Source organism: Taibaiella soli, assembly GCF_003236175.1.
GTDB lineage: Bacteria > Bacteroidota > Bacteroidia > Chitinophagales > Chitinophagaceae > QKTW01.
Genome location: NZ_QKTW01000019.1, coordinates 185,160 through 242,830 on the forward strand (window position 1 = coordinate 185,160; position 57,671 = coordinate 242,830).

44 protein-coding genes (2 of these 44 cut by a window edge) are annotated in these 57,671 nt (G+C 43.6%); 24 read left to right on the top strand and 20 right to left on the bottom strand.

The window, feature by feature from the left end:
• Positions 1-600: the 5' end (the start) of a pseudouridine synthase gene (locus DN068_RS22390; RefSeq protein ID WP_243630262.1), read on the bottom strand. Its footprint begins 1,206 nt before the window's first position; the window shows 600 of its 1,806 coding nt (coding positions 1-600); it begins with the start codon at positions 598-600; the stop codon falls past the left edge of the window.
• A gap of 123 nt (positions 601-723) precedes the next feature.
• Here DN068_RS22390 and DN068_RS14840 point away from each other — a divergent pair, with 123 nt between their 5' ends.
• The 5 genes from DN068_RS14840 to DN068_RS14860 all read left to right on the top strand — a co-directional run bounded on the left by DN068_RS14840 (position 724) and on the right by DN068_RS14860 (position 4,137).
• Positions 724-1,299, top strand: a complete 576-nt coding sequence (locus tag DN068_RS14840) for a hypothetical protein (RefSeq protein WP_110999715.1) — start codon at positions 724-726, stop codon at positions 1,297-1,299.
• A gap of 66 nt (positions 1,300-1,365) precedes the next feature.
• The gene (locus DN068_RS14845) at positions 1,366-1,845 is read left to right on the top strand and encodes an RNA polymerase sigma factor (protein ID WP_110999716.1); all 480 of its coding nucleotides are present in this window, start codon (positions 1,366-1,368) and stop codon (positions 1,843-1,845) included.
• A gap of 11 nt (positions 1,846-1,856) precedes the next feature.
• Positions 1,857-2,648, top strand: a complete 792-nt coding sequence (locus DN068_RS14850; protein WP_110999717.1) for an anti-sigma factor — start codon at positions 1,857-1,859, stop codon at positions 2,646-2,648.
• A gap of 9 nt (positions 2,649-2,657) precedes the next feature.
• Positions 2,658-3,488: a hypothetical protein gene (locus DN068_RS14855; RefSeq protein ID WP_110999718.1), complete on the top strand. Its 831-nt coding sequence runs from the start codon at positions 2,658-2,660 to the stop codon at positions 3,486-3,488.
• Between the two features lie 235 nt (positions 3,489-3,723).
• A complete protein-coding gene (locus tag DN068_RS14860; RefSeq protein ID WP_110999719.1) occupies positions 3,724-4,137 on the top strand; it encodes an EamA family transporter in 414 nt (137 codons plus the stop codon).
• Here DN068_RS14860 and DN068_RS14865 read toward each other — a convergent pair.
• The 10 genes from DN068_RS14865 to lepB form a co-directional block, all read right to left on the bottom strand.
• Positions 4,134-4,910 (bottom strand): C1 family peptidase, encoded by a 777-nt coding sequence (locus tag DN068_RS14865; RefSeq protein WP_110999720.1) that lies wholly within the window; start codon positions 4,908-4,910, stop codon positions 4,134-4,136. The genes DN068_RS14860 and DN068_RS14865 overlap by 4 nt on opposite strands.
• Positions 4,911-5,010: 100 nt before the next feature.
• Positions 5,011-7,473, bottom strand: coding sequence for a gliding motility-associated C-terminal domain-containing protein (locus DN068_RS14870; protein ID WP_110999721.1), 2,463 nt, complete (start codon positions 7,471-7,473; stop codon positions 5,011-5,013).
• 184 nt (positions 7,474-7,657) lie between these two features.
• Positions 7,658-9,688, bottom strand: a complete 2,031-nt coding sequence (gene uvrB, locus DN068_RS14875; protein ID WP_110999722.1) for an excinuclease ABC subunit UvrB — start codon at positions 9,686-9,688, stop codon at positions 7,658-7,660.
• A gap of 452 nt (positions 9,689-10,140) precedes the next feature.
• Complete coding sequence (locus DN068_RS14880; RefSeq protein WP_165836410.1) at positions 10,141-11,175, bottom strand: beta-ketoacyl synthase N-terminal-like domain-containing protein; 1,035 nt, start codon at positions 11,173-11,175, stop codon at positions 10,141-10,143.
• Positions 11,176-11,177: 2 nt separating this feature from the next.
• Positions 11,178-12,374: a beta-ketoacyl-[acyl-carrier-protein] synthase family protein gene (locus tag DN068_RS14885; protein WP_110999724.1), complete on the bottom strand. Its 1,197-nt coding sequence runs from the start codon at positions 12,372-12,374 to the stop codon at positions 11,178-11,180.
• A 10-nt stretch (positions 12,375-12,384) separates the two neighbouring features.
• Positions 12,385-13,002 (bottom strand): beta-ketoacyl-[acyl-carrier-protein] synthase family protein, encoded by a 618-nt coding sequence (locus DN068_RS14890; protein ID WP_110999725.1) that lies wholly within the window; start codon positions 13,000-13,002, stop codon positions 12,385-12,387.
• Entirely contained in the window at positions 13,002-14,243 is a 1,242-nt protein-coding gene (locus tag DN068_RS14895) for an NAD(P)/FAD-dependent oxidoreductase (protein WP_110999726.1), read from the bottom strand. Before DN068_RS14895 ends, DN068_RS14890 begins: the two co-directional genes overlap by 1 nt.
• Positions 14,244-14,282: 39 nt before the next feature.
• Entirely contained in the window at positions 14,283-15,374 is a 1,092-nt protein-coding gene (locus DN068_RS14900) for a class I SAM-dependent methyltransferase (RefSeq protein WP_110999727.1), read from the bottom strand.
• A 203-nt stretch (positions 15,375-15,577) separates the two neighbouring features.
• The gene (locus DN068_RS14905; RefSeq protein ID WP_110999728.1) at positions 15,578-15,973 is read right to left on the bottom strand and encodes a c-type cytochrome; all 396 of its coding nucleotides are present in this window, start codon (positions 15,971-15,973) and stop codon (positions 15,578-15,580) included.
• 4 nt (positions 15,974-15,977) lie between these two features.
• Entirely contained in the window at positions 15,978-17,195 is a 1,218-nt protein-coding gene (gene lepB / locus DN068_RS14910; protein ID WP_110999729.1) for a signal peptidase I, read from the bottom strand.
• A gap of 199 nt (positions 17,196-17,394) precedes the next feature.
• Here lepB and DN068_RS14915 point away from each other — a divergent pair, with 199 nt between their 5' ends.
• A complete protein-coding gene (locus DN068_RS14915) occupies positions 17,395-18,774 on the top strand; it encodes an FAD-dependent oxidoreductase (RefSeq protein WP_110999730.1) in 1,380 nt (459 codons plus the stop codon).
• Positions 18,725-20,476 carry a single-stranded-DNA-specific exonuclease RecJ gene (gene recJ / locus DN068_RS14920; protein ID WP_243630264.1) on the top strand — a complete coding sequence of 584 codons (1,752 nt, stop codon included), beginning with the start codon at positions 18,725-18,727 and terminating at the stop codon, positions 20,474-20,476. The genes DN068_RS14915 and recJ overlap by 50 nt, the downstream gene beginning before the upstream one ends.
• A 207-nt stretch (positions 20,477-20,683) precedes the next feature.
• Here recJ and DN068_RS14925 read toward each other — a convergent pair whose 3' ends face one another.
• On the bottom strand, positions 20,684-21,406 hold the full coding sequence (locus DN068_RS14925; RefSeq protein ID WP_110999731.1) for a T9SS type A sorting domain-containing protein: 723 nt from the start codon (positions 21,404-21,406) through the stop codon (positions 20,684-20,686).
• Positions 21,407-21,599: 193 nt separating this feature from the next.
• On the opposite strand from DN068_RS14925, the gene DN068_RS14930 reads away from it, so the two are divergent.
• A complete protein-coding gene (locus DN068_RS14930; RefSeq protein ID WP_110999732.1) occupies positions 21,600-23,309 on the top strand; it encodes a S41 family peptidase in 1,710 nt (569 codons plus the stop codon).
• Positions 23,310-23,404: 95 nt separating this feature from the next.
• Here DN068_RS14930 and DN068_RS14935 read toward each other — a convergent pair whose 3' ends face one another.
• Positions 23,405-25,714 carry an ATP-dependent helicase gene (locus tag DN068_RS14935; protein WP_110999733.1) on the bottom strand — a complete coding sequence of 770 codons (2,310 nt, stop codon included), beginning with the start codon at positions 25,712-25,714 and terminating at the stop codon, positions 23,405-23,407.
• A 389-nt stretch (positions 25,715-26,103) separates the two neighbouring features.
• Here DN068_RS14935 and DN068_RS14940 point away from each other — a divergent pair, with 389 nt between their 5' ends.
• The 3 genes from DN068_RS14940 (at position 26,104) to DN068_RS14950 (ending at position 28,826) form a co-directional block, all read left to right on the top strand.
• A complete protein-coding gene (locus tag DN068_RS14940) occupies positions 26,104-27,114 on the top strand; it encodes a VWA domain-containing protein (protein WP_110999734.1) in 1,011 nt (336 codons plus the stop codon).
• Complete coding sequence (locus DN068_RS14945) at positions 27,111-27,875, top strand: tetratricopeptide repeat protein (RefSeq protein WP_207798951.1); 765 nt, start codon at positions 27,111-27,113, stop codon at positions 27,873-27,875. The genes DN068_RS14940 and DN068_RS14945 overlap by 4 nt, the downstream gene beginning before the upstream one ends.
• A gap of 360 nt (positions 27,876-28,235) precedes the next feature.
• The gene (locus DN068_RS14950; RefSeq protein ID WP_110999735.1) at positions 28,236-28,826 is read left to right on the top strand and encodes a pseudouridine synthase; all 591 of its coding nucleotides are present in this window, start codon (positions 28,236-28,238) and stop codon (positions 28,824-28,826) included.
• A gap of 349 nt (positions 28,827-29,175) precedes the next feature.
• Here the strand turns inward: DN068_RS14950 and DN068_RS14955 are convergent, their stop codons facing one another.
• Positions 29,176-30,960, bottom strand: a complete 1,785-nt coding sequence (locus DN068_RS14955; protein ID WP_110999736.1) for an ABC transporter ATP-binding protein — start codon at positions 30,958-30,960, stop codon at positions 29,176-29,178.
• Positions 30,961-31,139: 179 nt separating this feature from the next.
• Between DN068_RS14955 and DN068_RS14960 the strand changes: the two genes are divergently transcribed.
• From DN068_RS14960 to DN068_RS14975, 4 genes are all read left to right on the top strand, one after another.
• Positions 31,140-32,129: an aspartate-semialdehyde dehydrogenase gene (locus tag DN068_RS14960; protein WP_110999737.1), complete on the top strand. Its 990-nt coding sequence runs from the start codon at positions 31,140-31,142 to the stop codon at positions 32,127-32,129.
• Positions 32,130-32,227: 98 nt separating this feature from the next.
• The gene (locus DN068_RS14965) at positions 32,228-33,544 is read left to right on the top strand and encodes a T9SS type A sorting domain-containing protein (RefSeq protein ID WP_110999738.1); all 1,317 of its coding nucleotides are present in this window, start codon (positions 32,228-32,230) and stop codon (positions 33,542-33,544) included.
• Positions 33,545-33,624: 80 nt separating this feature from the next.
• Positions 33,625-35,919: a TonB-dependent receptor gene (locus DN068_RS14970; protein WP_110999739.1), complete on the top strand. Its 2,295-nt coding sequence runs from the start codon at positions 33,625-33,627 to the stop codon at positions 35,917-35,919.
• 500 nt (positions 35,920-36,419) lie between these two features.
• Positions 36,420-39,233, top strand: coding sequence for a T9SS type A sorting domain-containing protein (locus tag DN068_RS14975; protein ID WP_110999740.1), 2,814 nt, complete (start codon positions 36,420-36,422; stop codon positions 39,231-39,233).
• Positions 39,234-39,431: 198 nt separating this feature from the next.
• On the opposite strand, the gene DN068_RS14980 is transcribed toward DN068_RS14975, so the two are convergent.
• Positions 39,432-40,097, bottom strand: a complete 666-nt coding sequence (locus DN068_RS14980) for a PspC domain-containing protein (protein WP_110999741.1) — start codon at positions 40,095-40,097, stop codon at positions 39,432-39,434.
• 10 nt (positions 40,098-40,107) lie between these two features.
• The gene (locus DN068_RS14985) at positions 40,108-40,440 is read right to left on the bottom strand and encodes a PadR family transcriptional regulator (protein ID WP_110999780.1); all 333 of its coding nucleotides are present in this window, start codon (positions 40,438-40,440) and stop codon (positions 40,108-40,110) included.
• A 144-nt stretch (positions 40,441-40,584) separates the two neighbouring features.
• Here DN068_RS14985 and DN068_RS14990 point away from each other — a divergent pair, with 144 nt between their 5' ends.
• From DN068_RS14990 to hpt, 7 genes are all read left to right on the top strand, one after another.
• Complete coding sequence (locus DN068_RS14990; RefSeq protein ID WP_110999742.1) at positions 40,585-41,988, top strand: FAD-binding oxidoreductase; 1,404 nt, start codon at positions 40,585-40,587, stop codon at positions 41,986-41,988.
• A 152-nt stretch (positions 41,989-42,140) separates the two neighbouring features.
• Complete coding sequence (locus DN068_RS14995) at positions 42,141-42,785, top strand: hypothetical protein (protein ID WP_123985363.1); 645 nt, start codon at positions 42,141-42,143, stop codon at positions 42,783-42,785.
• Between the two features lie 66 nt (positions 42,786-42,851).
• Complete coding sequence (locus DN068_RS15000) at positions 42,852-44,420, top strand: sodium:solute symporter (protein WP_110999744.1); 1,569 nt, start codon at positions 42,852-42,854, stop codon at positions 44,418-44,420.
• Between the two features lie 39 nt (positions 44,421-44,459).
• Positions 44,460-45,158 carry an LOG family protein gene (locus tag DN068_RS15005; protein WP_110999745.1) on the top strand — a complete coding sequence of 233 codons (699 nt, stop codon included), beginning with the start codon at positions 44,460-44,462 and terminating at the stop codon, positions 45,156-45,158.
• 3 nt (positions 45,159-45,161) lie between these two features.
• Complete coding sequence (locus DN068_RS15010; RefSeq protein ID WP_110999746.1) at positions 45,162-45,818, top strand: O-methyltransferase; 657 nt, start codon at positions 45,162-45,164, stop codon at positions 45,816-45,818.
• A gap of 20 nt (positions 45,819-45,838) precedes the next feature.
• Positions 45,839-47,629, top strand: a complete 1,791-nt coding sequence (locus DN068_RS15015; protein ID WP_110999747.1) for a glucosaminidase domain-containing protein — start codon at positions 45,839-45,841, stop codon at positions 47,627-47,629.
• 25 nt (positions 47,630-47,654) lie between these two features.
• Complete coding sequence (gene hpt, locus DN068_RS15020) at positions 47,655-48,188, top strand: hypoxanthine phosphoribosyltransferase (protein ID WP_110999748.1); 534 nt, start codon at positions 47,655-47,657, stop codon at positions 48,186-48,188.
• A 248-nt stretch (positions 48,189-48,436) separates the two neighbouring features.
• Here the strand turns inward: hpt and DN068_RS15025 are convergent, their stop codons facing one another.
• From DN068_RS15025 to DN068_RS15035, 3 genes are all read right to left on the bottom strand, one after another.
• Positions 48,437-51,400 (bottom strand): T9SS type A sorting domain-containing protein, encoded by a 2,964-nt coding sequence (locus DN068_RS15025; protein ID WP_165836411.1) that lies wholly within the window; start codon positions 51,398-51,400, stop codon positions 48,437-48,439.
• A gap of 92 nt (positions 51,401-51,492) precedes the next feature.
• Entirely contained in the window at positions 51,493-54,477 is a 2,985-nt protein-coding gene (locus DN068_RS15030; RefSeq protein ID WP_110999750.1) for an ATP-binding protein, read from the bottom strand.
• Positions 54,478-54,606: 129 nt separating this feature from the next.
• Positions 54,607-55,704, bottom strand: coding sequence for a GEVED domain-containing protein (locus DN068_RS15035; RefSeq protein WP_110999751.1), 1,098 nt, complete (start codon positions 55,702-55,704; stop codon positions 54,607-54,609).
• A 451-nt stretch (positions 55,705-56,155) separates the two neighbouring features.
• Here DN068_RS15035 and tatC point away from each other — a divergent pair, with 451 nt between their 5' ends.
• On the top strand, positions 56,156-56,959 hold the full coding sequence (gene tatC / locus DN068_RS15040; RefSeq protein WP_110999781.1) for a twin-arginine translocase subunit TatC: 804 nt from the start codon (positions 56,156-56,158) through the stop codon (positions 56,957-56,959).
• Between the two features lie 14 nt (positions 56,960-56,973).
• On the top strand, positions 56,974-57,426 hold the full coding sequence (rpiB, locus tag DN068_RS15045) for a ribose 5-phosphate isomerase B (RefSeq protein ID WP_110999752.1): 453 nt from the start codon (positions 56,974-56,976) through the stop codon (positions 57,424-57,426).
• A gap of 129 nt (positions 57,427-57,555) precedes the next feature.
• Here the strand turns inward: rpiB and DN068_RS15050 are convergent, their stop codons facing one another.
• A protein-coding gene (locus DN068_RS15050) for a cysteine hydrolase family protein (RefSeq protein WP_165836412.1) crosses the window boundary here: on the bottom strand, positions 57,556-57,671 show its final stretch. It continues 445 nt past the right edge of the window; the window shows 116 of its 561 coding nt (coding positions 446-561); the start codon falls outside the window, past its right edge; it ends in the stop codon at positions 57,556-57,558.

Genomic DNA, 57,671 nt, shown 5'->3' on the forward strand with positions numbered 1-57,671 from the left:
AGCGAACTTATCGTCTTTGTTGTATTTCTTTTCGCGGAAATCGCCTTCACCACGGTCTTCGAATTTCTTCTTATAACCACCTTCTCCGCGATCTTCGAATTTTTTCTTGAATCCGCCTTCTTTTTTCTCGAAACGTTTTTCACCGCGGCCTTCTCCATCAAATTTCTTACGGAAGCCACCTTCACCACGATCTTCGAATTTCTTTTTGAAACCGCCTTCTTTTCTTTCGAAACGCTTTTCACCGCGATCTTCTCCACCTTCAAATTTCTTACGGAATGAAGGTTTATCTCCATCGCGCTCAAATTTTTTAGGCCCGTAGCTGTTACGTTCACCGCCTTCGCCACCTTCTTCTCTGCGTTTATATGGCTTTTTGAAATCGCCTTCTTTGCGCTCAAAACGACCGGAATTTTCACGTTTTTCCCCGAACGACCTTCCCTCTCTGTTATCACCTTCTTCGCGTTTTCTGTAAGGTTTACCCGCATTGTCCTTTTTATCAAAAGAGCCATCTTTCTTACCATAAGGTTTGCGCGAATCGCTTTTCTTATAACCAGAAGGCTTATCTGATCTCTGGGAACGTGAAGAATCCGAATTTTTTCTCATTACAACTATTTCTATAATAATGTTAAGACGGCAAAGGTACGACGTTTAAAATGCCCGTGCACCTTTGATTTGATTGATGATGGATTATTTCATAACTTATATTAAATATAATCATTTTATCCTATGAATTTCCGGAGCGTTTATATGCTCTTCTTGCTGGTGGTGGCGGTTCTCACAAAATCGACAGCCCAGACTTCGTTATTCAGTACACAGCTCAATCTCTCAATGGGCGCCACCAGAGTAGCGAAGGGAGACTATCCGCAAACTGGATTCAGCACTTCTGTAAAGGAAATGTACCTGGTAACTGGTGCGATTTATATTGAAGGAGGCCTGTGCACCTCTTTTTTAAACAGCCTGCAAAAAAACGACGGCATTTATCATAATCATCAGGCAACCCTGTTAACCGCCCCCGTGGGTGTAGGCTTTTATATGGGCGATGACCGGTTATACCTCAATTTTGGTATGGACTTCCTAACCGGGGTCTACACAAATACGCCAAAAGAAATTCCAAGCCCGAGACAATGGGTAGTGGGTTACATGCCTGAGTTTGGCTTCTCGCTGAAGGTAGGCCGATATCACAAACGCGGTTTCGGTCTGGGTATGATGGGCCGCATTTTATTAATTCAGTCTGCCGACTCCGGCGAAAGCAATAATCCGCATGTTGGATTTGCCGGCGTAGGGATGGTTTTCCGCTTCTAAACTACCTTTCGAAAAAATTTCAGTTTTCTTGTAACTTTTTTCGATCCACTCCGATTTACTTATTGAATGGACATTTACAGCTATAATGCTTGCGTACAACAATGGGCTGATGCTCTTTTCAGGTTTGCGTACAAGTGTACGGGGCATGAAGAAGACGCCCGTGACGTGGTGCAGGGTGCATTTGAAGTGTTATGGCAAAAGCGTGGAGATGTGCAGCAAGAAAAAGCAAAAGCCTTCCTGTTTCAAGTGACCTACCGGCAGTCGGTAGATAATTACCGGAAAAAAGGAAAGATCGTGTATAAGGAAGCAGAACGGACCGACCTCACCCATCCTCAAAACCCAGACCTGAAGAAGATCCTTGACAAAGCACTGGCGCAACTGGACGAACAATCGCGCGCATTGGTTTTACTGAAAGATTATGAAGGATACCGTTATGAGGAAATTGCTCAAATCACAGGATTAAATGAATCTCAAGTAAAAGTTTACTTGCACCGTGCCAGGAAAGTACTGAAAGCCTATCTCGTTAACGTTGAAAACATCATTTAAAAAAAGCTGCTATGGTGACGTTTGAAAATTATGAAGAGTACATGATGTTGTATGCCGACGGAGAACTATCCGGGGCTGCAATCAATGAGCTACTGGATTTTGTGGCTGAACATCCGGAACTGGAAAGTGAATTGAACGCTTATATGTCTACCCGTCTGGAACCGGAAATGGAATTGGTTTTCGCCAATAAAGAAAGCCTCTTACATCCGGAACCAGCGAAGAAAACAATAGCTTTTGGCTGGATCAGATATGGAGTGGCTGCTGGTGTGGCGTTATTGCTGGGTGTTGGCATTTATAATCTGAATCGTTCTGATAAAACATTAAATAATAACGTAGCCGTTACGAAACCACAAGCCACAAAAACACAACCAATCGCAGCGAAAGTTGTCGTTAACCAGACAGACACTATAAACAGCCGTCCGGCAACACTGGCGCCAGCAAAAAATACAATCCGCAAAAAACAGAATGCCCATACAACCATAGAAGAGGCAAGCCGTAACCAGAAAGCGCAGGAAAGAAGCAATCTCGCAATGCTGCAATCTGCGCCGGAACAAGGCTTTGCTGTGAATATGAAACCTTATGTATCCGATATATATGCAACCGCAGACCCTATTATCATTAATTCAAAAGAACCGGTTAGAAAAAGCCATATGCCCGTATCAGATGAAAACAAAGAAACAATGTACGCACTGGGACAGGCCATCTCAGACAAAGTACATGATGTAAAGAACCTTACCGCAAACATCAAAACAAGCGGTGTGGGTTTCAACATCGGTGGTAAAGAAATTAAAGTCAACTTCTAAAAACATTTTATGAAAAACGTAGCAATCACCCTTATCCTCCTGATGGCCGGTTCCATCGCATACGGCCAGCACACTATCAACATCAGTAATACTGACTCCGGTAAATCCGGAAATGCAGACCATACGCTAACTATCGGCAGTGACGGTATTCATATCACTTCCTATAATAAGGATGAAAAAAGGAAAAAAATTGAGTTGATTTTTTTCATGCTGGATCTCGGCATCAACAACCTCCAGGATAAAACCAACTACAATTCACCAGACGCACAGGCCTACCTGCAGGTAAATCAGGACCAGAAAAACAGCAATCTTTTCAGCTTGCGTGAAGGGAAGTCTGTCAACGTAAACATCTATCCTGTAATGCTCAAATTCTACGCGCTTCAGACAAAAAATCAGAAAATTATTATCTCGAGCGGCTTCGGTATTCAGAGCTATGATTTCCGTTTTAATAAGCCAATTAGCTATGTTAACTATACCAGTCCCGCTGTCATCATGGACACTATTTCGTTCAGCAAAAATAAACTCGGCTTTTACTTTCTGAACATTCCATTGGGCGTTACTTTCAAAACCCGCTTATCTGAAAAACTCTGGGGCGTATACGGTTTTGGCATCACCGGAGGTTACCGTCTTTCGTCCTGGACAAAACAAATCTCTGATGAACGTGGCAAGGACAAAAACCACGACAGCTTTAATTTCCAGGATTTTAATGCCTGCCTCACCGGAGAAATTGGCCTTGACAAACATTTCCGCCTCTACGCATCTTATCAGCTCACCAATCTGTATAAAAACGCGCTCGATCAGCACCCATTCGCGATTGGCATCCGTTTCGGCGGCGTTTAATGCCGCGATTGTAACCTCAGAGCGGAGACGAAGTGTGGCTTCGGCTTCGACTCCGCTCACCAGACAGGTGAAACGTCAAACCTCAATTTGTATTTGTAAATTTGAGTGAGGAGTTGAAAAAAGAACATCAGATGTTTGGCCACCAGAAGATCATTGACCGGCCAATCTCTACGCCTTCAGCTTTTATCCAGTTTTGCTTTTGACTTTTGATTTCTGACTTTTTAATTTTTCAGTCATGTGGTGGATATACGCTTTGCTCTCTGCTTCCTTTGCTGCGTTGGTAGCCATTTTCGCCAAGGTGGGAATGAAAGGCGTAGATTCAGATCTGGCTACTGCTATTCGCACGGTTATTATTCTGGTGATTGCCTGGAGCTGGGTCTGGTGGAAAGGCGGCGTGCCGCAGATACATTCACTCACACGGCAAAACTGGTTGTTTCTTACCCTTTCCGGTATTGCCACCGGTTGTTCCTGGTTATTTTATTTTAAAGCGCTGCAACTCGGTGAAGTATCACAAGTGGCGCCGGTAGATAAGCTCAGCGTAGCGATAGCTATCATCCTTTCTGTGATTTTTCTCAAAGAAGTCATCACCTGGAAAATAGCTATCGGTGCCCTTCTTATCATTTCCGGCACCATTGTTCTTATTTTTTAGGATTCTACAATACGAATCGTCCAGAAGTCATCACAAAGATCGCTGTTGGTCAGATAAGCATAAGGCATCGTATAGTAACCTTTCAGCCCCCAACCGGTACCCCATGAATTACGGATGATAAACCACTGCTTACTCTCGTCGTAGCCAACGCACATTACGGCATGCCCACCCACTACTTTTTCTTTAGAAGTATCTGGCATCAATAAATGTCCGCTTTTCGCCACTTTATCGCTCTCAAAAGCATCGTAAACTGTAAACCCGAATACAAACGGATAGCCATCGGCAAGGCAGCCTTTGAGCTGCTGCAATGTGTTAGAAAGTCGCATATAGCTCAGTGCCTGATGTTTCAAGGCTTCGGTATAACATTTTGCAATTGGCTTCTTCGTGAATTTTCCTACATCATAAGGCCACATCGTTTCCGGACAAACGCCGTTTTTATTAACCGTTTTTATACCATCTCTGATCTGCGCGCCGGCGTCGCTGTTTACAGTGTGCTCAATAGCGCGTTCATTGTAATAAATAAATAAGCGGGAAGGAATAAAATTAGGAATGCCTTGTTTCATCTGTTCAAATTGAATAGCACCGCCGATCGCATTGGCAGTACAACTTCCGAGGTCGCCCTGATTGTACACCGGCGGGCAGTTCTTTGTATAGTCTATTTTAGTGGGTAAAGCTTTCAGCACCCTTTGTGGTGCGCGGTAACGAAAATCCCGGATGTCCGGCAGGTCGGGAACCCAGCCCAGTTTTTTTGATGGTGATTTGCTCTGTGGCATAAGATGAATATTATAATGTATAAAATTATAATATTTACTCGAGGGAATAAAAAAAGCGGGGCCAGACGACCCCGCTCTTGCGATCTATTTTTTACAAAAACTACCGTAGCAATGTAACATTGCCTTGATAGTGCTCTTTTACGCCGTTGGCAAACAGCACGTCTATCAGATAGACATATACGCCTTCAGGCTGTTCTTTTTCGTTGAATTTACCATCCCAGCCACGTCCGTCGATGCTGGATGTTTCGAATATTTCTTGTCCCCAACGGTTATATATAACCAGACGGAACGATGTTACGCTACGTGACAGGAGCTGACGAGGGAAGAAGTAATCATTGGTACCGTCATTATTCGGAGTGAATGAATTCGGGATATCAATGTAACAATCTTTCCGTACGTCAATACTATCTGATGTGCTACAACCATTCAGGGAAACGGTAGCAGAATAATGCCCTGGCTGCGTTGCCGTAATATGCGTTGTTGTTTCACCGGTATTCCATAACCAGGTAGCAGCAGGATCAACAGCATTCATTCGATCGTAAAGTACAAGTGGCGCTGCATTCGGACACATTACTGTATCTGGGCCGAGATAAATACGAGGGAAAGGTTTGATCGTAACATCTTTGGTAATGGATGTATCCGGACAAATTCTATAGAATGCGGTCAGTTTTACTGTGTATGTTCTTGCAGAGTCATACGCATGGTTTGCAGGATTAGCATTTGGCGTAACGGTGCCATCGCCGAAATCCCAACGTAAACCGGTATTACCGATTGTCAGCATATCAGGAATGAAAGTAATTCCCTGACCGATACACAGTGCAGAATCACTCGTTGTAAAATTTACGTACGGAATAGAATCTACTACAATTGTGCGGTAAGCCGTATCCTGACAAGGAACAAAATCAGTCACATAAAGCGCTACGTTGTAAACACCCGCATGCTGATAATAGTGCTGTGTAGTCAGATTGGTATCTGCCGGGCTGCCATCTCCGAAATCCCAGGCCTGATGAGGACCTGTAGCAATGGATGTGCTGGTAAATGTAATCGCCTGGCTCTGCTGACAGATAGAGTCTTTACTTGTAGTAAATGAAGCGATCAGCGGGTGACGGATATCGATTGATTTAGTTTCCGTATCTGCACATACCAGATTGCTTGCTATGAGTGTCACATTGTAAACGGCCTGCGTTGTATAAACATGTGATGGATTAGCCACTGTATCCTGAGCACCGTCACCGAATGACCATACATATTTGTAAGAAGGACCACCACCGTTAGACTGGTTGGTAAATACTAAACTATCAGAAGTACAACCATAATGAATCACATAGTCAAATACAGCATTGAGCGGCGGATCTACCAGCGTTACCGGACCCATTGCATTTGAAACACAAATGCCACGTTTCACTTTAATGTCATTATAGACACCCGCTGTAAGGTTATTGATCGTGATGATGCCCTGTGCATTTGAAGTAAGTGTATAAGGCGTAACTGCAGTACCGTTTTTAGTGTACATAACAGTGTGCGGCGTATTTGCAGCCAGACCGTATACGTGGATGTAACCATCGTTATTACCACAGTAAGTCGGGTTTACAAAATTTATAGAGTCAATGTTCGGACCAATACCACCAGGGCCGGTAGCACCTACTGTTACAGTTACGGTATCTCTCATCGTATCAGAACAGCTTGTTACTAATGCGATGTAAGTAGTAGTAGTTGCCGGACTTACAACCACAGTATCACCTGTACCTACAAGGGTACCCGCTAAAGTGTACCAGTTAATTGGCGCATTACCATTAGGAACCGGAGCGTATGCAATTGACGACACGGTGTAAGTGGCCGCACCACTAGACATTGTAGTCGGCGTAAACTGATTAGAACTGTGGAATGCAGTCCATGTACCCGGATAGTTTCTGCCCGGAACCGGAACTGCATCAGAACCTGTGGCGTTTTGAACGCCTTCTATACCTGCACCACTGTTCCATCCGGTACAAAGCGGTTTATTACCGAGGTGAATATCTATTTTATTGCTTGTCTCGTGTAAAATAATCTGAAAAGAAGTACGCACGGTGGTACAGGAATACATCGGCGCATCACAGAAAGAAAGTACAAACTCTCTGTTTGGCGCAGTACCAACAGTACAATAATCCAGCGTACCTGGCGCTACACCCGGCGGCGTTGGATAGATATCTGCATAGTGTCCCATGATACAGTTGTACACATCACTGTTACCCGGAATACCCTGGGAAATTACCCATGCCGAAGGCTGGTTGGCGCGGGCTGTATCGAAACTGATGTAGCCGTTAGAGGAGAACGTACATTTTGTGTAGGAGTTCCCGTAGAAGTTAAAAGAGAAACCAATCGGTATGACGCCTGTAAAATAGTCATCCGACAAAGACACCGGTATACCGTTACGCCCCGTAAGCTTCGCGCGCAATGTCGCCGAAGTCCCCGGGCATATCAATGTATCTGGTGTGGTAATAACCACCTGCGCTTCCGCAATCGTAAAGGAAAGCAAACATAATAGTGATAGTAAGATTCTAGGTATGTAACCTTTTCTATTCATAAGAAAGAAATTAACTGATTAAACAATATCCTTTCAGCCTCTTGGTCGACAAAAAATCGTTTTTTATCGCGAACAGAGTATATAGACAGGTAAAAATTATATAATAGTTGGCTGACAGTTAAATCTAAGTTAATTACTTTCCTCAATAGTTGTAGTCGGTACTCCCCATTTTTTATTAATTAATTCATTTCATAGCCTCCCGCTCCTTCTGTAACCTGAATAGCTCATCTCTGAGACGTGCAGCCTCCATAAAGTCCATATCCTTAGCCGCTTTCTCCATATTTTTCTTGGTTTGAACGATCAGTTTATCCAGTTGCGCGATGGTTTTGTATTCCCCCGGCCCTTCAGCTGCATTGGCCGTAAGTTCCTCATGGACAGCATATTTATGGTGGTCATCATATCCTTTAATATCCAGAACCGAAGTTTGCTTAAATATTTGCTCTTTTGACTTGCGTACAGTCTGCGGAGTAATATTATGCTCTGTATTATATTGTACCTGCTTTTCGCGGCGGCGGTTTGTTTCATCGATCGTGCGCTGCATGCTGTCAGTTATTTTATCCGCATAAAAGATTACCAGCCCTTCCGCATTACGGGCCGCGCGGCCAGCCATCTGTGTCAGCGATCGTTCATCACGAAGGAAACCTTCTTTATCGGCATCAAGAATAGCCATTAAGGAAACTTCCGGCAGATCGAGCCCTTCCCTGAGGAGGTTTACCCCCACCAACACATCAATCACACCGAGTCGGAGATCGCGGAGAATTTCCACGCGTTCCAGTGTATCGACCTCAGAGTGAATGTATTTTGATTTTACATTGATGCGTTTCAGGTATTTATCCATTTCCTCTGCCATGCGCTTGGTCAGCGTCGTCACCAAAACACGGTCTCCTTTCAGCACCCTTTTATCGATTTCTTCCAGCAAATCATCAATCTGGTTAATACTCGGACGAATTTCAATTGGCGGATCCAATAAACCTGTTGGGCGAACGATCTGCTCAACCACTACACCACCCGTTTGCTCCAATTCATATTTACCCGGCGTGGCGCTCACGAATACCGCTTGATTTACCAGTTGTTCAAATTCATGAAAATTGAGCGGACGGTTATCTAATGCAGAAGGCAAACGGAAACCATATTCTACGAGGTTCAGCTTACGCGAACGGTCGCCGCCATACATACCACTGATCTGCGGAATCGTTACGTGGCTTTCATCTACCACCAACAAGAAATCATCCGGGAAATAATCAAGTAAGCAGAACGGACGTGTGCCGGGCCTGCGGCGATCCAGGAAGCGGGAATAGTTTTCAATACCGCTACAGAAGCCCAGTTCGCGGATCATTTCCAGATCATAGTTTACGCGCTCTTTAATACGCTGCGCTTCCAGCGGCTTACCGATACTTTTAAAATAATCGACCTGCGCATTCATCTCATCCTGGATTTCGTGCAGGATCTGTATCATCTGATCTTTCGGCGCCAGATAAAGGTTAGCAGGAAAGATCGCCGCATTGCCCATTTTACCTATACGCTTGCCTGACTCGATTTCGAAGCTTTCGATCTCTTCAATTTCATCTCCGAAGAAAGTAATACGATAACCATAATCTACATAAGGCAGGTTAATGTCTACCGTATCGCCCTGCACACGGAAACTACCTCTGGTAAATTCCAGCTGACTGCGGGTGTACAATGAATTCACCAACTTGTGCAGGAATTGATTACGACCTACAGAATCGCCCTGATTAATACGGATAATACCATTGGCATATTCGGTCGGGTTACCCATACCATATATACAAGACACCGAAGCAACCACTATAATGTCCCGGCGGCCGCTCAGCAAGCTGGACGTTGCCCGCAGACGTAGCTTTTCCAGTTCATCGTTAATGGAAAGGTCTTTTTCGATGTATGTATCGGAAGTAGGCATATACGCTTCCGGCTGATAATAATCGTAGTAGGAAACGAAATATTCTACTGCATTGTTTGGAAAGAATTGGCGGAATTCGCCATAGAGCTGTGCCACCAGCGTTTTGTTGTGCGTGAGTACAAGCGTCGGCTTTTTCACCTCCTGTATCACATTTGCCATTGTAAACGTCTTTCCCGACCCTGTTACCCCCAGTAATGTCTGAAACTGTTCTTCTTCATTAATTCCCTTCACCAACTGACGTATTGCTTCCGGCTGATCACCCGCCGGAGCATACGGACGTTCTATGTTAAAGCTCATATAAACGAATTTCGGCTTTTTTTGTCATTCCTCGCGCAAGGGCGGTTTCGTCAAAAGTGAAACGTCAAACGTCAAAATACAGCGCATACACCGGTCGCATAAAACACTGCCCGGCGCGAGTTCTTCAACTAGTACGTACTAGTCATAGAAATAGTACGTATTAGTTGGGCAAATAGTACGTACTAGTTGAGGAAATAGTACGTACTATTTTTCAGTGCTGTTCGAGATGTTAGCGTCAGCGCATCTCGAACGACTGATGATAAGGATCTCTGATCCGTTTTTTTGAATAAAGACCAGGATTGAAAATCCGCTGTTCGAGATGTTAGCATCAGCGCATCTCGAACGACTGATGACGAGGATCTCTGATCCGTTTTTTTGAATAAAGACCAGGATTGAAAATCCCACGTTAGCCGAACGGCAATAAGTTTTGACATTTCACGTTTGCCGTTTCACTAACCTAGCACCCAGCAACTATAGTGATTCAAATAGTGATTAATGAAAATAACTTTCTTAATCGAGGAGGGTTTTTCACCTGCGATCAGTAATTGATCCGGAACAATATTCTTTTGCACCATCTCCGTAATGAACGCCAGGCCCAGCGCGCTGCTGGTTCCGAACTCACCCGTCTGATGTTTATAGGCAGCAATTGGTTGTTTGGAAAAATACTGTTGCTGTAACTCGTTGTACAAGCCCGTGTGTTCATCACCACTTTTACCAAAAACAACCAGATCAGCATTTACGTTTTCAAAACCCAGCGCGGCAAATTGTTCCAATGCCTGCTCTATATTTTTAGCTTTAAATAAATGCAGCTGTTCCACTTTCAGTGCATTTGCCGAAGGCTTTAAACTCACCGTCATAAACGCTGCACCTTCGCCCGCAACAGTTCCATTTAAAGACTGCTGCAATAAATACTCTGGTTTTACACTTTCAGTAGTATAAACACCTGCACGCTGCATCAGCGTTTCACTGGTATTAATTAATTCATCTAAACCACCAGCCAATACCACCTGGTCTGGATGCTGCTGCAGATATAATTGCGTATTGATGAGCGCGTGTTCAAATGAATGACCACGATGCACATAAGTGAGATTATGTCCGTGACAGCCGAGTAACAACGCTATCTGTCCCGCTACGGTATTATGCGTAGATTGTATAAACGCCGTTGGTGTAAGCATTTGCTCGTTCTGCGTCACCAGTTTATTCAAGAAGGTTTCCGTGTCTTGCAGACAGCCCATTGCAGTACCAACAGATATTGCATCTGGCTGCTCAATACCGGCATTTTTCAATGCAAGCCTGGTAGCAGCAATGCCCATACGCACTACTTTGCTCATACGACGCAATTGCATCGGCGGAATCATGCCTGTATAATCCGGTTCTTGCGCATTCAGACGATTACCTTCGTAAGAAAAAGCCTCCGGTAAAAATCCGTCTTCCTTTTGTGTGCCAGCTGCACTGATCCATCCTGCGCTGTGTATATACAAATCCATGTTTAGCATTTTGAGAAAACCAAAGACGAACAATTACCACCGAAACCAAATGAATTGGAAAGTACATGCTGAATGTCCTGCCCGGTCTTTAATTCTGTAACCGGCTGCCAGCTGATATCTTCCATTGGCGTTTCAAAGCGGAGATTCGGATAAACAATACCATCACGAATGCTGAGCACGCTGAAAACGGCTTCTACTCCGGCGGCTGCACCTAGTGTGTGACCGGTGTATGCTTTGGTTGAAGACGCCATCGGAATATTACTGCCAAATATTTGCTCGATTGCTTTGCCTTCGGAACTATCATTGTTTGCCGTTCCCGTTCCGTGAAGATTGATGTAGCTGATATCTTTTGCCTCAATACCTGCAATCTTCATTGCGCCCTGCATTGCTAATTTATTGCCGATTCCATCTGGTGACGAAGCAGTCTGATGATACGCATCGTTGGCATTGGCATAACCGCTGAGCGTACAAATAGCTTTGGCGTTACATTGCTGCATCGCTTTCTCACTCATCAATACCACGTAACCCGCACCCTCTCCGAGATTCAAACCACGACGGTTTTGATCGAACGGTTGACAAGGCTGCTTATCGAGGATCATCAACGTATTAAATCCATTAAGTGTAAACTTCGACAAGCAATCCGCACCGCCTGCAATCGCAATATCAAGCATACCATTTCCGATCATTTGCGCCGCCATCATAATACTGTTCGCAGAAGAAGAACAAGCAGTACTGATTGTCGTAACGAAATCGTGAATATCGAGTGCTTCAGCGACCAGCTCTGTTATGGCACCACATTCGTGATTGACGAACATGGCATTTTCACCAGTGTTATTGTCTTTTAAATATTCAGGATAAAATTGTTCGGTCAAATCCATTCCGCCAACAGTATTCGCAGAGAAAAAACCGGTGCGTAACCCTTTCGCAGTTTCCTGAAACGGTAACCATGCTTCTTTTGCAGCAATCATACTCAATAATGCGGTACGTGGCCATTGTTGATCCACATCAGCCATTTTAGCAAGATCTTCGTTGCTGAATTTCACTTCCGCCACAGGCAATTCATCCTGCCAATGTGTTTGTAAAAAACGGGCTTTATCAATCCCCGGCGTTTTATTCACCAGCGAAGCAAGACAACTGGCCGTATTCATACCGATCGCGCTGATAATGCCTGTACCCACAATGTATGCCGATTGTTTCATGAAGCTGTTCTTATTGTTTATAGAGCGTTTCTAAATGTGCTGCAGTGAATGCAACGCCCTGTTTATTTTTTTCAATCCAGAAAAGACAAAGGTCTGCACCCGCATCTGTTGCATCTACATAGCCACACAGGCAAGCATCTACATCTTTATTTTTCATCAGATCGTTTACCCAAAATTGAATGGATTCACCGTCAAACCCGTCTGTAACCTGCGATAATTGTTCACCTTTAAAACCATGCCGGATACAGATTTCACCGAGCATGATGTTTGGCAAAGTATACACAAACAACGCCGGACTGGCTATCTGGGAAACGGTCTGCAAGTATTTCTTATCTACTTCCAGACAGCCTTGTGTCGTCATCAGCACTACGCCAATTTTATTTTTATCCAGTCCCTCGTAAATAAACCCTTCTTGTTTAGCTTGTTTGGAAAGCAAAATTTCAGCCCCAAGCCACGCCCATTTCGATAACACGTCCATCTTGAAAAATTTCAGGTACGGATGTTCCAATGCACGATACCATTCGTCGGGTTGCCAACCGGCTGTTGACGACAAAAGCGGAGTATTGTCTTTCTCCGCTTTTGTTTTATTAATGCGCACATAGTGCAATATGGTCAAATGATCATTCATTATGCATTCGTTTGCTGCGTATCGAGATAGCGCGCCAAAGTTCGCACATTCTTTTCGTGATTTTTTACAAACGGATTGTTTTCATCCCAAACATAACCTGCCAGTACAGAGCAAATCTGAGCCATGATGTCGGGATTGCGGTTTTCTGCGAAGAACACTTTAAACAAAGTACCGTCGTACCAGCCGTTTACATAAGTGCGGAATACATCTACGCCGAGCTGCATTTTCTTCATGTAATCGTTTTCCCAATCGATCTCTTCACCTTTCAGATGACGGATCACCAGGTTAGCAGCCATCTGCGCTGAAACCGAAGCCAGTGTTACACCTGAAGAGAATACCGGATCAAGGAATTCGGTAACGTTGCCCGTCAGCACAAAACCTTTTCCGTAGAAAGTATCTGTTGTTGAGCTCCAGCTCTGCAGTGTACGTGGCTGTTCCCACGCCAGTTCAGAATCACCGAAACGATCCTTCAATTCAGGCTGTGCCGCAAGCAATTTGCGATACATCGTTGCCATATCTTCACTTTCGTACTTCTCAAAAAATTCCGGATCACCTACATAACCGACCGATGTATTTCCGTTAGAGAAAGGAATTACCCAGATCCATGTTTTCGGATCGTGTACATAAATAATAATGCGGTTTGGTTCGAAAGCCTCGCTGCGTTTAGGATCGGTGATATGGCAGAAAACCGCTCTGCGCGGAGCCTGTGTAGATTCTCTGTTTAAACCGAACAGTGTGGGAATCACGCGGCCATAGCCACTGCCGTCAATAATAAACCGGGCTTGTATTTTTTCTTCACTGCCATCAGCCGTTTTCACCGTAGTGATACTATGGTCATCGAATATCTGAACGTCTGTAACTTCTGTCTGATAAGCAATATCAACGCCTTTGCGCACTATTTCATCCGCCAGCACTTTATCAAACTCTGCGCGGGGAACCTGCCAGGTCCAACGCCAGCCGTCGGTAAACTGCTGCGAAAAATTGAAATCGCAAATCTGATCATTCATCACAAATTTGGCGCCGTCCTTCTGCTGAAAGTTTTTCGCTTTCACAGCATCCAGCAATTCTGCTTCTTCCAACGCTTCCATGCAGCGTGGCAATAAACTTTCGCCGATCACAAAGCGCGGAAAAGTCATTTTTTCTACTACCTGAACTTTCAACCCTGCCTTATGCAATATGGCGGCTGCAATACTTCCTGACGGACCTGCTCCAATTACCAGAACATCAACGTTTTTCTGCATGCTAATAGAGATTATATTTTAGAAATAATTTCGGAACAGTTATTTTTTCTTCAACACCAATATAGTGTGACTCACCCCCAAATTATCAATATCTTTTGTTACTTCAAAACCTGCCCGATCGACCAATTTCAAAAAAACAGCACTATCGTACATCTGGCTGTTGCCATTGGCCATAGTGGTAAAATATAACGAAGTCATTTGCAGGCTAAATGCCGATGCTTCAAACTTCTGACGATCCCAAAAAGTTTCGTTGATAAACACGTGGCCATTGTCAGGCAATGCTTCATGGCATTTCTGCAAAATCGAAACGATTTCGTCGTCAGCAAAGCAATCGAGAAACTGACTCATCCAGATAATATCAAATCCTGTGGGCAGTCTGGACGCTGCATCCAGCACATTGCAGGTATGATAAGAAACACGGTCACCGAATCCTTCGGCTTCTATATTCTTCTGTGCTACGTTCAGTTGCACCTGCAAGTCCACTAAACCGACATGCACTTCTTTATCATAGTTCAGACAAGAGAGTGTAAATTTTCCAGTGTTTGCACCGATGTCCATTACTTTTTTCGGTGCAGATTCAAACACTATTGGTAACGCTTCAGGAAAAGCATTATCGGAATAATAATGGTCAAAGTTAAACCAGCTGCTATGCGCAGGTTCGGGGAGTATGGAAAGTCCCTGATAGATGGTATCCCAGCTGCCGAGATGTCTCAGGCCACGCGGTTTTCCGTCGGTCAGACTTTGATCCAGATCTTGCGCGCCATCATAACACACATCACGCATAAAATCGGCATTTACACGTGTCATCGGATGATTCAGGAAGAAATGACCCAGTTTCGATAGAAAATATTTGTCTTCTTTGCGATAAACAAGCTTTATGCCCAGTCCTGCTTCCAGTAAAATCCGCAGCGTGTAGTGCGGCAAATTCAATTTTGCTTCCAGCGCTTCAATGGTGATTCCATTTTGGCGGGAGGCTTCTACTTCTTTCAGAATTCCTTTATCTCTCAAAAGCATGGAAGCCTGAAATACATATGGGGCAAATGCTATAAACTGCGCCTGCGAAATAGCTTCGAGGGCACTCATTTTATCGTCTTCAAACAATGCGGGCTTTTTTACTGATACTTCCGACATACAATCTAATTATTTTAAAACAGGGAATCCTGGCGTTTTCAACGCGCAATTTAACTGAAACGTCGGAATCTCGGATCGCTGATGTTTGATTTTTTGATTTTCGGCGGCTGTTCGCAGCCAAACAGAAAACAAAGAAAAACGGTCGGACGACTTTGGAGCCATCCGACCGTGTACTTTTTTATTTTTGAATTTTGACTTCAAGTCTATATATCACCATTTTTCAGGTAATCCACAATCTTATTCAATTCATCATCCGTCAGATTCGGGAACGGTGTCATTACCGTACTCGCCCATTTATGAAACAGATCCGTCGTATACTGATCGCCTGAAGCGATCACTGCGGAACTATTGCGGATAAAGGCTTTCATCTTCGTCGTGTCATTATTCCATCTATCGAACACACCTTCCAGCTTCGGGCCGGTTTTATCTTGCTTCATATCGTGACAGATCGCACAGTTGTTGACAAAAAGAGCTTTTCCTTCACTCATTTTAGGAGTCTCTGTATATGGATTAGAAGAAGTATTGTTTCCCGAATTGTTACAGGCAAAAAAATACGTACTTGCCACCAGTGCAGATAAGATCAATAAACGTCGTTTCATGAAACTATTTTTCTAAAGAATGAATACTACGGAAGATGCGGCGCCAGCGGAAATCTTTAAACATTCCTTCCTTGCCATAGCTCAGCCATACAAACCATGCCTTACCCACTACGTGATCTTCCGGCACAAAGCCCCAATAACGAGAATCCAGTGAATTATGACGGTTATCACCCATCATCCAGTAATAATCCATTTTAAAGGTATAGCTCGTTGCAGCCTGACCATTGATGATAAACTGTCCACCTTTTTCTTCCAGCGTGTTGCCTTCGTACACACCAATGATGCGACGATAAATAGAAATATTTTGCGGCGTCAATGTGATCGTTGTTCCTTTTTTAGGAATCATCAGCGGACCATAATTATCGCGGTTCCATTTGTAGTTCGCTGTATCATAAGGGAACGGCAGATATTCTGCTTCTACAAAACCTTTAGGATAAAACGCAGGCGTTACAGAAGCCACGCCAGGTTGTTGTTTTACCACATCTACCTGATCGTTTTCCATCATGTAGTAAAAGCTCTGCGCGTCGCCTGGCGCAAAAGATGGATCCTGATCAATATTGCTGCGCTCCATAAAATCAGCCGACAGACCGCCGGAATTTGATTTTACGAGGAAGGTTGTTTTTGAGTGTGGGAATGTTGGCGTTGGTTTATCATTGATGTAAGCGACACCATCTCTTACTTCCAGTTTATCACCCGGAATACCGATACAACGTTTAATATAGTTATCCGTTTTATCTACCGGACGTACAATAATATCACCAGAACTTAACACCGCATCGCGACCAAAACGGCGGCAAAGCGCATAATAATCGGCTTCTGGCTGTTCTTTCAAAACAGTATCACCATTTGGAAAGTTAAATACCACTACATCATAACGCTCTACATCTCCAAAACCCCACCAGCGATGGTATTTCCATTTTACAGCATCAGTGTATGATTTACCGCCTGTAATAGGCATGGTATTATGAACGAGCGGAACTGCAAGCGGCGTCATCGGCACCCGCGGACCGTAAGATAATTTGCTGACAAACAAGTAGTCATTTACCAGCATACTGCCTTCCATGGACGGTGTAGGGATGGTGTAGGCTTCTACAAAAAACGTGCGTATAATGGTTGCTGCCACAATCGCAAAAACCGCAGCGTCTACCCACTCACGCCAAACAGGTTTCTTTTTTTTATTTTTTGTGTCCTTTTTATTCTTTTTCCAAAAGGCAAGTTGCATAGAGAATGATATAATGTGGTCAAAAGTACGGCTAAAGATAAAAGATAAAAGTTAAAACTAAATCGATTGCGGATGACGGAGAAATGCCATAGCCTTCTGATTACACAATGTTTGCCTCCTTTCGCCGCATGCCTGCTTTTTATATACTACCTGCTATGCTCCTTTTTGACTATTTTGCGAAAAAATAGGATTTAGTATCATGCCTCGTTCCGTTACCATATTAGGAGCCGGCCTCGTCGGTTCCCTGCTCGCAATTATTTTAAGAAAGAAAGGATACAACGTTACCATTTACGAACGTCGCCCCGACATGCGTAAAGAAAACATTGGTGCAGGACGCTCTATCAACCTTGCGATGAGCACGCGCGGATGGCATGCACTGGAACTGGCTGGCTTGAAGGAAGAAATGGAAAAGATCGCTATTCCGATGAATGGCCGTTATCTCCATCAGGCAGACGGTACTGCGGCTTTCCAGCAATATGGCAAAAACAACGAAGCAATTTACTCTGTAAGTCGCGGCGAACTCAATAAAAAATTAATGACGCTGGCAGAAGAAAATGGTGCAACCATCGTTTTCAACCAGCGTTGTCTGAAAGTAGATGTTCCGACAAATACGGTTCATCTGCAGGACGAAAACGGCAAAGAACAAACAGTAGTGGCTGATCTGCTCTTTGGCGCGGACGGCGCTTTCTCCGGCCTGCGTGCAAGTTATACGCACATGGACCGTGTGAATGCAGCACACCATTACATTGAGCATGGCTATAAAGAATTAAATATCCCTGCCGCAAAAGATGGCGGTTTTCAGATGGAAAAACATGCGCTGCACATCTGGCCGCGTAAAAATTTCATGCTGATAGCACTGCCAAATATTGATGGTAGTTTCACTTGTACTTTGTTCTTCCCATTCGAGGGCAATCCTTCTTTTCAATCATTAAAAACAGAAGCAGAGGTAAAAGCATTCTTCGAAAAAGAATTCCCGGATGCTATCGGCATGATGCCAACATTCATTGAAGACTTCATGAACAACCCTACGTCTTCACTCATCACTACGCATATTTCTCCGTGGCATTATCAGGATAAGAGCGCATTGATTGGCGACGCGGCACATGCTATTGTTCCTTTCTACGGACAGGGCATGAACGCTGGCTTTGAAGACTGTTCGGTGTTATCTGCACTATTGGATGAATATGGCGACGACTGGAAAACAATCCTGGATGTGTACGAGAAAAAACGCAAACCAAATGGTGATGCGGTAGCTCAACTGGCGCTGCAAAACTTTATTGAAATGCGTGATAAAGTAGCAGAACCGGCATTCCTCGAAAGAAAGAAAATTGAAAAAGAATTAGGCAAACGATACCCGAATCATTTCATTTCTGTGTATGAAATGGTATCCTTCAGCCACACACCATATCATACTGCACTCAGCTGTATTCAGGCGCAAGACAAATTGCTGGCGCGCATTATGCAGGAGGGCGACTTCTTCCATAATATACAGGAGCAGGAATTTGATCTGAAACTCGACCAGTGGATCAATGACTATCACCGGTCGGTACAACAACTGGACTTTGGCAACAATGCGTGATAAACGATGGACACTTAAACAGGCTGATTCATCATTTGTACAGCAACTTAGCAAAGATTTACCCAATGTAAGCCCTGCTATTCATACGTTGCTCGCCGTTCGCGGCATCCATGATTTTGAATCTGCGAAAACATTCTTTCGCCCGGAATTAAGCCACCTGCATGATCCTTTCCTGATGAAGGGAATGAAACAGGCAGTGCAACGTATTTCGGAAGCGATAGAATGGCACGAGCGTATCATGGTGTATGGTGACTATGATGTGGACGGCACTACTGCCGTTGCGGTGGTTTATGACTTCCTGAAAACACATTATAAGGGAGACCTTACTTATTATATTCCGCACCGTTACCGTGAAGGTTACGGTGTTTCGAAACAAGGTATCGACTTCGCGCACGCGAATGGATATCACCTGATCATCACGCTCGACTGCGGTATCAAATCTGCGGAGCTGATCGGGTACGCGCAATCGCTGGGCATTGACGTGATTGTCTGTGACCACCACTTGCCTGATAATAATTTACCACCGGCTCTGGCAATCCTGAATCCAAAGCAAACAGATTGCCCTTATCCATATAAAGAACTCAGCGGCTGCGGTATCGGTTTTAAACTGATCACAGCACTGGCAATGCACTGGAAATTACCAATGGAAAGTGCTTATCAATATCTGGATCTGGTGGCGACAAGTATTGCTGCTGATATCGTTCCAATTGATGAGGAGAACCGCGTGCTGGCTTTTTATGGCATGAAAAAAGTGAATGAAAATCCTTCACTGGCCATCAAAACGCTTAAGGAAACTGCAGGTACCAGTCGTACGTTGCATATCGCAGATCTGGTATTTGTCATCGGCCCGAGAGTAAACGCTGCCGGCCGGATGGACGATGCCAAGAAAGCAGTGGAACTTTTTATTGAGCGAGATGAAGAAAAAATAAAAGTGTTGGCGGATTCACTGCATTCCGACAATTTCGAGCGAAAGGAAATTGATAAAAACATCACGCAGGAAGCTCTTAATCTGATTCTAGGTGACGATGCAATGATGGCTCGTAAATCTACCGTACTCTTTCAGCCGCACTGGCACAAAGGAGTGGTCGGTATCGTTGCGTCCCGTTTAATTGATCATTTTTACCGCCCAACGATCATTCTTACTGAATCAAATGGAAAAGTAACCGGTTCGGCGCGCTCCATTAGCGGATTCAATATTTATGAAGCTATCCATGAATGCCGCGATTTATTGGAAAACTACGGTGGCCACTTCTATGCTGCAGGCATGACTATGCACCCTGACGTGGTAGCCGCCTTTGCAGAACGTTTTGAACAAGTCGTGTCTCAAACTATTTCACCGGAACTACTCATTCCCGAAATACAAATCGACGCAGAGCTGCGCATCAGCGATATCCGACCTTCGTTCTATAATATTCTGAAACAGTTTGAGCCATTCGGCCCAAATAACCTTCGTCCGGTGTTTCTTACCCGCAATGTTTATGACTTCAGAGGTCATTCACGCGTTGTGAAAGAACAGCATCTGAAATTTGTCGTACATCAGCATACGGGTGAAACAATTGACGGTATTGGTTTTGGCATTGGCGAGAAATATGAAATCGTAAATAACGGACCGTTTGATATGGTATATACGCTGGATGAAAATGAATTTAACGGTCAAACGAAATTGCAGATCAAAGTGCTGGACATTAAACCATCCAGATAGCAGATGACGGATGTCCGATTTTAGATTTCGTCGATAAATTAAAGCAACGAGGTTGTCTCAGATGAGACAACCTCGTTGCTTTTTTTGTTGTACTCAGAGACTGGTGATAACCCGGACACAAAGTGCAGTGCTCTCCCGCGTCAATAGCTTAAAACAAAAAAGGTTGTTCCGATTGGAACAACCTTTTCAAGTTTATATCGTAGTGAATTACTGACGAGTGAATTTGCGTGTGTCAAGCACGTGATTTTGAGCATCCATCAGACGGATGAAATAAACACCTGCAGGAATATCGCTGATGTCCAGTTGTGCGCTGCTGCCGTTTACACGGAAAGTGCTCACTGGTTTACCGATCAGGTTGTAAACAGAAATCAGTTTAACACCCGCATTCGGATCAAACTCAACATTTACTGAGTTGTGAGCCGGGTTTGGATACAGTTTCACATCATCAGATGATTTACCAATGTTAGGAACCGCTGTCGATGTTGCTGTTCTGAACACGAATGTGATGTTTTTTGTACCACCACCTGTGCTTGACAGGTTAACCGTGATATAAAAAAGACCCTGTGTTGCAGTAAGCGGTGCACTAAGCTGCAAGTGGAAATCACCATTTTTGCTATTCGGCGGATAATCTGCAGAAGTCACCGTATTAGCAATTGGATTACTTGTTGAATAACAAGTAACATTATCGCAAAGACCCGTCCAGTTGCCTACCAACCAATCATTTGGTAAATTATGACTCACAACCTTCCAGTTGATCTTAATCGCGCTATTTGAAATATTGGTGATATCGTTAGCTACGTTCACTGTTCCCCCACCCAATACATAGTTTACGGTAACTGTATCGTAAGGAGTTGTAAATGATGTTTGTGCCTTAACTGTGCTACCTGCAAGTGCAACACAACCAATAGCCATGAGTAAAAACTTCTTCATAATCAGTATTCTAAATTAAATTAAGTTCTGTGTAATCATGCAAGTTAAAATGTTTATGAAATATCACCAAATATGATTTGACACGGCATTGTTAAAATATTGACCTGATAACGCGCATTTAATTTTCGTACATTGCTTTAGGTATTCGTGATTTTAACCTACCGGGTACTTTTTCGTTAAAAAAACACTACAGATGAAATCGGACAGCAATAAAAGCAGTAGCAAAAAAGGCAGCGGTAGAACGGTAAAAGGTTTTTTGGCTGGAATTGGTACAATGGCGGCAATTGGCTTTTTTATACAGGCTAAAACTCCAGATTCGTATTTCGAAACATCTAAAAATCTGGAAATATTCGCCAATCTCTTCAAAGAACTCAATACTTATTATGTAGATCCGATAGAACCAGGCAAAATGGTTAAAACAGGTATCGATGCCATGCTCGATGACCTGGATCCTTATACCAATTATATCACTGAAGCAGATATTGAAGACTATGAATTTCAGACCACAGGAAAATATGGCGGTATTGGAGCCACGATGCGTAAAAAAGGTGACGATATCATCGTAGAAGATGTATATGAAACGAGTCCGGCGCAGAAAGCAGGCCTCCATCCCGGCGATCTGGTTATCTCTATTGATAATCAGCCAATGAAGGGAAAAACAATAGAAGACATTAGTTTGTTACTGAAAGGTTCTCCGGGAACCCAGGTGACCATAAAACTGAAGGATGTTTATTCTGGGGAAGAACAGCAAAAACAAATCACCAGAGGTGAAATCGAGCTTTCCAGTGTGCCGTATGCCGGTCTGGTAGGTAAGGATAAAAACATTGCATTCGTTCGTCTCAACCAATTCACGCCTAATTGCAGCCGTTTACTGCGTAATGCCCTCGATAGCCTCAAAACAGCGCAACCATCTCTGAAAGGTGTTGTGTTGGATTTAAGAAATAATCCGGGCGGCTTACTAGATGAAGCCGTGAATACCTGCAATCTGTTTGTGGACCGCGGACAGCTAGTGGTAAGCACCAAAGGCAAAATGAAAGATTGGGACAAAGATTTCAAAACGAGCGGACCAGTTTGGGATGCACAAATTCCACTGACGGTACTTGTGAACCATTCCTCGGCATCCGCTTCTGAAATTGTTGCAGGCACTATGCAGGATCTGGATCGTGGGGTGGTTATCGGCGAGCGCTCTTATGGCAAAGGTCTGGTACAGACAACACGACCGCTGGAATATAACGCCCGTCTGAAACTCACTACTGCCAAATATTATACGCCAAGCGGCCGTTGTATTCAGGCATTGGATTACACCCATCGCAATGCAGATGGCAGTGTAGGCGCCATTCCTGATTCTCTGAAGAAAGAATACAAAACCAAGGCCGGACGCAAAGTACTGAGCGGCGGCGGCGTTGAACCTGACATGAAAGTCGCAGATAATAGAGTGAGCAAGCTGTCTATCACGCTGTACTCTAAAAATTACTTCTTCGACTATGCCACGCAATATGCAAAAGCACACAAAACAATTCCAAACGCGGGCGCATTTTCATTAACACCTGCGGAATTTACCGATTTCACGAAATGGCTGGAAGGAAAAGATTACTCATATAAGACAGAAACAGAAATTGCGCTGGATTCGCTGAAACAAATCGCCATTCGTGAAAAAAATTATGATGGTGCAAAAAATGAATTCACTGCGTTGCAAACAAAAGTAGCACACGACAAAAAGCAAGATCTGCTAAAACATCAGGACGAAGTAACCCGTTTGCTGGAAAGCGAAATCATTTCCCGTTACTATTATCAGAAAGGCCGTATCGAATACAGCCTCCGCTCTGATGATGATCTGGCACAGGCGCTGAAAATAATTGATCAGCCAACAAATTATCAGGCATTGCTGAAACCTGCTAAATAACGGATCAAGTTTATAACTTAAAAGTGCTTTCAAATTATAAGAGGCTGTCTCCATGAGACAGCCTCTGTTTTTATGTCTTACTATTTGAAGCGCATCTAACGAACAATGCGCAGTTTCGCATAGTTCAGCATGATCTTCTTCTGTCCATGGCCATCTTTAAACTCAATAGCCGCTATACGGTTATTAGCACCTCCTTCGAGTGTGAGAATTTTACCGAAACCAAATTTTTGATGTTCCACTTCCATACCCACTTCCATTGCCATCGGATCATCAGCAATAAAATCGCCTGAAGGCTTGTGTTGTGGTACCGGCGCAGATTTCTGCTGAATTTTTTCCGCCAGTTTTTTTAATGACGGCGTTTTTTCAAAAGCATTGCCATTCTTTGGAATCGAATTGCCAAAACCACCACCTATCTGACTTTGCGCTTTGTGACTTGCACCGGTAAAATTACGTTCAAGATATTCTTCCGGAATTTCATCGACAAAACGACTTGGATCATTCTGTACCAACTGTCCGAAGCGATAACGGCTATTGGCATAAGTAACCCAAAGGCGAGACTTAGCACGTGTGATTACCACATAGAACAACCGACGTTCTTCTTCCAGATCTTCGCGGCTATACATACTCATGGCGCTCGGAAAAAGATTTTCCTCAAGACCTACCGCAAATACACATGGAAACTCCAGACCTTTTGCAGCGTGAATAGTCATCAGCTTCACTACATCCTGATCTTCGTCATTATTATTATCGGCATCTGTCAGCAAAGTAATCTGCTGCAAATAGCTGCCGAGCGATTTATCGAGCAATTCACCTTCTTCATCCGGCGTTTCGGTAAATTCTTTTATAGAGTTGAGGAGCTCCTGAACGTTCTCGTAGCGCGCCAGGCCTTCTACTGATTTATCATTGTACAATTCCTGCACAAGACCAGTGTGTTTACCGACTGCAAAAGCGACTTCATAAGCGTTGCCTTTTTCGAGCATCACCTGAAAACTCTTGATCATCACCACAAAGTTTTCGATAGCCGATGCACCGGCACCTTTAATGCCCAGCATATCCGGGAACTGCAGCATTTCCCACATGGTTTTATCATATTGGTTAGCCGCAATCTGAATGCGCTCAATGCTGGTTTTACCAATACCACGCGCGGGATAGTTAATGATGCGTTTCAGGTTTTCCTCATCCTGCTGATTTACGATCAATCGCAGATAAGCGAGATAGTCTTTGATTTCTTTACGCTGATAAAAAGATACGCCACCTACCAGACGATAAGGAATATTCATCCGGCGAAGACTTTCCTCAAACGAACGGCTTTGCGCATTGGTACGGTACAATACCACAAAATCTTTATTGTGGTAATGATTGCGCAATTTTTGTTCCGTAATTGCGTCTGCTACAAAACGACCTTCATCATTATCCGTCAGCGTACGAACTAAAGTGATTTTTTCACCGAGGTCGTTGCTGGTCCAGAGTGATTTCTCAATCTGGTTTTTATTATTGGCAATTACTTTGTTGGCAACATTCAGAATACTTTGCGTACTGCGGTAATTCTGCTCCAGTTTCACCACTTTCACATCATCATAGTCATCCTGAAACTGAAGAATATTTTTCACCGTTGCCCCACGGAATGAGTAGATACTTTGTGCATCATCACCCACCACACAAATATTTTCATGCACTGCACCCAGCAGTTTGATGATCTGGTACTGCGCTTCGTTGGTATCCTGGTACTCATCGATCAATATATATTTGAAACGATGCTGGTATTTAGCCAATACATCCGGAAAGTTTACCAGTAGCACATACATTTTAAACAACAGATCATCGAAATCCATGGCGCCATTGCGGAAGCAACGTTTTGCGTAAGCGTCATAAATATCGCCGAGCAACGGACGGCTGCTTTTTGCATCTTCTGATGTTATATGCGGATCCAGTTTATAACGCACCGGATCTATCAGGCTGTTTTTGGCGGCCGAAATACGGTTGTAGATAAATGCAGGTTTGTAATGTTTATCATCCAGATTCATATCCTTTACGATATCTCTGATCACCCCCTTGGCATCATCGGTATCATAAATAGTGAAGTTGCTCGGATAACCCAGTTTATTCGCCTCAGCGCGCATAATTTTTGCGAACACCGAGTGGAATGTACCGATATACAGATTACGCGCTTCAGAAGAACCGAGTATCTTTTCGATACGTTCCTTCATTTCCGCGGCTGCTTTATTAGTAAAAGTGAGCGCCAATATGTTGAATGCGTCCACACCACGGTTCATCAGGTGTGCAATGCGGGTAGTCAGTACTTTCGTTTTGCCACTTCCGGCGCCGGCTACAATCATGAGCGGTCCGTTTATATGCTCTACTGCCTCTTTTTGCTGATCATTAAGTCCCTTCAGATATTCTTGCATGCGGCGAAATTAGTTAATTTGGTGAATGGTCAATCGTCAATGGTCAATTCCCTTATTTAACTTATAAATTCTGAGTAAAACAGGTGAGTTACCAGTTGTCCGTTGTGAACCTGATTGTTAGATAGCCTCTTGCCTATCAACCTTTCAATGTATCAACTTTCCTACATATTAATGTATCAATTTATCAACATCTCAACCGCGAAAAAGTTAATATGCTAATAGTTTATGCGTTGAGTGCTGAAATTTAAAGATGCACAGAAAAGACTGATCATTCACCATTCACGATTGACCACTGCCCACCCAGCTCTGTTAAAGAAAATAAAATTCATACATTGAGTAATTATAGAAATTACAACGCTTTATAAATTTGCAGGCAGAGACCAGAAGCTATGTTACGTTTTCAACATGTATTACACTTGCTGGCGCTCGGAGCTATTCCCTTCCTGATTTTACTATTTGTGGGGATGCTTTTCTGGCGCAGAAAGAAACTGAAAAAACTCGGTGACGAATCACTCGTATCCGAACAATTGATCGGGTACATTCCCGGCAGAAACACTACACGTTTTATTTTGCTGAGTATTGCGCTGATTGCAGGCATATTTGGCTGGGCCAATTTACAAATGGGTGCGAAGACCGATAAAGTGCAGCGCAAGGGCGTTGACATGATTGTAGCACTTGATGTAAGTAAAAGTATGCTGGCCAATGATATACAGCCAGACCGCCTGACGCGCGCCAAGCAACTGATCATGCGCATGCTTGATAAAGCAGACAATGATCGTGTGGGACTTGTTGTATTTGCTGGTCGTGCATATTTGCAGGTACCACTTACCATCGACTACAGCGCTATGAAAATGATGCTGGCGACTGTAAAGCCAGACATGATTCCGACACAGGGCACTGTGATTGGTGACGCAATTGATCTTTCATTAAAATCATTTTCGCAGAAAGAAAAAAAATACAAAAGCCTTGTAATCATTTCCGATGGTGAAGATCACGATGAGCATTCGCTGGCAAAAGCCAAAGAAGCAGCGGAAGCTGGTGTAATCATTCATACAGTGGGTATCGGCTCTCCGCAAGGAGTTACGTTGATTGACCCTTCGACCAAAGCACCTAAACTGGATGAGAATGGAAATCCTGTAGTAACCAAACTAAATGAAGCAGAATTGCAGAATATTGCAGCTGCTGGTCGTGGTACGTACAGCTTACTCAATAATACCGACGCTGTCGCAGAAAAAATTATGGGTGAGGTAGATGGTATGGAACAGAAAAATCTTGGCGCAGTTATTTTCACCGACTATAAAAGTTATTTCCAGTATTTCCTGATCATTGCATTTGCAGCATTGCTGATTGAATGGCTGATTCCTGCTGCAACGAAAAAAACAAAACCGACAACAGTATGATGATGGCACGCAAGATAACCGGAACGTTTGCACTTGTCATCGCTGCACTGCCTGTTTTTGCGCAGGAACGCAAGCTGATGAAGGAAGGCAATAATCTCTACGAACAGAAAAAATATAAAGAAGCTGCTGCCGTGTATCAGCAAGCACTGCAAAAGAATCCGGCGTATACACCGGGCTTATTTAATCTTGGCAACGCGCAATATCAGGCGAAACAACTGGATGCTGCCCGCAACACATTGACGACTACCGCGAAAAGCACAAGCAATCCGCTGGAAAAATCAGGCGCACAGTACAACATCGGCAACACATACATGGATGAAAAGAAATGGCAGGATGCCATCGATGCATACAAACAAGCGCTGCGTAATAATCCACAAGATGCAGATGCGAAATACAATCTTTCTTATGCAACTGCGATGAAGAAAAAAGAAGACGAAAACAATAAGGATAAAAAGAAAGATCAGAAGGACAAGAATAAAGACCAGCAAAATAAGGATCAAAAGAATAAAGACAAGAAGGATCAGAATAAAGATCAACAAAACAAAGACCAGCAGAATAAAGATCAGCAAAACAAAGATCAGCAAAATAAAGACCAACAGGATAAAGATCAGCAAGACCAGCATCCGCAACCGAAGCCCGGAAACTTATCGCAGAAACAAGCAGACCAAATCTTAAATGCACTACAGCAGGAAGAAAAAAATCTACAGGATAAAATGCAGAAGACAAAAGGCGTTCCGGTGAAAGTAGACAAAGACTGGTAGCATATTTCAGCACTGTAAATGATAAAACGATAAGCTGTTACATCCGCAAAAATGTAACGGCTTTTTTATTACGCGTCGCAAAAAAACGTTGTGATTCTTTCAACATCATTCGATGATTTCTGTTTGATGAAGCAATCATTTTTTTGATTTTCACTTCTGGTTTGTTCACAAGTTTTCAACATCGTCAGAAAAAAAGTTGCAAGATTTTTTTTTAGTCGGAGAAATTATTTTTAATATTGTGTCAGGATTGTACTTGCTAACCCATCCTTATAAAAGTCCGACGGCATAAAAACCAGTCGGACTTTTTTCTTTTCTGCTGAAACATGCGCCAATTAAGCCTTTCAACGAACCTTCTTTTTTATGTTGCACTATTATCTTTTTTACAAGCCATTTCAAGTGCTCTGCCAGTTTTCTCAGGAGGGTGATAAAAAAACACTCGCGGACTATTTTCCCGGCATTGCAAAAGATATTTATCCGGTCGGCCGATTAGATTATGATAGTGAAGGTTTACTATTACTCACAAACGATAAAGCATTAACACACCGTTTGCTTGAACCGAAGTTTGCACATCATCGCACTTACTGGGTACAGGTAGAAGGTATTCCAGATGCACATGCATTGCAGCAATTAGAACGCGGCGTTATGATCAGTGCGAATGGCAAACAACACAAAACGCTGCCGGCAAAAGTGAAATTGTTTACGGAAGCACCGGAAGTTCCTGAAAGAAATCCGCCCATCCGTTTTCGCAAGGATATTCCCACTTCGTGGATTGCACTGACACTAACTGAAGGCAAGAACAGACAAGTCCGGAAAATGACTGCCGCTACAGGTTTCCCCACACTTAGATTAATTCGTCACAGCATCGGAGATATTACACTTGGCGATTTAACGCCGGGAAATTTTATTGAACTGAATGTGGAAGAAACAAAGAAGCTGACGAGGAATTTGTGAGTTGGTCAATGGTTAATGATGAATGATCAATGTTCGTGAAACGTTAAACATGAAACGTCAATGCTTGCGATCAAACACAGTTTTATTTCGCGAGATGTCTCCTGTCCTAGTCATGACAAACAGGAGTAACTCTTTCCGATTTAAAAGGTTTCCCGCATCCTCACACTTTGTTCAGGACAACACGCATAAGAATCAAAGGCTTCAACTTCGCACAGCCCAACATACGAAATTCTCTCACGGCGACGCAACGGCACAGCACTCTCATTTCGATAATAAACAATTTATGATGCCTGTTTTATCGTTGAATTAAAACTTCGCGTCTCCGTGCCGCCGCGAGAAAGAAAACGATTTACGCCAGGTTCGTTTCGGTTTGATGGCGATATAATTTCGCATAGCGACCGTTGAGTTGCATCAGTTCATCGTGAGTGCCTTGTTCAACGATTTGTCCATCATCCAGCATAATGATCTGATCGAAAACCCAACTAGTAAAAATACGGTGTGTAATTACAATAGCGGTTTTATTGCGGAGATAGTGATTCAGATTACCCAGAATTGTTTTTTCCGTTTTAGTATCCACAGCAGAAAGCGATTCATCCAACAGTAAAATGTTACTGTTTTTGAGCAATGCACGAGCCAGTACCATTCTCTGTTTTTGTCCCCCCGAAAGCATGACACCACGTTCTCCGATTACTGTTTCATACCCCTTCGCAAAAGTGGCTATGTCTTTCTCCAGATCAGCGAGTCTTGCTGCTTCTTTTACTTCAGACTCAGTAGCATCTTCCCGGCCGAATTTAATGTTGTTATAGATGGTATCGGAAAATAAAAAAGCTTCCTGCGGCGCATAAGCAATCTGTGCACGCAACCGCTGCAAATTGAAATCACGAACGGAAACACCATCAAGTTTTACATCTCCTTCCTGCGGATCATACATACGCAGCAACATATGCGCAAGCGTTGATTTGCCAGAACCAGTTTTACCAATAACAGCAACTTTCTGTCCGACTTTGATGTGCAGATTAAAATCATTGAGTGCAAGAATACCCGTATGTGGATAGGTAAACTGAATATGGCTGAATTCGACATCCCCTTTTACAATACTTTCCGTTGCTTTTGCCGGAGAAACAATTTTCGGATCGGTATCTAAAAATTCATTGATTCTTTTTTGTGAAGCCGCAGCACGCTGTGTAATAGAAGCCACCCAACCGATGCTTGAAATCGGAAACATCAGCAGATTGATATAAATCACAAACTCAGCGATATTACCCGGCGTCACGTTCCCTTTGATCGCCATATAGCCACCGATCAAAACCGTAATGAGCATACTCAAACCAATGAATAAGTTCATTGACGGAAAATAAATTGCCTCTGTAAGTGATAAATTGATTGCGCTTTCTTTGTATTGCTCAGAAGTGTTCCGGAAAAAGCCGAGCATGTTTTTTTCCTGCACAAAAGATTTGATCACACGAATACCGGAGTAAGATTCCTGCGCTGTTGTTGTAAGATCAGAAAGCTGCGCCTGAATCTTTTCGCTCTTGCGGTAAATGACTCTGTTCACGAAATAAATAGAGAACGCAAGCAAAGGCAGCGGCGCTACCACATATAAAGTCAGCCACGCATCTACACGCACCATTCCCCAGATACACATCACAGACAAGACAAATAAGTTGACACTATACATGATCGCGGGACCTGTGTATTGGCGTACACGAGAGACATCTTCCGCCATGCGGTTCATTAAGTCGCCGGTAAAATGGGTTTTATAAAAATGAGTATCCAGCTGCTGATAATGATCGTAGATTTCATTCTTCTGATCATACTCTATCAAACGGGACATGACGATGATCGTCTGCCGCATAAAAAACATAAACACACCGCGCAGCAGAGCCAACCCAAGTAACAACAACCCATTCCACAATACGAGCGTGAAAATATAGGACCGCATCCCATCAGCAAGTACCGAATTGGTAACCAGATGGTAGCTATCAATATTCGCCTGCACCTGATCGATCACATTACGGATAACCACAGGCGGCAATACAGCGAAAAGGTTGGAAATAGTGACGAATAAAATGCCCAGCAGCAAACGCCATTTGTAACGGACAAAATATTTATTGACAGCAGCAAGTTGTTTCATACTCAACGCAAAGGTAGTTGATAATGGCTGATCGCTGATTTTCTGATCGCTGATTTGGTGAAACGTGAAAAGTCAAACGTCAATCGTGCCTGGGAAGAGAAATCGGACATCAGAAAATCAGACATCAGCGATTTGAATTGAATACGTACCTTCGCGCAAATTTTTATCATTTATATAATATGAGAGTAGCTATTGTGGGCGCCACTGGGTTGGTGGGCAGCACGATGTTGCGTATCCTCGAAGAACGCAACTTCCCGATTACAGAACTGATTCCTGTTGCATCCGAACGTTCCGTAGGAACCAAGATCAACTATAAGGGCAAAGAACACACGGTAGTGTCTGTAGACGAGGCTATCTCTCGAAAACCGCAACTGGCGTTATTTTCTGCGGGTGGCAGCATTTCCCTGGAACTGGCTCCAAGATTTGAAGCAATCGGCTGCTATGTAGTAGATAATTCATCTGCATGGCGTATGCATCCTGATAAAAAACTGGTAGTTCCTGAAGTGAACGGTCACGTGCTGAAACAGAATGATTATATCATTGCAAATCCAAACTGCTCTACGATCCAGATGGTGATGGTATTACAGCCATTACATAAAAATTACGGCATCAAACGCGTCGTAGTAAGCACTTATCAATCCGTGACCGGCACTGGCCAGAAAGCAGTAAAAGAACTGCTGGACGAGCGCGCAGGCGGCAAAGGCGATGGTGTATATCCACACCCGATTGATATGAACGTACTGCCGCATATAGATGTCTTTCAGGACAACGGTTATACCAAAGAAGAAATGAAAATGGTGTTGGAAACCTGCAAGATCATGGGTGACGACAACATCAAGGTAACAGCAACCACTGTACGCGTACCAGTAATGGGTGGACACAGCGAAAGCGTAAATGTGGAAATGAATAAAGATTTCGATGAAACGACCGTTAAACAGCAATTTAGTGAAATGCCAGGCGTTACCGTAATAGACAATCCGTCTAATAATGAATACCCAATGCCATTGTTTGCAGCAGGTAAAGACGATGTCTTCGTTGGCCGTATCCGTCGCGACTATTCACAGCCAAACACTTTAAACTGCTGGATTGTGGCTGATAACCTGAGAAAAGGCGCCGCTACGAATGCGGTTCAGATCGCAGAATACCTGCATCTTCAGGGCTGGATTTAATACGCAAATCCACCCTGTCATACTATTGTAAATAATTGTATCTAATAGACTAATGGTGTAGCAAGGGGTTACCTTTGTTGCACCAAATTTTTTTCTGCATGAAATTGAGACCTATACTTTTAACGGCCGCCGCTGCATTTAGTTTACAAGCCAATGCCCAAACATGGGTAAGCGATTCAGTAAACACTACTCCGGGCTATGCAAATGATGTCTATTACAGCATGGACAACGGATCTGTAAGCAGCGTTCCAAATACGAACTGGCATTTTGGCTTTCAGATGGTGCCACAATCAGGACCAAGCTCTACGGCAGGTATCATCGCGAATCATGTAATGGGCAAGGTATCTGTTTACTCTATCAACAAACAAGCTACCGGCAATTTCGCTACGCTCACAGCAAACGATACTGTTGGCAAAATGAGCAACCCTCTGTACAACTCAGATACAGCATGGGGTTATGGCGCGTTCAACCAAAACCACGATCCGTCTAATCTGTTTGATTACGGCTGGGGACAATACAACCAGACGACACACTACCTGAATGGTGATTCTATTTATGTTGTCAAAGTAGATACCGCAACGTATAAAGTTTGGATGCAGGAATATGTTACTTATCCAAACGATTCTATCAGCTGGACTTTCCGCATTGCAAGATTTGACAACAGCAGCGATACTACAATCCTCGTTCCACGTCACGCAAACGGATTCGATTTTACCAATCGTCAATTCGCATACTTTAATGCAACTACCAATACAATTTTAGACCGCGAACCAGGCCGCGACACATGGGATATCCTGTTCACACGTTATGACGACAGCGCATCTCAAGGCCCGATGTTCCTGGCACATTATCCTGCTGCCGGCGTATTCAGCAACATGAACACTACTGTTGCAGAAGTACACAATATCAATCCGGATACAGCTGGCATCAACCAAAACTATTCTGCCAATACAAATGAAATTGGTTACGACTGGAAACATTATGACCAGACTACCAACACATGGAGTATCGACAGTACCGTTTATTTCATCAAAAATGGCACAAGTGCTTATTACCAACTGCAGTTTACTGGTTTCGGTGGTTCTGCTACCGGCGTATATAATTTCCGTAAACGTACCCTGGTTCCTACTGCAGTAAAAAATATCACTGCCAATAATGTAAATGCTGTAGCAATCGTTCCGAACCCTGCTCAAAACCAGACAGCGGTAATGATTGATGCATCAGAAAATGTTGGTAGTGCACGTATCATCGTTGCAGACCTGAACGGCCGCCTGTTGCAGAACTACGCTGTAACTGTAAACAAAGGCATGAACGGTTTCGCGATCAATACAATGGCAATTCCAACCGGCATGTACATGGTAACTGTTTCCAACGGCAGCTGGAAAGTAACAGAAAAACTGATGGTACAACACTAGTCTGTGTCACACTGATCTTTAAAAATAAATAAGCGGTTCAGCTATCAGTGATGGTAGCTGAACTGTTTTAAAAAAGAAGAATGAAAACGATTGCGCACTTGCTTTTTGTGTATGTTCTGGTACTGTTGTCGATTGATGCAGTAGCGCAAAATATTTTTGTAAAAACAGAAGACGGAACAAATAACACACCTGTAGCATTGGCATACGTCAATGTATATAACGGTGAAAAGAATGTTCCCGCACAAACCGTGCAAACCGATGATGCAGGTAATGCTATGGTATCTTTATCATCATTTCCTTGTCATATCACTATTTCCGCCTTAGGCTACGAATCATACACACAAACGTTCGAGGCCTATCCTTCCAACAAAGAAATTAATATAGCGCTTACCCGCAAAAATACGGGGCTGAATGAAGTAGTAGTGACCGGCCTTACACGTCCTACTCAGTTGCAAAACGCGCTTTCTCAATACCGCATTATTTCCAGCAGCACACTTCAGGCTCAGGGAAGCATTACACTTGCAGACGCCCTCAGTACACAACTCAACATGAACGTGAACAACGACGCCATACTTGGTGCAAACATCACGATGCAGGGTGTAACCGGCGATAAAGTAAAGATATTGATTGACGGCATGCCCGTTAATGGCCGTGAAAATGGCAACGTGGATCTGGGACAGATCAACATGAGCAACATAGACCATATAGAAATTGTACAAGGCCCGATGAGTGTGGTGTATGGAAGCGACGCACTGGGTGGTGTCATCAATCTGATTACAAAAAAGAATACGCGTCCGTTTTCGCTCAACGCAGGTTTCAACTATGAATCAGTTGGTAAATACAATGTTGATGTAAACGGAAGTATCAAGATCAAAAAAAGAAACCAACTCAGTATTGGCCTTGGCCGGAATTTCTTTCAAGGCTGGAAGTACAACGATACGCTGGTGAAAGCACAGGGCAACAATAACATGTATTTCCCTTATCATCGTAGCCTGCTTTTCAAACCGAAAGAACAGTATTTTCTTAACCTGGATTATGTATACACCGCGCCCTCCGGCTTTAGACTGGAGCTCGCAAACGATTTCCTCAACGAAAAAATAACAGACCGTTCAGCACCGAGTTCTTACAGCTCTTTTGGCTGCACCGCGCTGGATAATGTCTATAAAACCACCCGTTCACAAACCCGTTTCTTCATGGATGGCAAACTTGGCAAAACCGGTCATTGGCAAAGCCAAAATAGCTACTCACTGTATTACCGGATCACCAATTCTTATGTGACCGATCTTACAACCATGAATGAAACATTGGCACAAGGCACACAAGGAGCACAAGACACTTCACGCTTTGATGACATTAATCTCCGCGCCAATTATAACAACAAATGGCATAAGCTCGATTATACAGCAGGTTATGATGTGCTGCTGGAATACGCGCAAAGCACCAAGATCCAGGATGGCCGCAACAATATACAAGACTATGCCGCGTACACCAATCTGTCTATGCCTTTTGCCAATGACCAGCTGGTCGCACAAATGGGCTTACGCGCATCATACAACACACAGTATTCAGCACCTGTAACACCATCATTCAATTTACTGTATCACCTTAACGATAAAGTACAGTTACGGGCATCTTATGCACGCGGATTCAGAGCGCCAACGCTGAAGGAATTATATCTTGAATTTATCGACGTCAACCACCATATCATTGGCAATCCCGATCTGAAAGCTGAGACTTCGCACAACATGCAGGTTTCAGGCTCTTACCAGTTCTATAAAAAAGGAGCCGATTACGCACAGGTAATCGTAACCGGATATTATAACGATATCAACAATGAAATTACGCTGGTCTATGATGGCCCGGCAAATACAAACACTGCCGACTACACCTATGGCAACGTCAATCATATGCGCAATGCAATTGCAAATGTTATGACGGATGGCCAATTGAAAGATCTGCATGCACAACTGGGATACGCCTATACTTACACATTCGCAGAAACTGGCCAATACAGTGCTTACAGAGTATCAGAAATCACTGCTAATATCCAGTATGCCTGGGCAAAACCAAGACTTAAATTTTCTCTGTTTTATAAATTCTCCGGATCACAACCTGCCATGCAGCAAAATGGCGATGGTACTGTTACATTCAACGGCACCACCCCTTCTTACAATATGATGGATGCTTCTGTTGAAAGAAAATTCTGGAACCGAAAAATTTCTATCGTGGCAGGCGTGAAAAACATTTTCAACGTAACACAGCTTACACCTCAGGATGCGGTAGCAGTTACATCCGCTAACCCACACGGTGGCAATGGCACGCTCAGTTTTCTGCCAAGAAGATTCTTTACAACGATCCGTTTGAATCTTTATTAAATCTCTGATGACTAATGGCTGATTTGTTTCCTGCAAATCGCAGCTATGTCTTTCCCCCACTACACTAATGCATGCGCATGCGGCTCTGTTTCCCGCGCACTTCGCTCAGAACAACAAGCAAGCAAATACGCAAAAATCCTCTTGTTTTAATAGCACCCAGCAAAGTTCCATTGTAATTACGTGAGCCTTCCCTCATCTGAGTGACCTCACTAGTATTTAATCACCTGGTCATCCCGTCTATTCGTTTGTTGCGATGACGCAAACAACAAACCAATCTCGAATTCATCTGATGTTTCGCCGCTGTCAATTGATCAGTTTAATCCGGAATATTATCTAATTGTTGTCTTCCCACACTTAACGCGGCCGTAATACTGCCATAATACTACCCTTCTACTTTTGCCCCACTCTATTATTTCTGACTACCTATGGCCAAAATTGACTACTGAACGCCCCCGGGACTTATTTCTTCTAAGAAAGCATTTTTCAAATACTATATAATTATGGCAAAAAATTACTCCAAGTTCTTTTACACCCTCATCGTTTTGTTGCTACCGATATTCGGCATGGCACAATCGACCATTATTTCGGAAAATTTTCAAGGCTGGACATCCGTAGGCAGCTATTCGTCCAGTACAGCGGCAGGCCCTGGTAATGCCTGGGCATACACCAATTGCATCATTGCTCCTGGCGGAGTTTCCAGTGGTGTCGGCTCTGCGGGGTACGTACAAGCGCAGGCAAGCGGCGGCATCCTTACTTTGCCAGTCGTTGCAAACGGCGGCGTCGGAACACTGAACATTAATGCCCGCGTATCGGGCACCAGCGGCGGCTTTGTTGTTGAAAAGAAAATCGGCAGCGGTTCCTGGACAAGCGTACAAACGGTAACTACCTCTGCTACCAGCGGCACTGCATTTTCAGTACCGGTAAATGACAACAGCGCCAGTCTCCAACTGCGTATCAACAACAATACCAGTCGTGCTTTGTACATCCACGATGTTTCTGCAACATCATCTGCGCCGGTAATCACCGTTTCAACAACTTCACTGGCTGCATTCAGCACAGGTTTGGGCGCGTCTTCTGCCACACAATCTTATACGGTTTCTGCTATCAATATGACGGCGAATTTGTCGATCACTGCACCGGCAGGATTTACAATCTCTACCAGCAGCACCAGCAATTTCGGTTCCACATTATCATTGACGCCAACGAGCGGCAACCTCGCAACAACTACTATTTATGTTCGTATGACCGGCGCTGCTATTGGCAGTTTCAACGGCAATATTGTACATGCAACAACGGGAGCAACAAGTGCAAATGTAGCAGTGACCGGCGCTGTAGCATATGCGGCACCAGTTGTAAAAGTGGCGTCAAACATCGGTGCCACAAGCTTTTCCGCCAACTGGAGCCCGGTAACCGGCGTCACATCTTATTTGCTGGATGTAAGCACCAATGCACAATTCGCCACAACAACCTCATCCTCGATAACTGAAGGATTTGACACTTATACGGGTTCAGCTCTTTATAACGGATGGGTGTTTGATAATACGATCAGCAATTATACCTCCGGCGCATCGCCAAACTCCGTAAAATTCCTCAACTCCGGTACTGTGGGAACAGGCTATGCACCTGCGCTCCCAGCGAACAGCACGGCGACTGAATTGAAATTCACACTTGCCAATAATGGATCTTCAGGCTCCAGCTTTTTAGTAGAAGGGCTAGTAAACGGCACCTGGACTACCGTTGCCACCGTTCTCAGCGCAGCAGTACCTACCAGCGGAACCGCTACATTTACTTACAATGCCACCACTTCACCGGCATTACCAGCGGGCATCACGCAATTCCGTTTTACCTATAACAAAAATACCGGCAACTTCGGCCTGGACGATGTAATGACCAAATACAACACAGCTGTATCATCTATGATTAGCGGCTACAACGGTTTACAGGTAAATGACACCACAGCAACGGTAAGCGGCCTTACAACCGGTACTCCTTATTACTACCGTGTCCGCGCTACTGATGGCACCATTACATCGCCCAATTCAGCAACGATAAAAGTTACGCCACTCGTCTTCAATAAATACCATTCTATTGCCAGTGGTGATTTCGACGATACTTACAACTGGCAGGGATGGGATGGTGCACAATGGATCAACTACCCATTACCACCGCATGATGTACTCGACAGCATTGCCATCGACCATAACATCAAAGTAAAAAATGACATCACCGTCAAAAATCTGGCACTGAGCAACAACGTCCTTTCATTGGGTGATAATAACCTTACTGTTACCAATCAAATTACAGGAGGCAGCGCAAGCTCTTATGTAAAAACAGACGGCAACGGAACGCTGAAAATGAGTGTAGGCAATACTCCTGTATTTTTCCCGGTTGGTAATGGCAGCTACAATCCAGCAACATTGACAAATGCAGGCTATGATAATTTCTCGATCAAAGTAGGCGATGTAGTATATGAAGATGGTCATGGTGCAAGTAGTACAACTGTTACAAATCCGGTTGTAAACCATACCTGGTATATTACTCCGGATGGCGCAGGCAATAATGTGACTATGACTTTGCAGTGGAATGCCGCTGATGAAATCAATGATTTTAATCGCAACCATACTTACATCAGACACTACAACGGAACCGCATGGGAAGATTATCTCACTGCTTCGGGATATACAGAAGTAACAGTACCCGGTGGTCATTTCGTGAGCAATAATGTTTATGATGTAATACAGGCAAATATTTCAAACTTCTCTCCATTTACAGTCGGTGCAGCACATGTAGCACCACTGGCCATTACACTGACCGATATCAATGCAGTAAACAAAGGCAATGCAAATCTTATTTCCTGGAAAACTGCCAGTGCCGACGCTTCGGATATCTTCACGCTGGAGCGTAGCCAAAATGGTAAAGACTTCGTCGCTATTACATCTTTGCCCGTTCAAAAAAGCATTTCCGATTATCAGTACACAGATACTAAACCATTCAACGGCGTAAACTACTATCGCCTTAAGATGACCGACAAAACGCTGCAAGCCAGCTACAGTAAGGTTGTAATTGCAAATACAGTTGTCGACAATGCTGCTTCACTGAATGTATACCCAAATCCAGCAACAGATAACGTAACTGTATATACTGGAAAATCGGCTGGCACAATTACAATCGCTGATTTAAATGGCAAAATATTGAAAGCAGCTGCCGCAAACACTGAAGCTACCACCATCAATACAAACGATCTTGCAAAAGGTGTCTACATCCTTCGTTATACGGAGGGCACGAGCACACAGCAAACCAAACTTGTTAAATAGTCGATTCGGTTAAATGGTTAAATAAGTCATTTATTTCCCTGGCTAAAACAACAAGATTCAATTATTTCAAGTGCACCAAACAGAAAAGGTCAGATGTTTTAAAACATCTGACCTTTTAATTCTTAAATACGCAATACTGGAGAACACATTTATCACATTTCCCCCATTCACCACATTTTCCATTATCGCATTAAAAAGTTACTTTTTCTTGCTAAAAAAATCTTTCAACTCCTTACTCATATCCTCGCCGCGTTTTTTCAGATCTTGTAATTCGTTGCTCATATTGCGGGCAATGTCGTGAAAATTGAGCGGTTCGCCGCCCTGCATATAACTAAGCTCCTGAGGAGTACGCGCCAGCGGAATCGCGATCCAAGCAATGATATAAGCCAATAAACCAACGCCACCAACCAATACACAAACGGCAACTATCAGACGAACAATCACTGGATCAATATCGAAATAGCTGGCAATACCACCACATACACCACCAAGAATCTTCTCGTAAGGGTTACGATATAATCTTCGTTTCTGGTTTTGCGCCTGGCCGTTATTGTACTGTTGCTTTTTAGACTCATAACGAACCGGTAGATTCTGTACAGGAGTTCCACCAAGATCACTTGCATGTCCCAATGTTTCCATTACTTTTTTTACATCGGCACGATCAATAGCAGGCGCACCACCGCTGAGACGGATACCGAACAATTCGGCGATACGGTATTCTATATCCTGGATAATTTCTTCTCTGCCTTCTTCGTTGGCAAATTGTCTTTCCAGCGAACTGATATAATCTCTCAGGATCATGTAGGCGTCTTCTTCAATCGGAATGACGCGTTGTGCTATATTGATCTGAATAATGCGTTGCATATACTTTGTTTTATATGGTGCTTGTTAAATGGTTGACTGCATAACTTAATTCTTCCCAGTTATTGCGGAGCTGTGTATAAAACAGAACGCCGCCTTCTGTGAGTGAATAATATTTCCTTGGCGGACCGGAACTGGATTCTGCCCAACGGTAATCGAGCATACCTGCATTTTTGAGCCGGGTCAGCAACGGATACAAGGTTCCTTCCAAAACAACCAGCTGTGCCTTTTTCAATTGTTCCAGGATATCGCTGGGATAGGCTTCTTTTTCCCGCTGTATAATACCCAGGATACATAGCTCCAGCAACCCTTTGCGCATTTGTGACGCTGTATTATCAATGTTCATTGCCATGTATTTTCAAAAGCAAATATATGTCATCAATAGTATTATGCAATGCATAGTACCTAGTTTAACCTAAAAAATACCCCTTTTCTACAAAAAATGGAGATTACCGTTTCGCTTTCATCAAAATATCGCCAATTTTGCAGTATGAGTTTCAGCAAAATACAGTCGTCCGATATAACTTTTTTTCAATCGCTGAGCGATGTTCGCGTACTTACCGATGAAGAAAATCTTAAGCGTTGTGCTTCTGATGAAACAGAAGACCTGACGTATCTGCCAGAAATAGTATTGCAACCCGAAACCGTTCCCGCAGTGAGTCAGATCATGCGTTATTGCAACGAACATAATATTCCCGTAACACCACGGGGCGCCGGAACCGGCCTCAGCGGCGGTGCGCTGGCTATAATGGGCGGTGTGGTACTAGACATGAAACGATTCAACAAAATCGTAAACATGGATATGCGCAACCTGCAGGTAACAGTAGAGCCAGGCATGATCACGCAGGAATTGCAGGACTTTGTAAAAGAAAAAGGACTCTTCTACCCTCCAGACCCTGCCAGCAAAGGATCTTGTTTTATCGGCGGCAATGTATCTGAAAACTCAGGCGGCCCGCGTGCTGTGAAATATGGAGTGGTAAAGGATTATGTACTGAATCTCGAAATGGTTTTGGCCGACGGCTCCGTAATCTGGACTGGCGCCAATGTGCTGAAAAATGCTACCGGTTATAATCTCACCCAATTAGTAGTAGGTAGTGAAGGGACACTCGGTGTAATCACAAAAATTGTGTTGCGCTTAATTCCAGCGGTACAACATGATATGCTGATGCTCGTACCATTTCGTAAAGCAGAAGAAGCTTGCGCCGCTGTGAATGCCATATTCATGGCGGGTTACACACCTTCGGCAATGGAATTTATGGAACGTGATGCGTTGGAATGGTCTATGAAATATGTACAGTCTTCCGGCGTTTCATTACCTGATGATATTGCGGCACACTTACTGATTGAAGTAGATGGCAATCATTACGACCAGCTTTATAAGGAAATGGAAGCGATTGGCGACATCGTACAGCAATATGATATTGATGAAATTCTTTTTGCGGACAGCGCCGAGCAAAAACAAATGCTCTGGACCTTACGCCGCAAAGTGGGCGAAGCTGTAAAAAGCAATTCGATCTACAAAGAAGAAGATACTGTAGTGCCGAGAGCCGAATTACCTGAATTACTCCGCATCATCAAACAGCTCGGGAAAGAATATGGCTTCGAATCTGTATGCTACGGCCATGCCGGCGATGGCAATCTCCACGTAAACATTGTGAAAGGGAACATGAGCGACTCTGACTGGAATGAAAAACTACCGCAAGGCATCAAAGCATTGTTTAAAGAGGTGATTCGCATGGGCGGAACAATTTCCGGAGAACACGGCATCGGGCTGGTTCAGAAAGAATACATGAATATAGCATTCAATGACATACAGCTTGGATTGATGAAGCAGATAAAGAACATTTTTGACCCGAAAGGCATTTTAAACCCAGGTAAGATCTTTTTGTCCTAAATTTTAACAGATTTCGTCGTTGTATTATGACTAGAACCAGAATACAACGGTTTTTGGAATAAGGTTTTGCTTAATTTCGTAGCGAGAATTATAGGGGCGTTGAATATTGAATAATGTATATTCGTTCCATAACCACATTAAAAAATCTTCGGATGAAATATTTAATAACGGTGATCATGCTCTGCATTGGTCTGCAGGCGGCACAGGCACAGGATGTATATACCAGCAGCGGCCGCTCAATGCGACAGATACAAGCAAAGAAGAAGCAAGAGAACAAGGGGTTTGATCCGTCTAAGATTATTGCAGGCGGTTTTCTCGGTCTATCTTTTGGAACGTCAACGAGCGTTTATGTAGCACCAGTGATAGGCTATCGAATTACAGACAAGCTCGCTGCGGGTATTGATTTCAGTTACACTTATTATAAGTATAAAGACTACTTCTACCTCCAAAATCCAATTACAGGAGAGTCTAACTACTATGATCTTTCATCGGACATATTATCTATTGGCGTTTGGGCACGTTATCTTGTTTTTAGCGGTTTGTTTGTGGGCGCTCAGTTCGACCAAAACTATATGAGCTATACAGATCCGGGCTTTGACCCAAATGGCTCCGGCAATATTGTAAATCAAAAAGTGAAGTATGATGCCCCTTCACTATTACTGGGTGCTGGTTATCGTGCGCCTATAGGCGACAGAGCATCGGTCAACTTCTCGCTGATGTATGACGTTCTTCAGAACCAGTATAGTCCTTATTACGGACGCGTGGTTCCGATGATTGGCTTCATGTACGGTTTTTAATTTTACCTCCTCTAAATAATTACCGGACTTTGCCTTTAAAAAGGCAAAGTCTTTTTATTTTCACATATGGGCTCTGCAGTACTCCTTACAATTATACTTGCCTATTTCGCACTCTTAATGGGCATCGCGTTTTATACTTCCCGTCATTCCAATAATGAATCATTCTTTATTGGCAACCGGAACAGCAAATGGTGGGTGGTCGCATTTGGTATGGTGGGCACTTCCCTCTCGGGCATGACATTTATCTCTGTGCCTGGAACAGTTGGCAGATCAGGGTTTGATTATTTTCAGGTTGTGATCGGATACTGGCTCGGCTATTTCGCAGTCGCGTATATTTTACTGCCACTTTATTACAAGCTACAGCTCACTTCCATCTATACTTATCTGGAGAAAAGACTTGGCACCACTGCTTATAAAACCGGTGCATTGTTCTTTATTCTTTCGCGCACGCTGGGTGCAACTTTACGGCTTTACCTTGTTATTAAGGTGCTACAGCTATTCGTGCTGGACAATATGGGTATTTCATTTGAAGTCACTGCTATTGTGATCCTGGCGCTGATTCTGCTGTATACCTATCGCGGCGGCGTAAAAACAATCGTATGGACCGACACCTTGCAAACGACCTTTATGCTGCTGGCATTACTCGTGTGTATTGGTTACATCATGCACGCGCTGGGCATGGGCGTAGGCGATACCTGGCATGCACTTACAGGGAATGGCTATACCAAAATGTTCCATTTTGATCCTTTACCCGGCAATTTCTTCCTGAAGCAATTATTCGGCGGCGCTTTTATTACCATTGCCATGACGGGCCTTGATCAGGAAATGATGCAGAAAAATATCAGCGTAAAAACGTTGAAAGACTCGCAGAAAAACATGCTGACCCTAAGCTTCCTTCAGGCCTTCGTGGTATTCATTTTCCTGATGCTCGGAGGTTTGTTATACCTCTACGGGATGAGTAAAGGTGGCAGCTTCCAGCAAGTGATGACGAACGGCAAAATGGACACGCAGTTCATCCTCGATGGCAAAAACATTATGGGTGATAACATTTTCCCGACGATCGCATTCCATTATCTGCCGCCGTTTATCGGTATCATTTTTATCATTGGGCTGATCTCCGCACTGTTTCCAAGTGCTGACGGCGCATTGACCGCGCTTACATCTTCCTACTGTATCGATATCATCGGGCTCAAGCGCAGAACAGATCTTACGGAAAAGCAACGCTCCCGCAAACGTCTGATCGTACACAATATGTTTGCCATTATCTTCCTCGGATTTGTATTTCTTTTCCGCGAAGTAGATAACGGCTCTTTAATACAAACCTTGCTAGTAGTAGCCGGATACACTTATGGACCGCTGCTTGCTTTGTTTGCTTTTGGTATTTTTACAAAACGAAAAGTGATGGACAATGCATTGCCGATTGTTTGTATTGCAGCACCGATACTTTGTTACATCATCAAAGAACACGACAAACAATGGCTCGGGGGTTATGTAATTGGCAATGAGTTACTCATCCTTAACGCGGCCTTGACATTTTTGCTGTTAATTTCGTGCTCCCGTCGTGAAGAAAGAGAAATTCCTTTTGTAAAGGCGTCCAACGAAACAATGACGGTGAAACAGGACGTAGACCTGTAACATCAGGCAGGCAGTTTTGCCACACAAGACATACATCAGATGAAAGAACAACTGACGAAAATAAAACTCCGTGACTGGACGGAAACAAAAGCGCATTCAAGCTGGCAGATCTTTAAGATAATGGCAGAATTTGTGCAGGGATTTGAAACGCTGGCGAAAATCGGTCCGTGTATTTCCATATTTGGATCGGCACGTACACAGCCGGGGCATAAATATTATGAGCTTACTGTTGAAATTGCACGCAGGCTGGTGGAAGAAGGTTTTGGCGTGATTACCGGCGGCGGACCGGGCATTATGGAAGCAGGTAATAAAGGTGCAAACCTTGCAGGTGGCATTTCTGTAGGATTAAATATTGACCTGCCTTTCGAACAACATTCGAACCCCTACATCGCCCGTGATAAGACCTTAAACTTTGATTATTTCTTTGTTCGTAAGGTAATGTTCACCAAATATTCGCAAGGCTTTATCATGATGCCGGGCGGATGGGGCACGATGGATGAATTTTTCGAAGTGGCCACATTGATACAGACCCGTAAGTTTACGGCAACGCCGATGATCTGTATGGGCAGCACGTATTGGAACGGGTTGTTTAACTGGATGCGGGAAGCCATGCTGGAAGGCGAAGGGAACATTAGTCCCGGCGACCTGGAACTGATAAAAATATTTGATACCGCTGATGAAGTAGTGGCATATATTCGCGAATTTTATACTCATAATAAACTGCAACCAAATTTCTAGCCGATGTCGAAGCTGTTGATTCCCGCCGATCTCAACGATTACGCAGAAAAATATACCACACCGGAAACTCCGGTGCTTGCTGCGCTGAATCGCGAAACGTATGAAACCGTACCGCAACCGAAAATGTTATCGGGCCATTTGCAAGGTGCGTTTCTTCAGATGATTAGTAAAATGATACAGCCGCACCGCATCCTTGAATTGGGAACCTATACCGGCTATTCGGCTATTTGCCTGGCTCAGGGCCTGACTCCCGACGGGCATCTGCATACCATAGACATCAATGAAAATCTGGAACCCATGACACGGAAATATTTTACCGAAGCATGGGTAGACCAGAAAATAACACGTCACTACGGCAAGGCTGCCGATATTATCCCTACTCTTGAAGACTCTTTTGATCTCGTATTTATCGATGCAGACAAGAGAAATTACAGTCTTTATTTCGATCTCGTTTTTGATAAAGTACCTATTGGCGGGTATATTCTTGCAGACAATGTTTTATTTGAAGGTGAAGTAACCTGGCCGGAAGAAGACCGCGGCAACGCTGCTAAAGCGATGCACGCTTACAACGAAAAGCTGAGCAAAGACCCAAGAATAGAACAAATGCTGCTGCCGCTGAGAGATGGCATTATGATTGCAAGGAAGATTGCAGCGGTATAACCAACTAAATTTTTTGATTGATGAAGAAATGGATATTTACATCTCTATTTGCTTTTTTGTGTGCGCATACTGCGGTGAAAGCGCAGAGCTACCAGGAAAAAGTCAATAAATATATACAACAACATAAAGCACTGGCTATTGCAGAGCAACGCAGAAGCGGCATTCCCGCAGCCATCACATTGGCACAGGGCGTTTTTGAAACGGCGGCTGGCTGTAGCGAATTGATGACGCAGGCTAATAATCACTTCGGGATTAAATGCAGAAAAGAATGGAAAGGGGAAACATTTGCTCATGATGATGACGCACCACAAGAATGTTTCCGCAAATACTCCTGTGCTTATGATTCTTACAAAGACCACTCAGAATATCTTCACTCCGGAACACGCTATGCAGCTTTATTCAATTTGAAAGTAACGGATTACTCCGGCTGGGCTCATGGATTGAAACGTTGTGGTTATGCAACGAATCCAAAATATGCACCACAACTGATCAAGCTGATTGAAGATTTTCATCTGCAGGACTATACCTATATGGCAATGAAAGCCGATGATGCAAACACCGCGCAAGCCCTCGCGGTAGCAGTAGTGCCACATCAGACTTCTTACCAGTCTGCTCAGCGCGTGGTAGACACTCCCGAAATACAAAGACAAACGACGGAAGTGGTTCCTGATAATGACAAAGTAGATGTGGGTAATGCAGAAGGTACACTTACCGTAAATGGACTCAAAGCTTTTTATGGCCACAGAGGTGATGTACTGCTGGAAGCTGCCATGAGATATAATATCCGCTACATTCGTCTGCTAGAGATCAATGATCTGCCAGATGCACCACTCGAAGCAGACATGTTTGTTTATCTCGAAAAGAAAAACAGCAAAGGGACACACCGTCGCCATATTCTGCAAAAAAATGAAACCCTGCTGCAGGTAGCTCAGGCAGAAGGCATGCAATTAAAACAACTCCGCACATACAATCAGCTGGGACCAGATGAAGTGCCGGTTGCAGGAAGTACTCTGTATTTGCAGGAACAGTCGAATTCAAAACCAGAGCTTGCAGATCCTGCGATAGTCGCTGCCGCCAGAACTTCTAAAATAAAAGTGACAACAGACGACAACACCTACGTATACAAAAAACCAGAGATACCTGAGACCGCCAAGGCAGCAACCGCAACCAATGCAGCACCAGCTGTGGTTGTTACCGAGTCTGCAAAACCGGCGGAAACCAACGCTCCGAGACAACCTGCAACTCCTGTTGCAACTCCGGTAGATAATGCAACTCCAGCTCCTCAAGAACCGCCCGGCACACAACCGGTGCCAACGCAACCTGCTGCTGCACCTGTACCGGCACCAACTACCACACCAGTTCCTGTTACCGCATCCAAAACAGATACGACGGTCAATATTGCAAAGGAAAAAGCCGTCGGTGAAGAAGATGACGATGATGACGATACGGATCAGCCACATCCTGCCGCTAAAACAGCCGAACCGGAAGATGAATTATCACGCCTGAAAGCAAAGCTTGATAAAGTTGTATATGCCACGGACAACAAAACGACTACGCAAGCAGCGAACGTTCCAGCTAAAACTACTCCAACGCCGCCGGCTCCAACAGTAGCCACCAGCACGCAAACCGCTCCTGCAGCAGCTACAACCAGCGCATCTGCAGACGGCGATAAATTCTATACGGTCCAAAAAGGCGATACCGCTTTTGCCATTGCAAAGCGCAACAATATTACAATGCGCCAGCTGATGGACTGGAATCACCTCAATTTCGAAGATCTTAAAGTGGGGCAGAAACTTCGTGTAAAACCATAATAACACCAATAGTCAAAACTCATACATGTCAAAGATTCAAGTACACGACAAGTTCTTTCAACCCTATATCAGTAAAGAGAAAATCGCCGAACGCATTAATGAGCTCGGCACCCAGATCAGCACCGACTATGCCGACAAAAATCCATTAGTATTGGCCATCCTAAATGGTTCTTTTGTTTTCGCAGCAGATCTGTTCAGAGCATTGACAATCGATGCAGAGATCTCTTTTATTAAACTGGCATCTTATAAAGGCACTACTTCTACCGGAAATGTCATCACCGCCATCGGTATGGAAGAAGATCTTTACCAGCGCCATCTCATCATAATGGAGGATATCATTGATACAGGAAAAACACTGAGTTCATTTATCCCTGACCTGATTCACCGCCAACCCGCATCTTTACGCATTGCAACGTTTCTTACGAAACCAGAAGCATTGAAATACGATGTCAAAGCAGATTATGTAGGTTTTGAAATCCCGGACAAATTTGTGGTCGGATACGGTTTGGATTATGACGGCCATGGCCGGAACCTTCCGGAGCTATTTCAACTCGCATAAATACCTGACTGCAGAAACCTGATTTTCTGATTCAGCCATCTCTGACAATTAATTATAAAAGATGGTCCCCGCATGATTGTGGGGACCATTCTTTTTATAACATCTGATGTTTGGCTTACCGGCACACGCAATTCGATTGACAATAAAAAAAACGGTCAGACGAAGTGAAGCGTCCGACCGTTTTTTTATTCTGGTCTGTGTAATATGGGCAGTGAAAAATTTATTCCCCGTTGACCATTTACATTGACCTAGTGAACTACACTGATCTTACTAGTCTGGATAGTGTGATTATCCGTTTTAATTACCAGCAGGTACTGACCAGCAGGCAATTGACTTGTACCGATATGGTAGTTTGTATTCGTTCCATCCAGTGTCAGTTCGTAGATCACTTTACCGGTGATATCATAAACACCCATTGAACCTTTTGTATTAGCAGGCAACGAAATATTTACCACGCCATCTGCCGGATTCGGATAGATTTTTGCTTTCTCTGCCGGAGCAACATTATTCACAGAAGCTGGATTAGTGCTCACCTTATCATAAATAAAGAAGTCGTCAATACCCGCTTCCACTACGCTTTGTCCATTGCCGGTTAAATTCTGATTAACAGCATCGTATGCGGTAAATTGCAGTTGAACGTGCGCCGTGCTTGTCAGGAATTCGCTTACGGAGAAAATTCTTCTTCTCCAGACATAATCAGACTGATAAGTATACTCTACGTTTTTCCAAAGTGTATTAACAGTATCTCTCACCTGCACCTGCCATTGGTCCTTACGTGGATTGCTACCACGATCGTTTGAATACCAGCGGTAATACTCGATAATTGGTTGCTGATAACCAGTGAGGTCAAATGCTGGCGTTATCACTGTAGTTTTACCACTCAACACAGCGTTTGTTGTGATAGACTGAGAGCTTGATGAAGCATTACCGGTAATGAGACATTTCCCGGAACCTGTAGTATGGTCGTTACCCGTCTGGCAAATCAATGAGCCCAACGCTGCTGATGTGTAAGAAGCGAGCGGTACAGCCTGCACCCAGATACCACGGGTTGTATTATCATTTGTATTGTTACCGATTCTCCAGCCTGTAGTTGCACCTTCAAACTGATTGCTATCTACTGCAACCAGACCAATGCCGAACTGGTAAGGAATATTGGATTGCGAATAAGTGACTGGTGATGTATTAGCAGCAAGTATTGGATTAAAAAGCGTTGGCGCATATGCACTGGTTGTACCTGTGATATCAGACACAGCAATATAGTAGTCGATCAGCTTGCCCCCTGTATCTATTCCCGGAATCTGCGCAGAGAAATTCATGTTGCCGTTATTCGTCATAGCCAACGTATCCCATGCTTTTCCACGGACGCGGTATACCAGTTTTACATCTTGCAACCAGCTTTGGTAAGTCAACGACACAGATGCATTGACGCTAACTGGTGTACTTATTGGCTGATGTGCAATTTCCTGGTGTGTAATTGTTGCATCGCTCAGCAGATAAATGCCATGTTTTGCAAACGCTTTTACGATTTCTGTAAAATGCGGAGTACCATTACTGAGGTTGTTGTCATCGTCATCACTCATCAAAGCTGAGATGAGCACATCATGGTAAACGACTCCTTCCGTTCCGTTAGGGCCATCCGGAGTATCATAATAAACGTCTGTAAACAGTTTTGTCATTGTATCCACACTACCTGTGTTTACAGCCACATCCCACCAGGCGCCTGCAATGATTTCACCGTCTGCATGCACTTCATGCTGAATATCCTGCGGATATACCTTCGGCGTTTGATCATAACGACGGATATAAGAATTAGGCTGATTGGTATAACAATACTGGCCGAGAATAGGATTGTGCGTAATACTGATTGCCCAGATATCTGAACTTGCTTCGTTCAGTGCACCATTTCTGATTGTAGAACCATTAGGACTGTGTGCCTGATAAAACTTGTCAGAAATGCCGTGTCCGTATTCGTGATAAATGATATCGCCGATCTCTGCGAATGATTTACAGCCACCGCCTGCAGCATAGAAATTAATGGAGTTGCCATTATAGAATGCATTACACGTACCACTGGTAAGATCAACATTGGTCGGCAACATGATATCCATACCTGTAAAAGTAGGATAGTAGCCTTTCATGAAATCATGTACCCGGTTTACGTGATAATAAGAGTTCACCAGACGACTGTTAGATGTACCTGTAGCCGGGTAAACAAATTGTGTACCGGCTGCGTTGATGGTATCATTTACTGTAGGTGTGAGTGAACCGTTGTTTATATCGAAAACTTTTGACCATTTGCCTTGCAGCGGAATGGTAGCCACAGCAGGAAGTGTCAGGTTTGGATCATTAAAATACCCGGCACTGTCACTATAATAAATAGCACCATTGATCGTAACCGCGAGATCAGTTAGCGGCTCATCGGTAGCTGCATTTAACGTACCATTTTTATAAACAGTTCCTTTTATCGTAAGATCGCCGCCTTCTTTGATTTCGTTAGTACGATACAAGATATCGCCAGAAATCGCGTCCACGAAACCTGTAAGTTTCAACGGACCGTCATTTTTAGTGGCTGCTTCTATAGTGTAAGACCACACAGGACGCAGCTTATAACCGTTTGCAGACGGAACCGGGAACCAGGACCAATCCGCACCTGTAGTTTTTGAAGTAATCACCGCATCTGTGAGATCGCTGCCCGCCGCTTCGAGTGCTGCTGCAGCTGAGATAACCGGTGTTTGTGTAATGCCGTCTTGTCCGTAAGATTTAAGATTGATGCGCACCAGTTTCCCATCGTTGGTAAAGCGGAAACTGATTCTGGAGAATTGAACTTCCTGGCCGTTTAATGTTTGTTGAAATTCTACGAAAGTAGCACGTGGCGTTACTTCATTGCGTGTCAATTGCCAATCATTTTTGTTGAGACCGGCGGATGTGAGATAGTTGTCAAAACAATACTGTGCTTTTTGCACCAGCGTGCTTCCGGGAACAGTGATGGCAGGACCAAAAAAATCATTTACCGTAATGTTGGCCGTATTGATACCCCAACCTGGAATAATGATGCGTCCTTCCTGTGTACGCATGTTTGCTGCGTTACCTGTCTTAGCCTGCGTTACCGGGGCATTAGCATTCCTAAATACAGATACTTCGTAAGAGCTTTTCTGAGCTACCGCCGGTAAAAACGCGGCAGACAATCCCAGAAGGATTAGAGATCTTTTCATTTTATGGAGAAAATATAAAACGAAAAAATAGCAAAAATCCGCCATTCTCTAGGCAAAACGCGGCAAACATTTACATTAGCAAGACAAAACGGCTAAGCACCCTCCGGTTTGTTCCGGTCACGCTCCGCAATTAATAAAGGATGCGCTTCTTTAAATGTAGCGACAATTTGGTCCAGTATTACAGGTATCTGCCCCAGGTTTTCTTTCTTCTTCGCATAGTCTTCTATCTCAGCAAGACTATCATACATATTCCTAATCTTAACAATACTTACGCTTGATTTCAAAAAATGCGCCTGACGGTAAATCGAATCCCAGTCTTCTGTGTTACGAATCAATCCTTCCAGCTTTTCCAGTCCTTCCGGCATGTTACTCAGGAAGATCTGCATCACTTCATACATATAAGCCGGGTCATTGCCGGAAAGTTCGTCGAGATAACTGAGGTCAATTAATGGTTCCGTTGTTTCAGGTCCGCTTTGAGTTGTCATGGTATTGATCGTTTTGGCATTAGTGATTTTAAGCAATTGCTGATAAAGGTCGTTCGGATCAAATGGTTTTGAAATAAAGCCGCTCATTCCCGCATCAAAACATTTTTCGGCTTCACCCTTCAATGCATCTGCGGTCATAGCGATTACAGGCACATCTATTTTTAATACCTGCCGTATATGCCTTGTCGCTTTATAACCGTCCACTTCCGGCATTTGCAGGTCCATCAGTATTACATCATAGTATTGCTGCTGCGCCAATGCTATTGCTTCGCGACCGTTCGATGCGATGTCGACAACGGCGCCCTGCTTGGAGAGTGTGTTCTTAACTACTTTCTGATTAATAACGTTGTCTTCGGCAACGAGTATCTGCATGCCTTTCAGCAATAGCATACCATCGGCAGAAATAGGTTTATTTTCCTGAACTACAGGCATTTCCTTTCCGATTTCAAAAGGAATTTCTACCGTAAATTCAGAACCTTTACCCAACTTACTCGCTACAGTAATCTGGCCATGCTGCATTTCCGCCAGCTGTTTCACAATGGCCAGGCCAAGCCCGGTACCACCATATTGACGCGAAGTGTTGACATTATTCTGGGTGAAACTTTCGAAGATATAATCGAGTTTATTTTCCGGAATACCGATACCCGTATCAACTACACTCAGCCTAAGGTTGATCGCATTATTCTGAATGAGTTTACCACTCACGGTAATCGTCACCGACCCCTCTGAGGTAAACTTAATTGCATTCCCCATCAGATTGATGACGATCTGCTGCAAACGCAGCGGATCTCCGATAAGTATTTCCGGAATATCGTCTGCAATGTTAATGTTCAGACCAATACGCTTTTCTTCTGCCTTAAACTGCAGCGGATAAATTGCTTTGCGGATTACATGGCGAGGACGGAATGGCACATATTCAAACATGAACTTGCCTGATTTGATTTTCGAAAAATCAAGCAGATCATTAATAATGGAAAGCAGGTTGCTCGAAGATTCTAAAATAGTTTCTGTGAATTCTTTTTGCTCCGCGTCTTGTTTGGTACTCAGCAGCAAATTACTCATGCCAATAATTCCGTTCATTGGTGTACGGATCTCATGGCTCATGTTTGCAAGGAATGTTTCCTGTGCGGTTTTAGCTTGTTCAGCGGTTTTACGCGCGGCACGCAATTCGTTTTCAGATTCACGGTGCTCGCTGATATCGGTGGTGATGCCACAAATATGCGTTACTTCTCCGGCTTCATTCAGCAATGGAAACTTTACAATCTGGAAATAATGAGTCACACCATTTACCGGATATTTCTCTTCAAATGAAACCACCGCTTTGTTGTTCAATACCTGCCAATCAGACTCGCTATACTTGTCCGGAACATTTTCCTGTTTTACAAAGTTGCTTATTTTAATTCCGATATCGTCCGGAGAACCTACATCAAGCAGTTCTTTCAGCTTTTTATTTGCAAGCTGATATTTGCCTGCAGCATCTTTTACAAAAACAAAGTTGGGCAAATTATCAAGGATATTCTGAAGCAATACCTGCTGATTTTTTTGCTCCACTTCCAGTTGTTCCAGCTCCATCCGCACCTTCATTTCTTCATCCATGTCCCAGAACGCCACCTGTAATTCCTCTATCTCATTATTGTTTTTAAATAAAGGAGCGATGCGGCAGTTAATCCATTTATTAACTCTGGAGAATGTGAAAATTTCCAGTTCCAATACATTGCTGTAATTACCGCTTGCAACTACATTTTTTATCGCCTCCATTACCCCATCCCGGTACGCCCGCGGCATACATTGTGCAATAGGGACACCTTTCAGATCGGACGCCGAATACCCCGTTAATGCTTGTACGTTTTTACTGATAAAACGGATATTACCTTCTGTATCCGAAATAATGGAAGTAATGGCAGAATCATCTATGAGCGATTGATATTTTTTGCTGCTCAATTTTGCTTTTTCTTCAGCCAGTTTGTTGCGGCGAATATAAACACCTACCTGATAAATGGCCAGAAACACCAGCGCCCCCATGATCAGATAACCAGAAACGGAAAAAAAGAATCTTGTTGTATTATAGAAGATAAGGTCGTCAGTACGCCTGTTCCAGAGTATTTTCTCTGTCATCGTCATATTCTCGATAGCCTTGGCAGTTTGCTCGTGCAGTTCATCAAGCGAAGTGATATGCCCGGCTTGTGCACTGCTTGAAACCGTTAGCGCGGTATCGGTTTTAATCTTTTTGATCAAGGGGAAAAAACCGTCTTTAAAATAACCGCTTAGCTGCCCCAGCATTAGCTGCTGATCAGGATTGTCTTTAGTTAGTTTTTTCAGCGAATAAAGATGCTGATTGATATCTTCGGTATCGTTGGTAAGCTGTTCTTTATGCTTCGTTGTAGGCGCCGCTATATAACTTTTTGTAGCAGATTCATATTTGTGAAATGCATTATTAAGGATGGTAAGCTCATTGAGCACACTATCGGTATGATACACCCTGTAATGCAGCTTCGTCGATCTCTGGTAAAGGAGATACGCCTGGTATATATAGCCCAGAAAAAAGACAGCAATTACAGCCCCTGTAAGTTTTAATTTATCTTTTAATTGCATCACGTTACGTGCTCTCTCCCAGCACTGTTATTTCATGATATACAGTAAAAACGAAGGTAAAATTATTTTTATAAAATTCCGTTGATCGACTTCTTTGCGGAACAAACAATCTCTTATACACCAAATAATTTAATAAACAGACAAGCGGGCAGTCTGATGAATAACTGTATTCTGCAGTTGCAGTATATAGTTGCCTGCTGTCATTTGCGGCAGCAATACCTGAATATCATTATTACCTGCATTCAGTATTACGTCTTCTGACCAGATTGCACGACCGCTCATATCGGAAATAATCGCACGCGCTGTTGCATTTTCTGCTGATGTGTAAGCAATATGAACATTTCCTTTGGCTGGATTTGGATAAATGCTCATGAGGTCGCCGGAATATTCGCGCGCAATGTTAATTACCTGACTGTAACTCCATTCACCATTATTGTTTTTCATTGCCAGACGATAAAAGTTAGTGCCGGAAAGCGGACGCTCATCTGTAAATGCAAAATTATTTCCTGCTGTATTTGCAACAGTTCCGAGATCACTGAAAGATCTGCCATCCGCTGAACGCTGCACGATAAACGGATTATTATCGTCATTACCAGAAACGACCCAGTACAAATTATTTACGGCATTGCTCGCCTTTCCGTTAAAGCTAAGCAGATGCATTTCTAGCGGTGCAATTGCAAATGTCACGATGTAATCGCGGGCTTCGCCAAGGTTGGTACTGCCACACGGCGTCAGCGAAGAAAGAGAAGGATCTACGTTTACCCGCACGCGCATTCTGTAACTACCCTGCACAATGCCAGATGGAAAGGTAACCTGCAAAGTGGAAGTTGTATTTTTTATCAGTGTGGATGAACCAACCAGCTCGCCCGGATCAGAGAATGTTTTATCGTTATTAAAATCGACCCAGACTTTTGCATTGTCATAACCGCTGATTGCATTGGTATGCAGACTCAAAGTATAGGAAGCATTGGCGTGTACTGTTACACCGAGTGCAGTTTTGTCTACATAATAACTGCCGCCGCTGGCGCAACTCGCAGCCGGATCATACAGAACAGATCCGTTATCGCCGTTTAAGGTTAATGCTTCGATCCGGTCACCAAGAGAACAACCGGTAGTATAAGCAGGTGTGCAATAGGTTTGGGCTTGCGCCATTTGTGGCATTGCCAGGCAGCACAAAGAAAACATTGCAGCAACGCGCGCCAAATTCTTAGCGTACATATTTCTCATAAGCTTGATTTTCGCCGTCCCCACACGGCAGTAAAAAAATTAAAACTTGTAGAGGTATGCTAGTGTATGTTCGCAGATTTTACAAAACGTAATTGTAACCGCATGGATCACATTTGGTGATCTTATACAGAAAAACAATGAAATATGTATTGTAAAAAACGGAGTACGACGGTTTTATTTTACTCCCCAGTTAAATAAAACCTTATATTTTAAACGCTTTCGCGCTGCTTTCTTTCCAAATATCTGCGTAAGATAGACATTCATTTCTGATAATACAAAATGATTTTTAAAATAAGATGCCCCAATTACGGAAAAGTCGTTTTGGTAATAGTTTGCTAAACATGTGAGTGCCCGTTTTTATTTACCTACCTTTGCGCCACGTTAAGCAACACGTACAGTGAGCCTTTTAGACAACTTCATAAAAAACAGGCAAAAAAATCCGCTGGCAGAAATGACATTTCTCGATCATATCGAGGATCTGCGCTGGCATATTGTAAGATCTTTGATCGCCATTCTTGTTATGGCCATCTTTGTCTTTATCAAAGTAGAATGGATTTTTGACCACATCATCCTCGGACCTACACATTCGAGCTTCATTTCCTATAGATGGCTTTGCGAATTGGGAAACATACTTCACATCGACGCACTTTGTCTGCCAGATGTGAAAATGAAATTCCAAAACACGGAACTCGCCGGTCAGTTCATCATGGCCTTTTCGGTATCGTTCATGCTCGGCTTTATTATGGCGTTCCCATATGTATTTTGGGAATTCTGGAAGTTTATCCGCCCGGCATTAAAACCTACTGAATTAAAATATGCGCGTGGTATCGTTTTTTGGTGCTCACTCCTGTTTTTTGCGGGGGTATTCTTTTCCTACTTCCTGATCTTTCCTTACACGATCAACTTCTTTGCCGGCTACCAGTTAAGTCCGTCATTTGAAAATATCATTACTATAGATAACTACTACGAAAACCTCAGCGATCTGATCATCGGCATGGGTATTGTTTTCGAGCTGCCTGTTGTCATCTTTTTCCTTTCGCGCATTGGCATTGTGACACCGGGAATGCTCCGCAAACAGCGCCGTTATGCGATTCTGATATTACTTATTCTTTCTGAGGTAATTACGCCGCCAGACTGGTTTAGCTGTTTCCTCGTATTTATTCCTTTGTACTTTTTGTACGAACTTTCCATTGTAATCAGCGAGCGTGCGGTAAAAGCACGTAAGAAACGCCTGGCTGCAAAAGAACTTGAATAAAAAACAAACATCATATGCAATCTGTATTTAACAAAGAACTGCCGATAGCAATCGGTGCCGATCATGCCGGTTTCGACTACAAAGAAGCCATCAAAAACATGCTGGAAAAAGACGGCTGGAAAGTAGAAGACAAAGGCACCTACAGCCTGGACAGTGTTGACTATCCTGATTTCGCTCATCCGGTAGCTACAATGGTAGAAAACGGTACAGCAGCGGCAGGTATTCTAGTTTGTGGCAGCGGTAACGGTGTAGCTATTACAGCTAACAAACACGAAGGTGTACGTGCAGCTCTTTGCTGGAATGAAGAACTGGCTGCGTTATCCCGTCAGCACAACAACGCAAACGTACTGTGTGTTCCGGCTCGTTTTGTAGCGCAAGATCTGGCAGATAAAATGGTAAATACATTCATCGACACAGCATTCGAAGGCGGTCGTCATGAACGTCGTGTTGAAAAAATCAGCAAGTAAAATCGCAGATGGCTCTTTTTTGATCACGGATTTTTGTGCGTTGTGAGCAGTCAGTCGTGAGTCATCTCATATAATAAAACGAACGTCCTCGCCAAATGGCGGGGACGTTCGTTTTTGTATCATAGAAAATTAAAGAGATTTCGCCCAAGCGTCTACGGTCGTTACATTCGCATAAGAAGGGAATAATGTCTGCGTCAGAAACTGATGCATGCCTTCTTTGTTGTCCGCGCAAGCGTCTTCCAGCA

Bases quoted from the DNA above. Each gene is read 5' to 3' on its own strand.
- DN068_RS14840 (WP_110999715.1), top strand. From the start codon at position 724: ATGAATTTCCGGAGCGTTTATATGCTCTTCTTGCTGGTGGTGGCGGTT.
- DN068_RS14845 (WP_110999716.1), top strand. From the start codon at position 1,366: ATGGACATTTACAGCTATAATGCTTGCGTACAACAATGGGCTGATGCT.
- DN068_RS14850 (WP_110999717.1), top strand. From the start codon at position 1,857: ATGGTGACGTTTGAAAATTATGAAGAGTACATGATGTTGTATGCCGAC.
- DN068_RS14855 (WP_110999718.1), top strand. From the start codon at position 2,658: ATGAAAAACGTAGCAATCACCCTTATCCTCCTGATGGCCGGTTCCATC.
- DN068_RS14860 (WP_110999719.1), top strand. From the start codon at position 3,724: ATGTGGTGGATATACGCTTTGCTCTCTGCTTCCTTTGCTGCGTTGGTA.
- DN068_RS14865 (WP_110999720.1), bottom strand. From the start codon at position 4,910: ATGCCACAGAGCAAATCACCATCAAAAAAACTGGGCTGGGTTCCCGAC.
- DN068_RS14870 (WP_110999721.1), bottom strand. From the start codon at position 7,473: ATGAATAGAAAAGGTTACATACCTAGAATCTTACTATCACTATTATGT.
- uvrB (WP_110999722.1), bottom strand. From the start codon at position 9,688: ATGAGCTTTAACATAGAACGTCCGTATGCTCCGGCGGGTGATCAGCCG.
- DN068_RS14880 (WP_165836410.1), bottom strand. From the start codon at position 11,175: ATGGATTTGTATATACACAGCGCAGGATGGATCAGTGCAGCTGGCACA.
- DN068_RS14885 (WP_110999724.1), bottom strand. From the start codon at position 12,374: ATGAAACAATCGGCATACATTGTGGGTACAGGCATTATCAGCGCGATC.
- DN068_RS14890 (WP_110999725.1), bottom strand. From the start codon at position 13,002: ATGAATGATCATTTGACCATATTGCACTATGTGCGCATTAATAAAACA.
- DN068_RS14895 (WP_110999726.1), bottom strand. From the start codon at position 14,243: ATGCAGAAAAACGTTGATGTTCTGGTAATTGGAGCAGGTCCGTCAGGA.
- DN068_RS14900 (WP_110999727.1), bottom strand. From the start codon at position 15,374: ATGTCGGAAGTATCAGTAAAAAAGCCCGCATTGTTTGAAGACGATAAA.
- DN068_RS14905 (WP_110999728.1), bottom strand. From the start codon at position 15,973: ATGAAACGACGTTTATTGATCTTATCTGCACTGGTGGCAAGTACGTAT.
- lepB (WP_110999729.1), bottom strand. From the start codon at position 17,195: ATGCAACTTGCCTTTTGGAAAAAGAATAAAAAGGACACAAAAAATAAA.
- DN068_RS14915 (WP_110999730.1), top strand. From the start codon at position 17,395: ATGCCTCGTTCCGTTACCATATTAGGAGCCGGCCTCGTCGGTTCCCTG.
- recJ (WP_243630264.1), top strand. From the start codon at position 18,725: ATGACTATCACCGGTCGGTACAACAACTGGACTTTGGCAACAATGCGT.
- DN068_RS14925 (WP_110999731.1), bottom strand. From the start codon at position 21,406: ATGAAGAAGTTTTTACTCATGGCTATTGGTTGTGTTGCACTTGCAGGT.
- DN068_RS14930 (WP_110999732.1), top strand. From the start codon at position 21,600: ATGAAATCGGACAGCAATAAAAGCAGTAGCAAAAAAGGCAGCGGTAGA.
- DN068_RS14935 (WP_110999733.1), bottom strand. From the start codon at position 25,714: ATGCAAGAATATCTGAAGGGACTTAATGATCAGCAAAAAGAGGCAGTA.
- DN068_RS14940 (WP_110999734.1), top strand. From the start codon at position 26,104: ATGTTACGTTTTCAACATGTATTACACTTGCTGGCGCTCGGAGCTATT.
- DN068_RS14945 (WP_207798951.1), top strand. From the start codon at position 27,111: ATGATGATGGCACGCAAGATAACCGGAACGTTTGCACTTGTCATCGCT.
- DN068_RS14950 (WP_110999735.1), top strand. From the start codon at position 28,236: ATGTTGCACTATTATCTTTTTTACAAGCCATTTCAAGTGCTCTGCCAG.
- DN068_RS14955 (WP_110999736.1), bottom strand. From the start codon at position 30,960: ATGAAACAACTTGCTGCTGTCAATAAATATTTTGTCCGTTACAAATGG.
- DN068_RS14960 (WP_110999737.1), top strand. From the start codon at position 31,140: ATGAGAGTAGCTATTGTGGGCGCCACTGGGTTGGTGGGCAGCACGATG.
- DN068_RS14965 (WP_110999738.1), top strand. From the start codon at position 32,228: ATGAAATTGAGACCTATACTTTTAACGGCCGCCGCTGCATTTAGTTTA.
- DN068_RS14970 (WP_110999739.1), top strand. From the start codon at position 33,625: ATGAAAACGATTGCGCACTTGCTTTTTGTGTATGTTCTGGTACTGTTG.
- DN068_RS14975 (WP_110999740.1), top strand. From the start codon at position 36,420: ATGGCAAAAAATTACTCCAAGTTCTTTTACACCCTCATCGTTTTGTTG.
- DN068_RS14980 (WP_110999741.1), bottom strand. From the start codon at position 40,097: ATGCAACGCATTATTCAGATCAATATAGCACAACGCGTCATTCCGATT.
- DN068_RS14985 (WP_110999780.1), bottom strand. From the start codon at position 40,440: ATGAACATTGATAATACAGCGTCACAAATGCGCAAAGGGTTGCTGGAG.
- DN068_RS14990 (WP_110999742.1), top strand. From the start codon at position 40,585: ATGAGTTTCAGCAAAATACAGTCGTCCGATATAACTTTTTTTCAATCG.
- DN068_RS14995 (WP_123985363.1), top strand. From the start codon at position 42,141: ATGAAATATTTAATAACGGTGATCATGCTCTGCATTGGTCTGCAGGCG.
- DN068_RS15000 (WP_110999744.1), top strand. From the start codon at position 42,852: ATGGGCTCTGCAGTACTCCTTACAATTATACTTGCCTATTTCGCACTC.
- DN068_RS15005 (WP_110999745.1), top strand. From the start codon at position 44,460: ATGAAAGAACAACTGACGAAAATAAAACTCCGTGACTGGACGGAAACA.
- DN068_RS15010 (WP_110999746.1), top strand. From the start codon at position 45,162: ATGTCGAAGCTGTTGATTCCCGCCGATCTCAACGATTACGCAGAAAAA.
- DN068_RS15015 (WP_110999747.1), top strand. From the start codon at position 45,839: ATGAAGAAATGGATATTTACATCTCTATTTGCTTTTTTGTGTGCGCAT.
- hpt (WP_110999748.1), top strand. From the start codon at position 47,655: ATGTCAAAGATTCAAGTACACGACAAGTTCTTTCAACCCTATATCAGT.
- DN068_RS15025 (WP_165836411.1), bottom strand. From the start codon at position 51,400: ATGAAAAGATCTCTAATCCTTCTGGGATTGTCTGCCGCGTTTTTACCG.
- DN068_RS15030 (WP_110999750.1), bottom strand. From the start codon at position 54,477: ATGCAATTAAAAGATAAATTAAAACTTACAGGGGCTGTAATTGCTGTC.
- DN068_RS15035 (WP_110999751.1), bottom strand. From the start codon at position 55,704: ATGAGAAATATGTACGCTAAGAATTTGGCGCGCGTTGCTGCAATGTTT.
- tatC (WP_110999781.1), top strand. From the start codon at position 56,156: ATGACATTTCTCGATCATATCGAGGATCTGCGCTGGCATATTGTAAGA.
- rpiB (WP_110999752.1), top strand. From the start codon at position 56,974: ATGCAATCTGTATTTAACAAAGAACTGCCGATAGCAATCGGTGCCGAT.